The organism is Methanothrix sp. (assembly GCF_024518575.1).
In the GTDB taxonomy this organism is placed as follows: Archaea; Halobacteriota; Methanosarcinia; order Methanotrichales; family Methanotrichaceae; genus Methanothrix_B.
On sequence record NZ_JANIHG010000007.1, the window covers coordinates 1 to 56,712 of the forward strand.

General features: G+C 55.3%; 58 protein-coding genes and 1 tRNA gene (1 of these 59 only partly in view). 23 read left to right on the forward strand and 36 right to left on the reverse strand.

Going from position 1 to position 56,712, the window contains the following annotated elements; genetic code table 11:
• Positions 1–126 precede the first annotated feature (126 nt).
• From NQU42_RS02695 to NQU42_RS02705, 3 genes are read right to left on the reverse strand one after another with little or no spacing between them, the layout of a single operon-like run.
• Positions 127–2,097 carry a DUF460 domain-containing protein gene (locus NQU42_RS02695; RefSeq protein ID WP_296608835.1) on the reverse strand — a complete coding sequence of 657 codons (1,971 nt, stop codon included), beginning with the start codon at positions 2,095–2,097 and terminating at the stop codon, positions 127–129.
• Positions 2,084–2,950, reverse strand: coding sequence for an RIO1 family regulatory kinase/ATPase (locus NQU42_RS02700; RefSeq protein ID WP_296608836.1), 867 nt, complete (start codon positions 2,948–2,950; stop codon positions 2,084–2,086). Before NQU42_RS02700 ends, NQU42_RS02695 begins: the two co-directional genes overlap by 14 nt.
• 23 nt (positions 2,951–2,973) lie before the next feature.
• Positions 2,974–4,182 carry an isocitrate/isopropylmalate family dehydrogenase gene (locus tag NQU42_RS02705; protein WP_296608838.1) on the reverse strand — a complete coding sequence of 403 codons (1,209 nt, stop codon included), beginning with the start codon at positions 4,180–4,182 and terminating at the stop codon, positions 2,974–2,976.
• 211 nt (positions 4,183–4,393) lie between these two features.
• Between NQU42_RS02705 and NQU42_RS02710 the strand changes: the two genes are divergently transcribed.
• From NQU42_RS02710 to NQU42_RS02725, 4 genes are read left to right on the forward strand one after another with little or no spacing between them, the layout of a single operon-like run.
• Complete coding sequence (locus tag NQU42_RS02710; RefSeq protein ID WP_366070062.1) at positions 4,394–5,125, forward strand: DUF166 domain-containing protein; 732 nt, start codon at positions 4,394–4,396, stop codon at positions 5,123–5,125.
• Positions 5,103–5,942 (forward strand): fumarate hydratase, encoded by an 840-nt coding sequence (locus NQU42_RS02715; protein ID WP_366070050.1) that lies wholly within the window; start codon positions 5,103–5,105, stop codon positions 5,940–5,942. The genes NQU42_RS02710 and NQU42_RS02715 overlap by 23 nt, the downstream gene beginning before the upstream one ends.
• Complete coding sequence (locus NQU42_RS02720) at positions 5,927–6,457, forward strand: fumarate hydratase C-terminal domain-containing protein (protein ID WP_296608842.1); 531 nt, start codon at positions 5,927–5,929, stop codon at positions 6,455–6,457. The genes NQU42_RS02715 and NQU42_RS02720 overlap by 16 nt, the downstream gene beginning before the upstream one ends.
• A gap of 11 nt (positions 6,458–6,468) precedes the next feature.
• Positions 6,469–7,086 (forward strand): DUF434 domain-containing protein, encoded by a 618-nt coding sequence (locus NQU42_RS02725; RefSeq protein ID WP_296608844.1) that lies wholly within the window; start codon positions 6,469–6,471, stop codon positions 7,084–7,086.
• Positions 7,087–7,634: 548 nt separating this feature from the next.
• Here the strand turns inward: NQU42_RS02725 and NQU42_RS02730 are convergent.
• The 4 genes from NQU42_RS02730 to NQU42_RS02745 all read right to left on the reverse strand — a co-directional run bounded on the left by NQU42_RS02730 (position 7,635) and on the right by NQU42_RS02745 (position 11,256).
• Positions 7,635–9,710 carry an acetate--CoA ligase family protein gene (locus NQU42_RS02730; protein WP_296608845.1) on the reverse strand — a complete coding sequence of 692 codons (2,076 nt, stop codon included), beginning with the start codon at positions 9,708–9,710 and terminating at the stop codon, positions 7,635–7,637.
• A gap of 331 nt (positions 9,711–10,041) precedes the next feature.
• Entirely contained in the window at positions 10,042–10,191 is a 150-nt protein-coding gene (locus NQU42_RS02735; protein WP_175265719.1) for a hypothetical protein, read from the reverse strand.
• A gap of 78 nt (positions 10,192–10,269) precedes the next feature.
• Entirely contained in the window at positions 10,270–10,452 is a 183-nt protein-coding gene (locus NQU42_RS02740; protein ID WP_296608849.1) for a hypothetical protein, read from the reverse strand.
• A 372-nt stretch (positions 10,453–10,824) separates the two neighbouring features.
• Positions 10,825–11,256, reverse strand: a complete 432-nt coding sequence (locus tag NQU42_RS02745) for a DUF134 domain-containing protein (protein ID WP_296608851.1) — start codon at positions 11,254–11,256, stop codon at positions 10,825–10,827.
• A gap of 184 nt (positions 11,257–11,440) precedes the next feature.
• Here NQU42_RS02745 and NQU42_RS02750 point away from each other — a divergent pair, with 184 nt between their 5' ends.
• The gene (locus tag NQU42_RS02750) at positions 11,441–12,274 is read left to right on the forward strand and encodes an Mrp/NBP35 family ATP-binding protein (protein WP_296608853.1); all 834 of its coding nucleotides are present in this window, start codon (positions 11,441–11,443) and stop codon (positions 12,272–12,274) included.
• Positions 12,275–12,276: 2 nt separating this feature from the next.
• Here NQU42_RS02750 and NQU42_RS02755 read toward each other — a convergent pair whose 3' ends face one another.
• The 3 genes from NQU42_RS02755 to NQU42_RS02765 form a co-directional block, all read right to left on the reverse strand.
• Complete coding sequence (locus NQU42_RS02755) at positions 12,277–13,569, reverse strand: methyl-coenzyme M reductase glutamine C-methyltransferase (RefSeq protein WP_296608854.1); 1,293 nt, start codon at positions 13,567–13,569, stop codon at positions 12,277–12,279.
• Positions 13,570–13,733: 164 nt separating this feature from the next.
• On the reverse strand, positions 13,734–14,093 hold the full coding sequence (locus NQU42_RS02760; RefSeq protein WP_296608856.1) for a NifB/NifX family molybdenum-iron cluster-binding protein: 360 nt from the start codon (positions 14,091–14,093) through the stop codon (positions 13,734–13,736).
• A 4-nt stretch (positions 14,094–14,097) separates the two neighbouring features.
• A complete protein-coding gene (locus tag NQU42_RS02765; RefSeq protein ID WP_296608858.1) occupies positions 14,098–14,502 on the reverse strand; it encodes a NifB/NifX family molybdenum-iron cluster-binding protein in 405 nt (134 codons plus the stop codon).
• 127 nt (positions 14,503–14,629) lie between these two features.
• Between NQU42_RS02765 and NQU42_RS02770 the strand changes: the two genes are divergently transcribed.
• Together NQU42_RS02770 and NQU42_RS02775 are read left to right on the forward strand one after the other, a co-directional pair.
• Entirely contained in the window at positions 14,630–15,484 is an 855-nt protein-coding gene (locus NQU42_RS02770) for an MBL fold metallo-hydrolase (protein WP_296608859.1), read from the forward strand.
• Positions 15,481–16,431: a radical SAM protein gene (locus NQU42_RS02775; protein WP_296608860.1), complete on the forward strand. Its 951-nt coding sequence runs from the start codon at positions 15,481–15,483 to the stop codon at positions 16,429–16,431. Before NQU42_RS02770 ends, NQU42_RS02775 begins: the two co-directional genes overlap by 4 nt.
• Here the strand turns inward: NQU42_RS02775 and NQU42_RS02780 are convergent.
• The 11 genes from NQU42_RS02780 to NQU42_RS02830 form a co-directional block, all read right to left on the reverse strand.
• Positions 16,400–16,990, reverse strand: coding sequence for a hypothetical protein (locus NQU42_RS02780; protein ID WP_296608861.1), 591 nt, complete (start codon positions 16,988–16,990; stop codon positions 16,400–16,402). The genes NQU42_RS02775 and NQU42_RS02780 overlap by 32 nt on opposite strands.
• A gap of 75 nt (positions 16,991–17,065) precedes the next feature.
• Positions 17,066–17,920 (reverse strand): ATP-binding protein, encoded by an 855-nt coding sequence (locus tag NQU42_RS02785; RefSeq protein ID WP_296608862.1) that lies wholly within the window; start codon positions 17,918–17,920, stop codon positions 17,066–17,068.
• Positions 17,917–18,750, reverse strand: a complete 834-nt coding sequence (locus NQU42_RS02790) for an ATP-binding protein (protein ID WP_296608864.1) — start codon at positions 18,748–18,750, stop codon at positions 17,917–17,919. The genes NQU42_RS02785 and NQU42_RS02790 overlap by 4 nt, the downstream gene beginning before the upstream one ends.
• A gap of 71 nt (positions 18,751–18,821) precedes the next feature.
• Positions 18,822–19,073: a DUF5320 domain-containing protein gene (locus tag NQU42_RS02795; RefSeq protein WP_296608866.1), complete on the reverse strand. Its 252-nt coding sequence runs from the start codon at positions 19,071–19,073 to the stop codon at positions 18,822–18,824.
• A gap of 133 nt (positions 19,074–19,206) precedes the next feature.
• Positions 19,207–20,457 carry a cation diffusion facilitator family transporter gene (locus tag NQU42_RS02800; protein WP_296608868.1) on the reverse strand — a complete coding sequence of 417 codons (1,251 nt, stop codon included), beginning with the start codon at positions 20,455–20,457 and terminating at the stop codon, positions 19,207–19,209.
• Positions 20,458–20,467: 10 nt separating this feature from the next.
• The gene (gene zupT / locus NQU42_RS02805) at positions 20,468–21,226 is read right to left on the reverse strand and encodes a zinc transporter ZupT (RefSeq protein ID WP_296608870.1); all 759 of its coding nucleotides are present in this window, start codon (positions 21,224–21,226) and stop codon (positions 20,468–20,470) included.
• 50 nt (positions 21,227–21,276) lie between these two features.
• Positions 21,277–22,956 (reverse strand): coenzyme-B sulfoethylthiotransferase subunit alpha, encoded by a 1,680-nt coding sequence (mcrA, locus tag NQU42_RS02810; protein WP_296608871.1) that lies wholly within the window; start codon positions 22,954–22,956, stop codon positions 21,277–21,279.
• 13 nt (positions 22,957–22,969) lie between these two features.
• Positions 22,970–23,737: a coenzyme-B sulfoethylthiotransferase subunit gamma gene (mcrG, locus tag NQU42_RS02815; RefSeq protein WP_296608873.1), complete on the reverse strand. Its 768-nt coding sequence runs from the start codon at positions 23,735–23,737 to the stop codon at positions 22,970–22,972.
• 2 nt (positions 23,738–23,739) lie between these two features.
• Positions 23,740–24,210: a methyl-coenzyme M reductase operon protein D gene (mcrD, locus tag NQU42_RS02820; protein WP_296608874.1), complete on the reverse strand. Its 471-nt coding sequence runs from the start codon at positions 24,208–24,210 to the stop codon at positions 23,740–23,742.
• A gap of 56 nt (positions 24,211–24,266) precedes the next feature.
• Positions 24,267–25,571, reverse strand: coding sequence for a coenzyme-B sulfoethylthiotransferase subunit beta (gene mcrB / locus NQU42_RS02825; protein ID WP_296608875.1), 1,305 nt, complete (start codon positions 25,569–25,571; stop codon positions 24,267–24,269).
• Between the two features lie 662 nt (positions 25,572–26,233).
• The gene (locus tag NQU42_RS02830; RefSeq protein ID WP_296608877.1) at positions 26,234–27,325 is read right to left on the reverse strand and encodes a radical SAM protein; all 1,092 of its coding nucleotides are present in this window, start codon (positions 27,323–27,325) and stop codon (positions 26,234–26,236) included.
• 262 nt (positions 27,326–27,587) lie between these two features.
• Here NQU42_RS02830 and NQU42_RS02835 point away from each other — a divergent pair, with 262 nt between their 5' ends.
• The 4 genes from NQU42_RS02835 (at position 27,588) to NQU42_RS02850 (ending at position 29,785) form a co-directional block, all read left to right on the forward strand.
• Positions 27,588–28,340 (forward strand): peptidylprolyl isomerase, encoded by a 753-nt coding sequence (locus NQU42_RS02835; RefSeq protein WP_296608878.1) that lies wholly within the window; start codon positions 27,588–27,590, stop codon positions 28,338–28,340.
• Positions 28,341–28,366: 26 nt separating this feature from the next.
• Positions 28,367–29,347, forward strand: coding sequence for a TIGR00269 family protein (locus NQU42_RS02840; RefSeq protein WP_296608880.1), 981 nt, complete (start codon positions 28,367–28,369; stop codon positions 29,345–29,347).
• Positions 29,316–29,389 (forward strand) — tRNA-Thr (locus tag NQU42_RS02845). Before NQU42_RS02840 ends, NQU42_RS02845 begins: the two co-directional genes overlap by 32 nt.
• An 18-nt stretch (positions 29,390–29,407) precedes the next feature.
• Entirely contained in the window at positions 29,408–29,785 is a 378-nt protein-coding gene (locus NQU42_RS02850; protein ID WP_296608881.1) for a hypothetical protein, read from the forward strand.
• 69 nt (positions 29,786–29,854) lie between these two features.
• Here NQU42_RS02850 and NQU42_RS02855 read toward each other — a convergent pair whose 3' ends face one another.
• A complete protein-coding gene (locus NQU42_RS02855) occupies positions 29,855–31,183 on the reverse strand; it encodes an MgtC/SapB family protein (protein ID WP_296608883.1) in 1,329 nt (442 codons plus the stop codon).
• A 90-nt stretch (positions 31,184–31,273) separates the two neighbouring features.
• On the opposite strand from NQU42_RS02855, the gene NQU42_RS02860 reads away from it, so the two are divergent.
• Entirely contained in the window at positions 31,274–31,933 is a 660-nt protein-coding gene (locus tag NQU42_RS02860; RefSeq protein WP_296608884.1) for a histidinol phosphate phosphatase domain-containing protein, read from the forward strand.
• A 12-nt stretch (positions 31,934–31,945) separates the two neighbouring features.
• On the opposite strand, the gene NQU42_RS02865 is transcribed toward NQU42_RS02860, so the two are convergent.
• Positions 31,946–32,524, reverse strand: a complete 579-nt coding sequence (locus tag NQU42_RS02865) for a HEAT repeat domain-containing protein (RefSeq protein ID WP_296608885.1) — start codon at positions 32,522–32,524, stop codon at positions 31,946–31,948.
• A 143-nt stretch (positions 32,525–32,667) separates the two neighbouring features.
• On the opposite strand from NQU42_RS02865, the gene NQU42_RS02870 reads away from it, so the two are divergent.
• Positions 32,668–33,126: a lamin tail domain-containing protein gene (locus NQU42_RS02870; RefSeq protein ID WP_296608887.1), complete on the forward strand. Its 459-nt coding sequence runs from the start codon at positions 32,668–32,670 to the stop codon at positions 33,124–33,126.
• Positions 33,127–33,220: 94 nt separating this feature from the next.
• On the opposite strand, the gene NQU42_RS02875 is transcribed toward NQU42_RS02870, so the two are convergent.
• From NQU42_RS02875 to NQU42_RS02885, 3 genes are all read right to left on the reverse strand, one after another.
• The gene (locus NQU42_RS02875) at positions 33,221–34,048 is read right to left on the reverse strand and encodes a F420-dependent methylenetetrahydromethanopterin dehydrogenase (RefSeq protein ID WP_296608888.1); all 828 of its coding nucleotides are present in this window, start codon (positions 34,046–34,048) and stop codon (positions 33,221–33,223) included.
• A gap of 156 nt (positions 34,049–34,204) precedes the next feature.
• Positions 34,205–34,774, reverse strand: coding sequence for a class IV adenylate cyclase (gene cyaB / locus NQU42_RS02880; protein WP_296608890.1), 570 nt, complete (start codon positions 34,772–34,774; stop codon positions 34,205–34,207).
• Complete coding sequence (locus NQU42_RS02885; protein ID WP_366070064.1) at positions 34,771–37,344, reverse strand: valine--tRNA ligase; 2,574 nt, start codon at positions 37,342–37,344, stop codon at positions 34,771–34,773. Before NQU42_RS02885 ends, cyaB begins: the two co-directional genes overlap by 4 nt.
• Positions 37,345–37,425: 81 nt before the next feature.
• On the opposite strand from NQU42_RS02885, the gene NQU42_RS02890 reads away from it, so the two are divergent.
• Positions 37,426–37,914 carry a DUF367 family protein gene (locus NQU42_RS02890; RefSeq protein WP_366070065.1) on the forward strand — a complete coding sequence of 163 codons (489 nt, stop codon included), beginning with the start codon at positions 37,426–37,428 and terminating at the stop codon, positions 37,912–37,914.
• Between the two features lie 361 nt (positions 37,915–38,275).
• Here the strand turns inward: NQU42_RS02890 and hsp20 are convergent, their stop codons facing one another.
• Complete coding sequence (gene hsp20, locus NQU42_RS02895) at positions 38,276–38,863, reverse strand: archaeal heat shock protein Hsp20 (RefSeq protein ID WP_296608943.1); 588 nt, start codon at positions 38,861–38,863, stop codon at positions 38,276–38,278.
• A gap of 356 nt (positions 38,864–39,219) precedes the next feature.
• On the opposite strand from hsp20, the gene NQU42_RS02900 reads away from it, so the two are divergent.
• The gene (locus NQU42_RS02900) at positions 39,220–39,549 is read left to right on the forward strand and encodes a hypothetical protein (protein ID WP_296608896.1); all 330 of its coding nucleotides are present in this window, start codon (positions 39,220–39,222) and stop codon (positions 39,547–39,549) included.
• Positions 39,550–39,674: 125 nt separating this feature from the next.
• On the opposite strand, the gene gatD is transcribed toward NQU42_RS02900, so the two are convergent.
• Together gatD and hisA are read right to left on the reverse strand one after the other, a co-directional pair.
• On the reverse strand, positions 39,675–40,907 hold the full coding sequence (gene gatD, locus NQU42_RS02905) for a Glu-tRNA(Gln) amidotransferase subunit GatD (RefSeq protein ID WP_296608899.1): 1,233 nt from the start codon (positions 40,905–40,907) through the stop codon (positions 39,675–39,677).
• Positions 40,908–40,916: 9 nt separating this feature from the next.
• Complete coding sequence (gene hisA / locus NQU42_RS02910; RefSeq protein WP_296608900.1) at positions 40,917–41,645, reverse strand: 1-(5-phosphoribosyl)-5-[(5-phosphoribosylamino)methylideneamino]imidazole-4-carboxamide isomerase; 729 nt, start codon at positions 41,643–41,645, stop codon at positions 40,917–40,919.
• Between the two features lie 288 nt (positions 41,646–41,933).
• On the opposite strand from hisA, the gene NQU42_RS02915 reads away from it, so the two are divergent.
• From NQU42_RS02915 to NQU42_RS02930, 4 genes are all read left to right on the forward strand, one after another.
• Positions 41,934–43,190, forward strand: a complete 1,257-nt coding sequence (locus NQU42_RS02915) for an adenosylhomocysteinase (protein WP_296608902.1) — start codon at positions 41,934–41,936, stop codon at positions 43,188–43,190.
• 2 nt (positions 43,191–43,192) lie between these two features.
• A complete protein-coding gene (locus NQU42_RS02920; protein WP_296608904.1) occupies positions 43,193–44,278 on the forward strand; it encodes a phosphotransferase in 1,086 nt (361 codons plus the stop codon).
• Positions 44,279–45,289, forward strand: coding sequence for a THUMP domain-containing protein (locus tag NQU42_RS02925; RefSeq protein WP_296608905.1), 1,011 nt, complete (start codon positions 44,279–44,281; stop codon positions 45,287–45,289).
• A 63-nt stretch (positions 45,290–45,352) separates the two neighbouring features.
• Positions 45,353–46,162, forward strand: a complete 810-nt coding sequence (locus tag NQU42_RS02930; RefSeq protein ID WP_296608907.1) for a winged helix-turn-helix domain-containing protein — start codon at positions 45,353–45,355, stop codon at positions 46,160–46,162.
• Positions 46,163–46,337: 175 nt separating this feature from the next.
• On the opposite strand, the gene NQU42_RS02935 is transcribed toward NQU42_RS02930, so the two are convergent.
• The 6 genes from NQU42_RS02935 to NQU42_RS02960 all read right to left on the reverse strand — a co-directional run bounded on the left by NQU42_RS02935 (position 46,338) and on the right by NQU42_RS02960 (position 53,130).
• Complete coding sequence (locus tag NQU42_RS02935) at positions 46,338–47,198, reverse strand: coiled-coil protein (protein ID WP_348531146.1); 861 nt, start codon at positions 47,196–47,198, stop codon at positions 46,338–46,340.
• Positions 47,199–47,680: 482 nt separating this feature from the next.
• Positions 47,681–48,163, reverse strand: a complete 483-nt coding sequence (locus tag NQU42_RS02940; protein WP_296608910.1) for a hypothetical protein — start codon at positions 48,161–48,163, stop codon at positions 47,681–47,683.
• A complete protein-coding gene (purQ, locus tag NQU42_RS02945; protein WP_296608911.1) occupies positions 48,160–48,948 on the reverse strand; it encodes a phosphoribosylformylglycinamidine synthase I in 789 nt (262 codons plus the stop codon). The genes NQU42_RS02940 and purQ overlap by 4 nt, the downstream gene beginning before the upstream one ends.
• A complete protein-coding gene (gene purL / locus NQU42_RS02950; RefSeq protein ID WP_296608913.1) occupies positions 48,945–51,251 on the reverse strand; it encodes a phosphoribosylformylglycinamidine synthase subunit PurL in 2,307 nt (768 codons plus the stop codon). Before purL ends, purQ begins: the two co-directional genes overlap by 4 nt.
• Positions 51,252–51,638: 387 nt before the next feature.
• The gene (locus NQU42_RS02955; RefSeq protein WP_296608915.1) at positions 51,639–52,052 is read right to left on the reverse strand and encodes a hypothetical protein; all 414 of its coding nucleotides are present in this window, start codon (positions 52,050–52,052) and stop codon (positions 51,639–51,641) included.
• 88 nt (positions 52,053–52,140) lie between these two features.
• Positions 52,141–53,130: a glycerophosphodiester phosphodiesterase family protein gene (locus NQU42_RS02960; protein WP_296608916.1), complete on the reverse strand. Its 990-nt coding sequence runs from the start codon at positions 53,128–53,130 to the stop codon at positions 52,141–52,143.
• A 157-nt stretch (positions 53,131–53,287) separates the two neighbouring features.
• Here NQU42_RS02960 and pscS point away from each other — a divergent pair, with 157 nt between their 5' ends.
• On the forward strand, positions 53,288–54,454 hold the full coding sequence (gene pscS / locus NQU42_RS02965) for an O-phospho-L-seryl-tRNA:Cys-tRNA synthase (RefSeq protein ID WP_296608918.1): 1,167 nt from the start codon (positions 53,288–53,290) through the stop codon (positions 54,452–54,454).
• 11 nt (positions 54,455–54,465) lie between these two features.
• Here the strand turns inward: pscS and NQU42_RS02970 are convergent, their stop codons facing one another.
• Positions 54,466–54,732, reverse strand: coding sequence for a hypothetical protein (locus NQU42_RS02970; protein WP_296608920.1), 267 nt, complete (start codon positions 54,730–54,732; stop codon positions 54,466–54,468).
• 127 nt (positions 54,733–54,859) lie between these two features.
• Here NQU42_RS02970 and cfbA point away from each other — a divergent pair, with 127 nt between their 5' ends.
• The 3 genes in view from cfbA to cfbD are tightly spaced (at most 5 nt apart) and all read left to right on the forward strand, a layout consistent with a single transcriptional unit that may run on beyond the window.
• The gene (gene cfbA, locus NQU42_RS02975) at positions 54,860–55,249 is read left to right on the forward strand and encodes a sirohydrochlorin nickelochelatase (RefSeq protein WP_296608922.1); all 390 of its coding nucleotides are present in this window, start codon (positions 54,860–54,862) and stop codon (positions 55,247–55,249) included.
• Between the two features lie 5 nt (positions 55,250–55,254).
• The gene (cfbE, locus tag NQU42_RS02980; RefSeq protein WP_296608923.1) at positions 55,255–56,463 is read left to right on the forward strand and encodes a coenzyme F430 synthase; all 1,209 of its coding nucleotides are present in this window, start codon (positions 55,255–55,257) and stop codon (positions 56,461–56,463) included.
• A 5-nt stretch (positions 56,464–56,468) separates the two neighbouring features.
• A protein-coding gene (gene cfbD / locus NQU42_RS02985; RefSeq protein WP_296608924.1) for a Ni-sirohydrochlorin a,c-diamide reductive cyclase catalytic subunit crosses the window boundary here: on the forward strand, positions 56,469–56,712 show its 5' end (the start). The gene runs 866 nt beyond the window's last position; only the first 244 of its 1,110 coding nucleotides appear in the window; the start codon lies at positions 56,469–56,471; its stop codon lies off the right edge, out of view.

Below are 56,712 nucleotides of genomic sequence, written 5' to 3' on the forward strand. Positions count from 1 at the left end.
GGGGTTCATTAAAAGGAGCAGAGCTAGGACCACAGCAAGAAAGCCGGATTTGAGGGTGCTAGAGTTTTGCATATCTTTATCACCTTTTTAAGAATATCAATTACATTCTCATTGGTATAAACATTCTCAGGTGCTTTTTGATCTCCGCTTGGCCTCGAGCCTCTCCTCCCTGAGCCTCTCAGCCCTGTACTCCTCGATGATGTTTCTGAGCCGCTCAGCCCTCTTCTCCGCCTCGTATGCCTTTCTCTGCTCATCCCATCTCTCCTTCGCGGCTTTCAGCATCTCAGGATCAACGAATGATATCCCGTCTATCGTCTTTATTGAGAGATCATCTGCGCTGAGCACGGGAACGGATTTCTCCATGAAGTACTCCCTCATCCTCTGAGGCATCTCCTTCATGACGATAACAGCCTCCACTTCAAGATCCGCGATCATATCAGCCGTGTTCGGGCCACCTCCCGACGGATCCTGGAGCAGGATGAGATCCCCCTTGCCTATGGACCACCTGCTCCTCGCAGAGATGATGGCCTCCTTTGAGAAGACGGGAACTGGCTTCAGCTTTCTGTATCCTGCCATCTCCTCTATCCGCTCCGCCTTCCTGATCCTCTGCGCCTCTGCCCTGTACCTCCGGAGGCGTTTTCTCTCTGCCCTCAGCAGGTTTCTGAGCCTATCGATCTCTTTATCTCTTATCCGGATCTCGTGGTCGCGCTTCATCTCCCTGTATGTTCTGTCCTCGAGCTTCTCCAGCTGTCTCTTCAGCTCTGAGATCTCTTTGTCCTTAGAGGATATCTCAGCCCTCAGATCCTCCACATACTCCCTGAGGTTCCTGACCTGCTCTGTCAGAAGCCTCAGCTCCTCAGGCCTGGGCTGCGGGATCTGCGGAGGCGATTCAGGTGACTGCGCAGCCTCCTCCTCACTCTCCAGAAGCTCAGCCATCGCCTTCTCGATGGAGTAACCCCTCACCACAAGAGCCTTCACCTCGTCCGGGTTCACATCCCTCGAGATCTTCTTCTCCACCTGGCTGAACTTGTTTCTGTACTTTTTGAATGCGCTCATAGCAGCCGCAAGCGCGTCCCTCTCGTGATCGTTCCTGTAGTTGAACGGCCTGGCGAGCAGGATCTTGTCCTCGGCTGCCAGATCCTCGCCGGGGGAGAAAAGAACCGCATTGAACGCCCGCTTGATCTTCTCCACAGCCCCCGGTGCCGGCGAGACGTCCGTGGCTACTATCAGGGGTCTGCCGCGCGCTGCTATCCACTCGATGACATCCGAGGACGACATGGTTCTGGCTGAGACCATATCGACGAGCTCTCCCTTGAGATTGAGAGCAGCGAGCCCTGTTGTGGTCCCGGGATCTATTCCAACGATGATGTAGTCCCTGCGCTGATGGAGGGGCACGAACTGCAAATGCTGTCGCGGGATCGGCGAGACTCTTATCTGGACATCTCCCCTCGAGCTGGAATGCACCGGCACCCTCTCCCTGGGCGCCTCGACCACGAACTCGCATCTGATATAACCTCCAAGACCCTCCACAGCCTTCATTGTGAACTCGAGCCCGCTCTCTTTCAGATCGTGCTCGATCTCTCTGGAGAGGAGCTTCACGTTTCCGTGTATCTTCCTGGAGTACCTGTTCTGGCTCCATCCACCCCTTCCGGGAGAGCGCCTCCGGCTCACCTTTATCCAGGTCCTGTCCTCGAAGACGGAGACCGCGCAACCGATGCCCTTCGCGGCAAGGCGCGCACATGCCTCAGCCTCATGCATCGGATTCAGCCTGTCAAAGACGATTCCGTGCCACCTCGCAACCTTGACAAGCGGCTCTGGATGATCCCCGCCGGTCACCTGGACGATCCTGGTGCCTGGCGGAAAAAGCCTCATGAGGAGTGTGAGCTCGTTCCTGTCCGCAGCGAGCTCATAGATGTTATCGACAGCTATGATATCCGGCTTCTTCTCTCTTATAATCCGGATGAGCTTCTGCCTGCTGACCATCTCATAGCAGTAGGTGCTATCGCCATCTATCACGAAAAGCGCGTAGCTCGGCTGGCTCCTGCCCCTGGGGGAGCCGCTGGCGATATCCACACCGAATATCCTACTCTCCATCATCAACCTTTATCGTTCGGAGAATCTCTCCTGGATTCAGATCTATCTTATATCTGCGCTTGAAGTATTTCAGTATGTTGGAGACATCCCTCTCGAGAAGCTCTTCTGCGTTCTCGTGATCCCTCCCGACTGCCTGTGGCCAGTCGATTATTGTTATGTCATCCCCCACAATGACGTTGTACTCGCTCAGGTCTGCGTGTATCACTCCGAGCCTGTACGCCTTCTTTATCTCCGCCAGGATCCTGTTGAGGTAGAATGCAGGATCATCAAGATCCGTCTTTGTGAGAAGCACCCCCGGGACCCTCTCCATAACAACGGCATGCCTGCTTCTGGCAACAGGCTTCGGGACAGCCACATAGGGATAGAGCCTCTCCATCACCTCAAACTCAGTTCTGGCCGCGAGGCCCGCAGCATAGATCCATGGGACCTTCGGCCTGTCCCTGAGATACTCCCTGACCCTTCTCACCCTGGAGAAGCTGGTCCTCCCCTCCCTGTGGAACTTTATAACCAGCGGAATATCATTCAAGGCCTCATAGACGACAGACTCCTTGCCAACGCCCAGCCTGTCGCCAAGCGATGCCACGAAGCCTCTCCTGACGAGATCGTGAAGGGCGAGAAGATCGTATGCTGCAAACTCGATCTGGTACCCCTCGTATGGCACCTTCGTGTAGGAGACGAGCTTTCTGCCTGAAAGCAGCCTGAGATAGTACTCAGCCTTCGAGGCCGGTATGCCGGAGATGGCCGAGATCTCCTCGAGGGGCACCCACTCCCTCCGGCGCATTCCGGCCTCGATGGCTTTCAGTATGCACAAATCCTCAGATCTGAGGCTTAGAAACCGCTCTGCCAGCTGTATCACGCTGATAATCTCATTCTCTCAGGCTAAATCCCTTTGCCTGTGTATGAGAGCCATCTGCTCTCAAGATCATCTGAGCTCATCGTCTCTATCACATAGTCCGCGAACTCCCTGCCCGTGGCACCGCCAGGCCTGCCGGTCATGACCAGTCTCCTCTCGAACTGTCCGCATATGTCAAGAGCCATCTCCAGTCTCCTCGCCTTGTCAACCATCCCGACATGACGGAGCATCATCGTCGAGGCGCGCATGATGCTCGATGGGTCCGCGTACTGCGCCCTCCCTTCCTGGACCATCCTCGGTGCTGAGCCGTGTATCGCCTCGAACATCGCATACCTCTTGCCAATGTTCGCGCTTCCCGCCGTCCCCACCCCTCCCTGGAACTCCGCAGCCTCGTCTGTGAGTATGTCTCCGTAGAGGTTCGGGAGGACTATCACCCTAAAGTCCCGTCTCCTCTTCGTATCCACGAGCTTCGCCGCCATTATGTCGACGAACCAGTCGTCAAAAGTTATCTCAGGGTACTCTTTAGCGATGGACCTTGCGATCTCGAGGAACTTCCCGTCCGTTGTTTTCACTACATTTGCCTTTGTCACCACAGATACTCTGTTGATATTGTTCCTCCTGGCATAATCGAAGGCAAGCCGAATTATCCGCTCCGAGCCCTGCGTGGTTACGACCTTGAAATCGACCGCGAGATCGTCGGTGACGTTGAGACCCTTGCTTCCTAGAACGTACTCGCCCTCCGTGTTCTCCCTGAAGAAGACCCAGTCTATGCCCTCGGATGGTATTGAGACAGGCCTCACGTTTGCGAAGAGATCCAGCTCGCGGCGCATCGCCACGTTTGCGCTCTCCAGGTTTGGCCATGGATCCCCCTTCTTCGGCGTTGTGAGCGGCCCCTTCAGTATCACATGGCACTTCTTCAGGGCCTCAAGGGCATCATCAGGGAGAGCCTTCATAGCCCTTGCCCGCTCCTCTATGCTGAGCCCCTCGATCTTCCGGAGCTCAACATCCCCGCGCTCTATCTCATCCCTCAGAAGGCTCTGGAGAACCCTTATGGCCTCGCCTGTTATGTAAGGCCCTATTCCATCGCCATTGACGTATCCTATGATCAGGGGCTTCAGATTGCTGTAGTCTATCCAGCCGCCCGCCGCCTTCATCTGCTCCACCCTTGCAAGCTGCTCCTCCAGAAGCCTGCCGAAATGCTCCTTCGCCCTCTCTATAGCCTCTTTCTGGTTCATGTCAAAACAATGTTATGCGATATCTGATCAAGCTTTTCATCGCCAACATATGGCCGTTCCACCGGGTCATTCACGATACACTGAGGGCGGGAAAGGTAGCGGATACCCACGAATTCGTTCGTGGGAGGAGCATATCCCAATAAGACTCATATTTCGTGGCGGGTAGTTGACGCCCAGAAGATCTCTTATAACCGGTGATGAATCTCAGTTCATGCGTGTTGGAGTGATCACCAGAGGGAAGTACGGAGAGCGGCTCATAGATACGATAATGAAGCACACCGACTTCGATGTGGTGCAGGCAGCCGTGCCGGAGCTGCTCCCCGGATTCATCGAGGACCCGGATGAGTTTCTCAGGAGCATAGGCCTGAATGAGGATGTCTTCAGCGCGGATCTGATTGTCATGTACACACTGCATCCGGATCTCACGCCTGCGATAGCGAGGATGGCCGGGGAGCGCGGGGTTAAGGCGCTTCTGATACCTGGCGGCATCGGAAGGGCTGGATCGATAGAGGAGCTGCGCAGCATCTCGGAGAGGTACAACATCTACATAGAGGTGGATGAGATCTGCTGCACCCTCGAGAAGGTAGGGGTGGATGCTGTCGACGAGTTCGCAGAGCGTCTGGGGAGACCGGAGCTGAGGGTCGAGCTGAACAGCGGCAGGATCAGCAGAGTCGATGTGGTCAGAGGATCGCCATGCGGCAGCACATGGCATGTCGCACGTGAGCTCGTCGGAAAGAGCGTCGCTGAGGCGCCATCTCTCGCAGGCCTGGCATGCCAGCAGTACCCCTGCAGGGCTGTGCGCGGCACACCCGGTGGCATTCACACATCAGGAGATCTCCACAAGAGCGCTATGGAGCGCGCTCTGGGCCTGCGATCAGAGCTAACTCTTCCGAGACAGTCAAGGCCGATCAGGATAAGGGGTGGCGTTGTTGAGGCGTCCTGACGTCGTGGAGGCGACTGAAGCGGTCTTACGCAGAGCACAGACCTCGCTGCCAGGCTGGGTCGTTCGCTCAATAGAGAGCGCTCTTCGAAGGGAGAGGAGCGAGATAGCTAGGTACCATCTGGAGGCGATACTGGATAACATAAGAATCGCTGAAGCTGATGCGCGCCCGATATGCCAGGACACGGGCCTTCCTGTGTTTCATGTGGAGATCGGGGATAGATGCCACATCGACTTTGATCTTTGGGAGGCGATCGCTGAGGGGGTGAGGATGGCGACGGCAAAGGGCATGCTCAGACCGAATGTGGTGGATCCGCTTAACAGGTCGAATACAGGAGATAACACAGGCCCCGGCATGCCCTGCCTCATTGTGGATGGAGTCGCGGGAGATGCGCTCAGGATAACAGCATTTCCGAAGGGGGCTGGCTCTGAGAACATGAGCTTTTTGGGAATGCTCAATCCAGCGGATGATCCGTTAGATTACATCCTGGAGAACCTCGCGGAGCGTGTATCTAACGCCTGCCCGCCGGTTTTCGTCGGTGTGGGGATCGGCGGGACCTTCGACCAGGCGGCATCTCTCGCGAAGCGCGCGGTCATGGGCATTCCTGGGGATAGCGAGGAGGAGCTGTTGCTTCTCAAGAGGATCAACGATCTCGGGATAGGCCCAATGGGGCTCGGCGGGGACACCACAGCACTTGGCGTGAAAATAGAGAGGGCGTTCTGCCATACAGCATCACTGCCTGTGGCCGTCAACCTCCAGTGCTGGGCGAACAGAAGGGCGACTGTAATAGTGACGGAGGATGGATGGAGCATAGAGTGAGAGCTCCCCTCTCTGAGGGGGACGTCTACAGACTCTCTGCCGGCGACGTCGTCTGGCTGAGCGGCGTTATCTACACTGCGAGAGATAAGGCCCACCAGAGGCTCAGCGAGGTGAGCTTCGATCTGAGGGGCGGGGTGATATACCACTGCGGACCGCTCATAAGAGACACGACTGTTGTATCCGCAGGCCCGACGAGCAGCGTGCGGCTCGCGCGATACCTTCCGCATGTTCTTGATCTCGGGGTGAGGTGCATCATAGGAAAGGGAGGGATGCCAGGAGCTGCTGAGCTGATTAGAGGGAGGGCTGTCTACCTCGCCTACCCGGGTGGATGCGGGGCTGCTGCCGCGAGATCCCTTAGAGTGCGTGGCGTCTCTCTCCCTGAGCTTGGAATGGCAGAGGCTGTCTGGGAGCTCGAGGCGCTGAATCTAGGCCCCATGGTCGTGGCGATAGACTCTCACGGAAGGGATCTGTACAGAGAGGTGAGAGAATCAGCAAAGAGGCACCTGAAACTCTGAGAGCAGCTGCGGTGGATCTGAGGTACCTCCTTAACAGAGGCTACCCAACAGGCCCTGCTGTGAGGTTCGTGGCAGATCACTACCGCATAGATAGGGATTACAGAAACATCCTCTCGAGGGCTGTGCTCTCAGAGGATGTTGCAGGCTCGAGGAGGCGCAAGGCGATCTGCCTCGAGGATCTCAGGGGAAGGGTGCTGCATATCGATGGATACAATGTGCTGATCACTGTGGAGAGCATAATCTCCGGAGAGGATATCTTCCTCTGCGACGACGGCTTCCTCAGAGACATGCGCTGCCTCTTCAGGAAATACCGGAGATCCGAGGCCACGGATGAAGCCATCCAACTTATGATAGATACGATATCGAGAGCCATGCCGTCTGAAATACTTCTGCTCCTGGACAAGCAGATAAGCAGGTCCGGCGAGCTCGCCTCTGATATAGGAGAGGCGTTCTCAGCCGCGGGGATCTCCGGCACCGCAAGAACTGCAAGAGACGTGGACAGGGCTCTGAAGAATTCGTCTGCGGTTGTGGCAACAAGCGATGGCATAATCATAGATCACATCTCCAGCGCGCTGGACATCCCTGCACTTATAGCAAAAAGAATGATGGTTGAGCCGATCCGGATATGATAGCTTCAGCATCGCACTGCTGTGTTGGATAAGTCCTAAAATTGCAACCTGATGGCCATTAGGGGTAAAGATGGAAATTAGCCAAGAATCGATGCTTAGAGATGGAATTCTGAGAAAATTATCCAACACAGTGCTGTGTTGAATAATTAAGAGCTCTAAGGTCGAAAGCTATTGATTTTTACTAGGAGTGCAATCCGTATGAATCCAGCCTCTGCTATCGGATTCTCAAACATTATTCAACACGTATCTGTGAACCAGCATGCCGAGACCTATGATCGCGCCTCCGCTATCGGATTCTCAAACATTATTCAACACAGCGCATCGCACAACTGAATTTGTATTCCGGTTTGCATCGATCTGCTCTCAAGGGTCCCTCTCTGGCCACTGGCTCCCGTTGGATGGCACTGCTGGAGCTGAGAAGCTGAAGACTAGAACGAAATAACTCATGATTCCTGCCAGGCTGAATGCCCTCCTCGGTTCCTCCGGACTGAAGGCCGGACCTCAGCTGCCACTATAACATTATAGGATACACACAGCCGCCGCCAATCTCATCTGTGCTCTTTCCTGTACATCCACATAGCTCCAAGGACCTCCGCAGCCTGCTCGGGTGTGGAGTAAACCGGTATTCCAGAACGCTCCATTTTTATCACGTCGTCGATCACGAACTCCTTGGATGCGACGACCGCAAGTATGGGCCTCCCCTTGAAGTCGATGGACCTGATCGTATCGATATACGCTCCAAGCATCTCTGTCTGTATGACCACTATGAAGCTGCCAACGTCCTCGCTCTTTACGGCGATCTCTATGGTCCTCCTGACCTGATCAGGTGTCTGGTCGAATGTGAAGTCAACCGGGTTCATGCCAGACACATATTTAGGCAGCACACTGCGGAGCTCGTCCTTGAGTGCGGCGGAGAGCTCGGCGAGGCGCATGCCGTTCATGCTTATGGAATCTGCAGCCGCAACGCCCAGTGAGCCGGCGTATGATATAACAAACACTCCGTCGTTCAGCGGCAGGGGCTGCTTCGAGAAGGCCCTCGCGAGCGCGAACATGTGATCATTGTCTTTGGCCCTTATGAGCCCGGCCTGTCTGAAGATCGCGCTGTAGATCTGGTCATTTCCCGCAAGTGATGCGGTGTGCGAGGAGACCGCCTTCTTTCCAGCCTCGGTCCTGCCGGTCTTCAGGACCACGACAGGCTTCCGTCTCGAGACATCCCTGGCGACGTCTACGAACCGCCTTCCTCCCTTGACGTCCTCCAGGTACATGCAGACCACATCTATGTTCTCGTCCATCCCGATGGCCTCGAGCATGTCTGTCTCGTTGAGATCCAGCTTGTTCCCGATAGTCGCAATGATCCCGAAGTCAAGCACCTTCCTCAGACCCCAAAGATACCCGGCTGCATAAACTCCAGCCTGCGCTATGAGACCCACATTCCCCCGGTTGAGCTCGTCTACGACCCCTATTGATTCGACCACTCCGCAGTTCGTGTTTATGATTCCGGAGCAGTTAGGCCCCAGCAGCCTGCATCCATGCCTCCTCACTATGGACAGGAGCTCTCTCTCTATCTTCTTCCCCTCATCGCCGAGCTCTGCGAACCCAGCTGACTCTACAACGATATACCTCACGCCCACAGCACAGCAGTCCTGCACGACATGTGGTGTCATGCTGGCGGGCACAAGCACTATCGCGACATCCACGGGCTCCGGCACGTCCTTTATGCTCGGATATGCCCTCACGCCCTGGACCTCTGAGGCATTCGGATTGACTGGATAGAGCCTGCCCGCATAGCCATGGGTGAGAAGGTTGTAAAACACGTTCCATCCCAGCTTCCCCTTCGTGTTTGATGCCCCGATCACAGCTATGCTCTGCGGGTAGAAGAGGCCCCTCAGGTAATCAGCGCTCCGAGAACGCGTCATATCAGAAGCTGATGCGAGAGATGAGCTATCGAGTATGATCCTGGCATCTGCTATCGTGTAGCCCCTGGGATAGACGAAGACCGGGTTGAGGTCCATCTCATTTATGATCGGATGCTCCTGGACAAGATCTGATACCCTGAGGAGCATGCGCTTGATGGCATCGATATCCCCGGAGATGCCGCGGTATCCTCTGAGCAGCGGGTAGCCCTTTATCTCCCGGATCATCGACTCGGCATCCTCCTCAGAGATGGGTATGGATCTGAAGCTCACATCCCTGAGTATCTCCACGAAGATGCCGCCGAGCCCGAACATGATGACAGGCCCGAATGTTGGATCTCTTGTGACTCCGACAATGATCTCTATACCCGGGCTGGCCATCCTCTGGACCGATACGCCTATCATGCCCCTCTCCCGGAATGCCTCACGTATCTCATCGTATGCCGATCTCACAGCATCAGCGTCCTGGAGATTCAGCCTGACTCCGCCAGCATCTGATTTGTGTATCACATCTTTGGAGAGCACCTTGAGCACAACAGGATAGCCGAGCTGGTTCGCGAATCTCACAGCCTCATCGGCACTGGATGCGAGGTGTGCGCCGGTCGTCTCCAGCCCCGCGTCCATGAGAATGCGCTTGCTCTCGTGCTCCATCAGATACGTTCTTCCCTCCCCAAGCGCCTGTGCAGCTATTTCCTCGAAGTTGCCGGTCATGTAAGCACCCCTTGTTTCTTAGCGGATGGCCACGCCCTGGTGGTATTGAATATGTGTTAACCATCTGGCGAACATCTTTCAGGAAGATATACATTTTGTGTCAAGATGTGACAGACTGTGCAAAAGGTCAGCGCTCTCGCCCAGCTGGTAACTTGGAGGCCATGCAGGCTGCTGGAAGCACCCACCCACCAGAGCGCATAGCCAGACAAATGTATCTTTGGGCAAGTTATCATAAAGAGCGATGATATAGGCTTTGCATGCAGCTCTCGATGATGCGTGCCTCCGGGGATCCAGTTATCGATGGCTTTCCGCGTTTTGATCTGAGACTTCATCAATCCACATGCGTTATGCAGGTCCAGTGATAGTAGCCGAACATCGGCGTGCCTGTGACCTCGTCGAACTCATCGAGCTCGCAGCCGCATATCTGGCATCTCTCCCCTTCGGGGACCTCAATCTCGGCGTCGTTCCAGATCACTATCACAGCCAGAATATTGATCTGTGAGGTTAAATTGTTTGCTCCCGGCCTAGCTCAAGCCGCTGTGGTGAGACAGAATTCTCCTCAGATAAACGCCATGCATGTAGTCTCAGATGTGTTGGTGAGTATGTCGGCGAGGCCAGGTCTCTCTTTGTTGGGCATGAGCGTGTATGTCGCATTGCCTGTAACCACGACCACATACCCATCCGCGGGGGTCGCATCGAATCCGTGTGTGACAAGCAGAAATGCAAGGTCGAGGGATGTCATGAGGGGATCATCATATGAGCTCAGCAATTCCATCAACCCAGAGTCCATGCAAACCGCTGGTGTCAGCAAAACCAGCATAGCACAAAATACACCCATATGTCCATACATCTGTCTCACCAATAGACCTATTCGACTGGAAATATTTAAGGAGCACAGAACATGAAATCAGTACCTCAGGACAATACCAATTTTACGTAACATACATTAGATGGTGTACTCGCATCGTTGAAATCAAAAGCATGTGTGCCCTGAGTCATGAGGAATTATGCCATTGGATGGCGATTCCTGGAAGACTATTCGATGAATCGGGCCCACGCCCAGAAGCCCGAATATCCGGCTTGGAACCTGATGCTTAGGAAACGGTCATATCTCCTAAGACTTTTCCTCTTCCTTCCTCTCCGCAACTCTTTTGCTGAGCAGCTCGAGCCGTCTCTTCAGAAGTTCAAGCTCGCGCTCCACAAGCTCAAGGTCGTCTTTTTGAGGAAGCTTCTCCTCTTCGCCGCTGGCGCCTCTCAGGATATAGCTTCCGCCCTCAATCCTTATGCCCATTCCATATACCAGGGCTGCGGCCACCTTTCTTCTCGCTCTCACGAGATCGTTCCAAAACGCCTTTCTGGAGATGCCCATGTAAAGGGCAGCCTCCTCCTGCTCGAGGTCCAGTAAATCCACAAGACGGATTGCCTCAAGCTCCTCAAGCGTTATGACAACAGCTGCTCCCTCCCCACTCTCTGGAAGAAAGCATCTCACCTCAGGTATCTCCGAGATCCAGCGCTTACCTCGCCGTCGACCACGGCAGCGACACATGATTTTGTGTTGGAGGAGAATCTATTTAAGCTTATCAGAACCGGCATGGGACCTGTCCGAATGAGACGAGGGCTATCTTAATCAAAGTCTCCAGAACCTGTCTTCTTAATGCTCTTGCAACACCCCTCCCGTTCAGGCGAAGTTAATAAGTATATAATCGCATAAGCGAAGATGAGGTGCCGGAATGGAGAACGAAAAAGATCCAGACAGGAAGAGGGACAGCCCTGCATCTGGAGAGAAAGAGGACGATCGGCTGAAGAAGATCAGACACAAGATCGTCATTGGAAGTGGGAAGGGCGGCGTTGGAAAAAGTACTGTCACTGCCAACATGGCGATATCCTTCAAGCGGAGAGGGTACAGTGTTGGAATACTGGATGCGGACATAACAGGGCCGGACATACCAAAGCTTCTCGGAATCGAGGAGAAAAGGCTGACTGCATCCGATGAGGGAATCGAGCCAGCGGATTCCATGGGGATAAAGGTCGTATCGATGGCCCTCCTGCTGGAGAGCCGTGACTCTGCTGTTGTATGGAGAGGGCCGATGAAGATGGCCGCGCTGAAGCAGTTCGTTTTCGATGTCAACTGGGGCGAGCTGGACTTCCTGCTGGTGGATCTTCCCCCAGGGACAAGCGATGAGCCGATCTCTGTCGTCCAGCTGCTGAGCGGGATGGACGGAGCAATTGTTGTCACCACTCCACAGGATGTGGCACTTCTGGACTCCAGGAAGGCGGTCAATATGTTTCTCATGATGGGAGTGCGCGTCCTCGGGATCATAGAGAACATGAGCGGATTCAGGTGTCCAAACTGTGGCACCGTGGTAAACATCTTCAGCAGGGGAGGTGGCGAGAGGGCTGCCAGGGAGCTCGGCGTTGATTTTCTGGGATCCCTGCCGCTTGATCCCAGGATCGTCAGCGTGAGCGATATGGGGAAGTCGTTCATCGAGAATGGCGATATTGGAGAGGCCTTTGAGAAGATAGTCGACAGGTTGCTCGAGAAGCTCTCTGAGAAAAAGGTGTAAGCTCACACAAACTCGCTGTATTTATTCAGGAGACCGTAAACCTTCCTGATATCCTCTCCCTGTGATCTGGCCTCGTTGAGGTACGTGCTGTAAAGTGCTTCTGATATCGCTCTGGGTACCGGCTTGCAGCTCTCCCCGTGAAGCATCATCTCGAAGCATCTGGCCTCTGCCTCAGATATTTTCAGCGCGCGGAATGCGCCCGAATGCTCGCAGAAGAGCGGGTTATCCTCTGAAGGTGTATCTAGCGCAACCCTGGCGAGAGGGGTTCCGGGTATAGGCTCTGCTATGCTCACAAACACATCGTCGAGCATCGCCTCCTCCATGAAATCAAGCGTCTGCTCGAAGTCCTCCCGCGACTCGCCGGGGTAGCCTACGATAAAGCTCCCACCGACCTTGACGCCATGGCTCCTGGCGAGTTCAACAGCTCTCATGTTATCTCTCACTGTTACTCCCTTTCTCATCAGCTTCAGCATTCGATCGCTTCCGGACTCAAAACCGAAGAAGAGCCATCCTATTGTGCACTCCCTGATCGCCTCCAGGATCTCATCGTCCACAAGATCCACCCGCATGTCAGGCACAGATAGGTTTCTCTTTCCAAGAATCACAGAGAGCTCTCGAAGCATGCTGATGAACGCATCCTTATTGAGACTGTTCCTGTAGCCAAAGAGGGATGCTGTGCCGCCGCTCACCGCGACCCGCTTTACACCCATACGCTTGAGCTCTCTCACCTCAGCGACTATGTTCTCCAGCGACCTGGATCTTATGTTGCGTCCGAAGAACCTGGGCACCTGGCAGAATGTGCATCCTCCAAGACAGCCTCTGTGTGTCTCAATGTACACATTAGCGCCACGGACGCTCTGCGCCGGAAGGTCTGAAGGAAATAATGGCATCGCGTGGTCGATGACATCAACCCCAGAAGGTTCTGATCTGATGATCTTTCCGTCTTTTCTGTAAGCAACGCCCGGGATCCCCTCCGGCCCATTTTCCACTAGCATGGCGATTATGCTCTCGCCTTCGCCCATTGCCACCGCATCCACATCCAGCTCGCCAAGAACCATCTCAGGGCATATCCCGACAGGACCGCCACAGTAGACCGGTGATTCTGCTTTAGAGACGAACTCTCTTATTGATGGATCCAGAAGCTGCAGGGTGGAGAAGAGGCTGAGTATTATCACATCGCCATCACGGCGCAGATCTTTTGAGATATCAACGGAGTGCCCTCTGTCCCTGAGTATGCCTCCAAGAACCATCGAGCCGTATGTGTAAACCCCTGGAGAGATGATCTGGATCTTCATTGCTCATATCGAGGGCAGGCTCATTTAAAACCCTTTGGACCTCCCCCGATGCGCCCGATTGATACGATGAACCTGTCTCAAAAGGACCTAGGAAGAAGATATGCATCAGCGATTACTGATGCAGTTTTGATATACTGCAGCAGAGACCCGCATGCTCTCCAATCCTAATGCCTGTGCTCTCTGCACGCGTTATCCATGCTGGCCTCAGTTAGAAATCCATTCATCCAGTCATCGATGGCATCTCTGACAGTCCCTGTCGCGCCGACGAATACCCGGATGCCAAGCTGCTGGAACGCAGAGATCGCCTTCGGCCCCAGGCCGCCGGCGATAACGACCTGAACACACTTTCCGCGAAGCGCATCGACAGGGAGACCGTTTCCTCCCATGTGTGAGCTGTTGTTGGCAACTACCTCGATCTCGCCGCTCTCCGTGTCCACAATGGTGAATGTTGGAGAGCGACCGAAGTGCTGGGATATATACTCATTCAGTCCGGCTGTGCCCATTGAAGGAACGCATATCCTCACTCCATCACCACCGTTTTCCCCTTCCTCCACCCATACCGCGACCGCGCCCCATGCCACCCTGTGGAGGTACTGATGGGGCAGATAGCTTCACAAGCTCACCTCTGCGAAAACGCTCGATCGCATCTCTGACAGTGCCACCCTGAGACTGATAGATCTCGATGCCTGCAGAAGATAAAACCTGGAGCGCGTTAGGCCCGACATTTCCTGTGACAAGGGCGCTCACGCCAAGCTGGCTCACCATTTGAGCCGCCTGTATCCCCGTACCGCCTGCAGCTCCTGCTGCGGTGTTCTGCACCGAGCTATCGGCCATGGAATCGAGATCGACGACCACAAAGAACGGGCAGCGCCCAAACCTCGGATCCAGCGGCGCATCAAGCCCCGCTCCCCCGGCAGTGACACATATCTTCATGTTGGGTACTTATGAGATCTTTTACTTAAAGATTTCGCATCAGAATTAAATATAACAATCACAAAACGCACCACGAAGGACATCTCAGGTATGCATGGTGTCGCCTCGATTCGCCGGAGATATATGTATGATCGAGAGATTGAAGCTAACGATATTGGTCGAGAACACGGCATCCCCTCATGATTCAAGGCTGTGCGCTCAGCACGGGCTCTCCATCTTTATGGAGATGTGCCTGGACTCTGAGAGCATGTGCGTTCTCATGGATACAGGCGCGTCATCAGATGTGATTCTCAACAACATGGATCTGCTTAACATCGATCCAGAGGATATCGACCTGATCTTTCTCAGCCACGGGCATTACGACCACACCGGCGGCCTGATGGGCCTGCTTAAGCGGATGAGCCGTAGGGTACCCGTCCTGGCCCATCCCGGTATCTTTGCTCCAAAGCTCAGATCGAGACCCTTCCTGAAGAGCATAGGCCCGCCGTTCTCCAGACGCGATGCTGAGGATGCTGGGGCTGTGATGCTGCTATCAAGAAACCCTGTGTCATTGGCTCCAGGGATCACGACGAGCGGAGAGGTTGAGAGGAGAACATCATTTGAGAGGGTCGAGGGCTTCTGGACCATTGTGGATGGAATATACCAGGAGGACAGGATTGAGGACGATCAGGCCATAATAGTGAGCATCAAGGACCGCGGCCTGGTCGTGATATCAGGCTGCGCGCACTCCGGCATAATAAACATCGTCGATCAGGCGAAGAGGCTGACAGGTTCAGATTCGATATACGCGGTGATCGGAGGGTTCCACCTCATGGGCTCTGAGGACGAGCGGATCCGCAGGACCGCAGGGGCTCTGCTCGATCTGGATCCTGAGATCGTCTGTCCGGGCCACTGCACGGGCGCACGTGCGGTCTCGCAGCTACAGGAGGTCCTGGGGGATCGATGCCAGCCGCTCTTCACGGGCGAGGTCATCGAGCTATGATCGCATTCGGGCCGGTACCATCGAGAAGGCTCGGCATGAGCCTCGGGGTCAACAACATCCCACCTAAGATATGCACATACTCCTGCATATACTGCCAGCTGGGACGCACGCTCAAGACGAGCGTCAAACGGCGTGGCTTCTATCCGCCGGATCGGATTCTGGATGAAGTCAAGAGGAAGGTATCAGAAGCTGGAGTGAAGATAGACTACATCACATTTGTCCCTGATGGTGAGCCGACACTGGATGTGAATATAGGCGAAGAGATCGATCTTCTAAGGGCTCTTGGATTCAGGATAGCAGTCCTATCCAACGCATCGCTCCTCTGGGATCCTGATGTGAGAGAGGATCTCATGAACGCGGATCTGGTTTCGGTCAAGATCGATACAACGGATGAAGGCATATGGAAGAGGATCAACAGACCGCATCAATCGCTGAAGCTGGCACAGTTACTGGAGGGTGTACGCGATTTCGCAGCGGGTTACAGTGGTGATCTGATAACAGAGAGCATGCTGATCAGGGATCTGAACGATGATGATGGGTCCCTAAGAGGCATCGCAGAGTTCCTCTCGGAGGTTGATCCTGAAAAGGCATACATATCTGCGCCGATAAGACCGCCCGCAGAGAGCTGGGCGCTTCCTCCCGCCGAGGAGAGGCTCAATGCAGCGTATCAGATCATGAGCGAGATTCTGGATCGCGTCGAGCTTCTTGTGAGCCACGAGGAGGGGGCGTTTGTCTCAGCCGGAGATGTCAGGAGCGACATTCTCAGCATAACCGCTGTCCATCCGATGAGAGAGATGGCTCTGAGGTCCATTCTCGATCGAAGGGGCGAGGACTGGACGCTTGTCGAGAGACTTCTGGAATGCGGAGATCTGATGGAGACGCTCTACAGCGGGGAGCGGTTTTACATTCGAAGGCTCAAATCCCCTGAGCGTCTGCCGTCGCAGTAGACCTCTCCATTCTCGCCTGGCCTGACCACATCATTCCCTGCGGGCTGAATGCGTAGTAACTGCCCGTGATGATATCCCTTCTGATGGTCAGCATGCACCTGTAAAGCATGAGATCCTCTGTCAGAAGATCAAGATACACAACGCTCCCGACCACCTGACCGGTTGCATATGTGCTGCGAGACGCCGGAACCAGTATCCCACGGCCGAATATGGCATCTCTGTTATGGAACAGCGTGAGCTCTGCAGTATAGCCCTCTGATAGACTGATACGCCACTGGCCATCCATTCTCAGCGTTTGAACGCCTGGAACATATCCGCGGGTGTAACCCCATCTCTGAAGGGTCTCCAGATACTCCCACGTGCGCTCGATGTCAGGCGTGCGCATCAGCACATCGATTCCGAGAGGATCCGGCTGGAGCTCCTCAAGAGTTGAGGTGCCATTGCCTAAGCTACTTGTTCTCCTGAGATCAATCGCATCCGACTGGGAATGAGCAATCACTGTTATGCATAGAACTGCAATTCCCCATGCCAGGAGTATCTTCGCATACATATCACTCACGATTAAACGTTACTGCCATGTCCGGATAAAAACTCAGCTTTCATATGATGCATATACAATGTCTAGATGATGCTCTCATAGAGATGTCACCAGACGGCTCCATATCTGTTTTATCGAGCAGGCTGCAGGAGTGCTCAGCTCCACCACAGGCACGCTCCGGACCATTGCATCGATCACGTTTGTGTCAAATGGTATCCGGCCGATCATCTCGACCCCGCGTCCATTGCATGCAAGCTCGATATTTTCTGATGTCTCCTCATTGATGTCATATTTGTTTATGCACACCATCGCGCGGATCCTGAAATGCTCCGCAACATCAAGTATTCTGTCGAGATCGTGTACCCCTGAGACCGTGGGCTCCGTGACTATCAGTGCCAGATCAGCCCCTGACAGAGAGGCTATTACAGGGCAGCCTGTTCCGGGCGACCCGTCTATGAGCACCATATCCATCTTCAGAGATTCAGCCAGACTCCGGGCCATCTCTCTGACCATCGTCACAAGCTTTCCAGATGCCTCTTCTCCTGGAAATAGATCCGCGTGGACGAGCGGGCCGTATCTCGTATCCGAGATGTACGCATGGCCTGAGAGGTGCTCGACCATCTTCACAGCATCCGAGACGCATACGAGCATGCACACGCCGCAGCCCTCACATGCAGAAGGATCAACCTCAAAGTTCTTTATGGCGTCAAATCGGCAGTGTTCGACGCATGCGCCGCATTCTGTACACCTCTCCTTATCTATAGAGGCCTTTCTGATCCCGAAGAAATCGCGCCGCTCTCTCACAACAGGATTCAGGATTATGTGGAGGTCGGGCGCATCCACATCACAGTCTGCGATCACCGCCCTTCCAGATGCGCACGCTGCAAAGGATGCAACTATGGAGGTCTTGCCTGTGCCGCCCTTCCCACTGATGACGACTATCTGCTTCAACCCGACATCCCCCTTATCCTTTCAGCAAGGTTCACGAATCGCTCCTTCCAGCCGCGCATCCTCTCCACAAAGATCACGCCGCGGGAGTACAGCTCTGCTATCTCCCTGCTCATCGGTATCTCCATCAGGACAGGCACATCCCGTTTCTCCAGGTAGCTGTAGATCTCGCGATCGCCAATGCCGCTTTTATTGATCAGAACTCCCCGCGGAATGGACATTCTCTCGAGCATTTTCAGCGCGAGAGCAAGATCAGGAAGACCAAACGGCGTCGGCTCAGCCACCAGGAGACAGAAGTCAGTATCACGCACGGATTCCACCGCGGAGCACGATACGCCAGGTGGGCAGTCCACTATGACGGTATCTCCCTTAGCATGCCTCTTGACGTCCCTGATCAGTGGCGTTGAACGGGCCTCTCCGATCTCCAGCTCTCCCCACACAAGCTCATGATCTCCTGATCTAGCTCTTGATATCCAGCCTACCCTGCGAGGCACCTCAGAGATGGCCTTCTCGGGGCAGGCTATGAGACACCCCCCACATCCATGGCAGAGCTCAGGAAAGACCACAACTCTGCTGGGGATAACTGCGAGCGCGTTAAATGCGCAGACATCAGAGCACCTGCCGCAGTGCACGCACAGCTCCTCATCGATCTGAGGTACTGTTACAGAGCACTCTCTCCGATCGAGAAGCCTCATCTCAGGGAAGAAGAGGAACGCATTCGGCTCCTCGACATCACAATCCAGAAGTTGGGAATTTTCCACGGACACTGTAAGGCTGGTGGCCACAAGCGTCTTTCCGGTCCCGCCCTTCCCGCTGGCAACTGATACGATCAATCACAGCTCTCCTGACAAAACGCTGACATTAAAAGACACAACAAACAGAGCACAGATTAAAAACGCTGCGGTCATCTGTTTGACCGCAGCCTATCCAACCTCTCCTTGACCGCCTTGAGCTCCTCTTCCAGATCCGCAGCTATATCCTCCAGGTAGCGAGCCTCCTCATCAGGCGTCGGCTCCCGAAAGGGATACCACGGGTAACCGGCTCTTCCAAAGCTCCTCCAGAGCCAACTGCCTCGACACCAGGGGTTCCAGAAGCCCGGTGCTCTGTAACCTCTTCCAGGCAGCCACCACGGTCCTGTGCAATCTCCCCAGGGCATATCATCTCACCTCCATACAGTTATTACTTCCTTATGAGAATAAGTACTTAAATATTTCGCATGAGCCGCGACACTACGGCTCTGGAGGGTGCGAGCCATTCGGAAGCCGGCCTTTTAAACAAGAATTGCTGGATCATGCCAGCTGCTGGCCTCGGAGAAGATCATCGATCAGCTCCTTCAGGAAGGATCTCTGGATCTGGAGGGTCTCAACCCCAGCCTCAGAAAATGCGTAACCAGGACCTTTGCCCTTCAGACTCTCCCTCGTCAGCACCATGTCAGGCTTGTGTTTGAGAAGGAGCTCTGCGACCTTTATGCCCTTTCCCTTCTCCATCCCAAGATAGGGGTTCGCGATGATCTCCTGTCTTATCACCTTTTTTTCCACGGTATCGATATCCACAATGGCGAAATAGGGCGACTCTCCGAAGTGCACCCCCACCTCTCCAGCTGGATCTGCAAGAGGAATCGCATACCGCATGACGCTCCTCGCCATGGGCTCATAGTGGATTATGATGCGATCCACCGCGGGCACCTCCCTCCTGATGCTCTCTTCGATGCGGGTTGCTGAAGCATGTGCCCTCTGCAGATCTTTCAATCTAAAAACCACGCTCGCCTCCACGAAGAGGTAACGCCCTGAGTTCCTTGCGACCACCTCCTTTACAGAGACCACCTCTGGAAACCCCTCGATTATCGAACGTATCCTCTCCAGTGTCCCCCGATCGACAGAGGCATCGAGCAGGACACGCATGCCGCTTTCCAGGATATCCCAGCCAGCCCTTACGACGAAGAGAGCAATCACCACAGCAGCGGCTCTGTCCAGCTGAACTCCTGCCATCTGCCCCAGAAACGCTATGAAGACAATTGATGATGTGAGGACGTCCGCCTGGTGCTGGGCGCCGTCTGCAATCATGCTTGGAGAGCCGAACCTCTTTCCTATCTGTATCTGGTACCGCCCGAAGATGAACGGGATTGGAACAAGGGACAGCACTGCCAGCAGCTGCCACCCGCTGTATGCGAGGAAGATCTGCCCACCCCTTAAAGCAGCCATGACGATCTCGTAAGCGCTCAGGAAGAGCAGAATCGATATTGCAACAGAGACCACGTTCTCAACCTTGTAGAGACCGTACGGAAAGCTCTTGCTCTTTCTGGTGGAGATCAGCAGTCCGACAATCAGCGCAAGAGATGCGAGGACGTCAACCATGGAATGGATGGCATCTGCACGAAGCGAGAGGCTGCCCGAGAGCTCTGAGAGCACGAGCTTCGCGCCAACAAGGAATATGTTCAGAAGCAGAGAGTAGATGGCAGTCCTCTGCACAGGATCGTCAGGCATCCTCACTCCGGTCATTCTCTCATCATATCCTGTATTCCCACCGCTATATATCTTCACACAAAACCTCTTAAGGGATCTCCATCAGTACAAGGCTGATCATCATAACAGCGAATCCCGCGATGATCCCGAGGTTTGTAAGATGCTCGCTGCCGTATCTGTTTGCTATCGGGATCAGCTCGTCGATGCAGATGAAGACCATGATCCCGGATACAAGGGCGATAGCTGCTGAGAGGATCCACTGGTTCAGAAAAGGATAGAGAAGCAGAAGAGACAGAATGGCACCCAGCGGCTCGGTCATTCCGGCTGCAAAGGAGATCATGCAGGATCTTCTCCTGTCATTCGTGGCACAGTAGAACGGCACACTGCAGGCGATCCCCTCTGGGATGTTGTGAATTGCGATCGCCAGCGCGATGGGTAACCCCAGACGGAGGTCTGAGAGGGATACAAGAGCCACAACCATGCCCTCAGGAAGGTTGTGAATGGCTATTCCTATGGCAGACATTATGCTGCTCCTGTACAGCGCTCTGGAGTGGGCATCTGTCTGCCCGTTGATGTGGATGTGGGGCACCGTATGATCGAGGATGTACATCAGGATAACACCTGAGATGAAGAATATGTTGGAGTATGCCAGGCCGATGGTTTGCCTGGAGACGCAGAAGAGGTCCACGAACGCCACGTAGATCATGACCCCGGATGCGAAACCAAGGCTCAGAGAGAGATAGCGCATGCTGGGTCTCGGCACAATGTACGCGATCAGACTGCCTATGCCGGTAGCGCCGCCCGCAAGCAGTGTGAGAAGAAGCGCTGCGAGAAGATCTCCTGACACTCAGAAGGTTCTGAGATGCGGTGAATAAAAAAGTTTTGTAGGCCGAGGGCCTACACAGCTGGCATGACCAGTGATCTCTCGCCGGCAGCGCGGAACTCTCGTGCACCGCCCTTGCCGAAGCAGAGCCTGATATCGGTCCAGTCGAAGACCAGCGCCGGGTTGGCGAACGTGACCTTGATCAGCGGGTTGCATGCGAAGGCGTCTCCGCGGCCAGCGTGAGCGGCGCTTGAGATGCCTGCATACTCGCCCTGGTGGCCGACGTTCATCGCGTAGTTCGGATAGTTGGCGCCCCTCAGCTCGAGCGGGTTGCCCTCGTCCGACTGGTACGAGAAGACGTTGGTCGGGCCGCACTGATCCTGCAGGTCGTAGCCGAAGAACCCGAGCCTGCCATGGGACTCTTTATGCAACAGCTGCGAGAGGTACCAGCCTGCAAGGCCTGCCTGGCTGTTGCCCGTCGCTATGGCGCAGGTGATTCCCGAAGCGGCTGCTGTGACTCCTGCCCTCTGGGATCCACCGAAGTGATCCTCAAGCAGGGTCGGGAACGACTCGTACTGCTCAAGCGCGTAGAGCGTGACCTCTGTGGCCAGATCCTTGACGACCTCCAGGTTGGCAGGCGCCTTGGCGAAGCCGCCGTACTTATCTACGGCATAGTCGACGCCATAGTAGGAGAAGTCGTCCAGGACATCGTTGGTGTACGCTGCTGTGGCGTACTGTGTGAATCCGACGCCTCCGGACATGTAGCTGCCCAGCCAGATCTGATCGTAGAGCATGGTGCCTGCAGCGACCACGTTCAGCGAGACCTGTGTCGGATCCCAGGGCTTGACCCTTGAGGTCTGGACCATGTCAGCCAGGAAGCCGAAGCTCAGGCCGCCCGGGTTGTTGGGACCGCGAGCGCGGCGTGCGGGCAGCATGTCGGACATCTGGAGAACAGCGGCGTGCTTCGCTGCATACGCCAGGTCAGCGACAGCAGCCTCACCGGCGCACATGTTGTACGCATCGATGAACGTCATCGAGAGCTGCATCGCGCTCCACCTTGAGGTCGTTCCGCCATCGCAGCTCCTTACCACGATCGTGGGGATGTGGATTGCCTGCCAGGTGGTCTTGCCGATGGCTGCCTTGAGCTGCTCCGCCTGGTCTGTCGGGAAGAGCTTGTTGATATCTATGAGGTACTGTGGATCGATCTCATCCGCGAGGTCATCGTCTCCGGTGAAGACCCTGACGTTGCAGTCCTCTACCAGCCCTGGATGCGTCTCGACCATGTGCTCCTGGACCACGGCTGCGCCTGGCATCGCGTGGTTGAGGATCTCGAGGTAGTTGTTGATCGTCTCGGGTGTGACCTCCTTGCCCAGGCGCTTCTCGAGCACCTCATGAGCCATATCGAGGCCCACGACGACGGTCCTGCGTATATCATCCCACATCTGCTGCATCGCAGGGTTGTTGACGAAGTGCAGGTCGTCGCCCTCAACTATGTACTCAGTGTTGGACAGCTTGTAGGGGACCAGCTGCCTCTGGCCCAGCGGAATTCCGCCGCAGTGCACATACGGGTTGTAGAACGATATGCCGCGCTTCCCCTCCAGCTTCTTAGCATACTCCATGAACTCTCTCTTACGAGCGCTCTGCTCGGGACCGAGCCTCTTGTACTCGGTCTTCTGGCTCGAGAGATCGAAGTCCTTTCCGAACTTCTTTGTCAGAGCCCTAACGAATAGCTTCTTGGTATGAAGTTTTGCCATTTATCTCGCCTCCTCACTCCGGCCTGAAGCCCCACTTTGTCCTGAGCTCCCACATGTGATGCAGAGCCTCCAGCGCCTCATCGAACTTTCGAGCGCCCACCTTGCCGCCGAATGATATATTGTCATACCTGAAGATCGTGGTCCGCTTCTTGAGCTCATCCTCGCTCATCGGCTTGCCGACATTGATCTTCTTGTCCAGCGGTATGCCTACCTGGTCCTTTACGTAATAGACGTTGCCATCAGCGCCCATCTCGGTCCTGGCCAGCATGTCGAACATCATGCCGTTCTCCTCAAGCCTCAGGGAGTGGCCGTGGACCGTGCAGCCCCTCATGGAGCATCTTGCGACATCTGTCATCTCAGAGTCCATGAGCTTCTTTGTGTATGCCTCGATATCCCTCTCGCGGGCCTCTATGATCTGCCTGCCTGAGAGGGTGCCTGGATCCGCGCCTCTGCAGTTTATCGCTGCCCAGTAGGACCTCCAGTACGGGATCGACGGGGCGAAGTACATCGAGTCAGCGAACTGGGAGTACCTGACACGGTCTCCTGCGGCAGCGCCTGGTGTGGGCTCGACGAGCTGCCTTATCGGGCAGTCAGGCTCACCCATCTCCTTCAGCGGTGGATGGGTGCTCGGGTAGTCGGCACCGGGGGCCCTGTGGCCCATGATAGCAACTACATCTGCCTCGGGAATATCTCTGAGCTTCTCGAGGTTTCCGGACATGTGCTTCCTTCTGTTGGCTCCAACAGAGGTGTTGCCGGGATAGTATTGGGGTGTGTATGCCATATTTATCTCTCCTCCTTCTCGTCACTATCTTTTTCAGACAGAATGGCCAGAGCTGATTCCTTCTTGGCTCGCGGATCGACCAGTCCCAGGATGCGCTTATCAGCATCCTTTCCGTACTTGGCGTAGTCGGAGATCGTGGAGATCTCGCGGAAGAACTTCCCCCTCTTTATCTGGAAGCCGAAGGGCAGCGCTCGCTCACACGCTGCCTGGATCCCAGGAAGGAACTCCTCACCCTCGAGCTCCACTCTGATCCTGCCGACCTTGACCCTGAGCTCGAGGATCTCACCACCAACCTCCACGAGGAGGTTGCGATGCTCCTCTATGGGCAGGCCCTTTCCAGGGCCGTATGTCACCGTCCGTGGAAGGTTCGGGCCCTGGATCATCATCCGGACAATGCCGCCGCTCTTGTAGAGCTCGTTCAGGAGCTTCTGAGTGGTCTCCGGAGACAGAAACCTGCTGGGGAAGATCTCCACCTGGACTGGCTCCGATTCCGTGTCTGATTTAATAGTGACCATGTGTTTCGCCTATCTTAGATTGCCTCCGCCACCGATACAATCGGCTCACGGAACTCCTTTATCTCTCCATAGATGGCCCCGACAAGGCCGGATGTCATCTCGGGTGTGAACATCTGTGTGCCGGCATCAAGAGCCACAGCAGCCGCGACGCAGGGTATGGCCATGCCTCTGGAGTGCCTGGTCACGACGTGGTTGCCGTTGAAGACGCCAGGTCCACCGCCGCCGTAGATCGAGTGGCTGAAGAACGAGAAGCCGACTGCAGTACCCATCACCCTGCCGAAGTCGCATCCAGGCAGAGCTGTCTCCTTCTCGACGAGATCGTTGTAGTACAGCAGCGTCGAGGATACAGCCTGGGCGCCCCTCAGAGCACCGCAGTTGACCATCGTGGCAGCCAGAACGCCAGCTGCGTTGTATGCGTTCCACTTGGATACATCGGTGGCCTCATACATCACATAGCCGGAGGGGAACTTCTTGCCGGGCTTTATGATCTTGTCCTCAAGCGCCCTCTCGACGACGCTGTGGACGACTGTGCCTATTGTGCCCGTCTTGCCGTTCTTCTTGACCAGATCATAGACCATGTTATCCGCGTTCAGGCCCTGGTACGCAAGAGCAAGGAGCTGATGCCTCTCGAAGATGCCGATCGCATTGCCCATCTCGAACTCGCCCATCTGCTCAAGTATTGCGGCGAGGGATGCGGCATTCATCGCGTTCCTCTTTGTGATCGCAGCGATGTGGTTGGCCATGACGTTCCTGTATGCGAAGCCAAGACCCTCATCGTTCTGGGGGATGTTGAGAACAGATGCGATGTTTCCGCCGTTCATGCCGACTGTCTGCGGGTACTCGCCCCAGACTGCAGCATGGACCATCGGGGCATCGAAGAGCCCTGCCTTGAAGTGCTGGATGATGGCCTCCACAGTGGCAGCTGCGGCAGCTGTCATTCCAACCACGAACTCAGAGGCGATCTCCGCCCTGGCCGATGGGATCTGGACGAGGAGCTGCTTGCCTCCGCCGAGGACCTGCACATTTGTATCGTCGCCGGGTGTTACCTGGAGAAGCGCCTTTATCTTCTCAGCGAGTGGCTTTGCATTTGCGACTATGTCGTAGTTCAGCTCGCGGCCCTTGATCTGCCTTCTGCCGCCAGCGACGCGTCCTGTCTTAAGAGCATTCTCAATTCCTGCCAGGTTTACTGCGACAGTTCGCCTTGTCAGTTTCGCAAGCTTTTGGATAGCTGCGTTTCTGAGTGGGCTTATGGCGCTGAGGTCAACGTCACTCTTTAAAAGAACCCCACGGTCACTATATATGTCTATCTTGTCAGACACGTTCCTTATCCTCCTTTACATTTTAGCAGAAAGGCGCAATGGAAACCGTACCCTGGAGCGATGATACGACATCAAGCCGTATCCAGGTCCGGCCATATCATTACAACCTCCCGCCGCTAATACAGTCGATGCATATCTACTTAAATGTTTTGATCGAGATTCAAAATAAATCATAAATTATTTTAATAAGATTCCCGAGAGAATTTATAAATAACAAAATCTTTTAAAAAACACCATATATTTTAATAACTGATAATGCCAAAAATCATACCACCTGGCAGATCCGCATCGCTGATCGCAGGAGCAAATCCGCACGGTCTTGTTTGAGGCATATTTCTGCGCGACGCCTCAAAGGATGGTTTATTCTTAATTATATTATATAATTAATACTCGATGTGGTCTGCTGACGAGTGCAGAACTTACTTACAAAGTTACATGATATGATATTTTGCTACATTTATACAGTCATATGGCATAAAATAATGGCGCGTTTTTCTGCCTATAAATTCAAAACATAAAAAGTATATTAACTGAAAGTTTAACAATTGAAAAGAGGATGCAAGCCATTCTGCCTCAGCTCCAGATATCACCGTGATCAGATGTTAATAAATGGTAGAATTGAACTTGATAACACAGTCTGGAAACAGGACCGTGAGCGCTATTCATACGATCTCCTGAGCCGGACATTCGGAGTTGAAGCCGCTGAAATCACCGGAACGTCTCATCGCCCTCCATATCTCAGATAGGGGTGCATCCAGAACGTTCCCGTAGACCGTGCGGAGGTAAGGACATCCCCTGACTCCCCCATCCACACCCACATGCAGCCAGCGTCTGCCTGCCATGCATCCCAGCATCTCGCCCTCGAAGTACGTGCTTGCGAAGACCCTCGGCCCGTCCTGGGATGCGTTGATCTTTCTGTAGAATCGTATGATCTTCTCCCTGTCGATACGGGTCAATCGCTCCTCCTCACTCTTTGGCATCGCCTCCCACACAGATAGCTCATGTACTCCCAGCTCTCTGGCAAGCTCGTAGAGCTCCGGAAGCGTATTGACCCTCTCGGAGTTAACATGAGTTGACATCGTAACCATCAGCCCTGCCTTCAGCCCCATCCTGATGGCGTCCAGAGCCCTCTCGTGAGCCCCGACGACGCCGCGGATCCCATCATGGGTTCCGGGGTCGGCGCTGTAAACCCCTATGATCAGGTTGTAAAGGCCCGCCTCCCTCAATGCATCAGCGATCTCAGGGGTCATCTCAAGCCCCGGGGTGAAGAGATTGACGACAGCCCTCTCTTTATCCACATACCTGACAAGATCGATGATGTCGGGCCTGAGGAGAGGATCGCCCTCTGTGAACGTGATTATGCACGCACCGAGATCGAGAGCCTGATCTATGACGCTCCTGATCGCCTCCGAGGAGAGCTCGCCCTCTCCCTCCTGTATAGTGCAGTGCTCACACCTGCACCCGCACCTGCGTGTCACCTCTATGCTTACCGTCTGGGGGACCTCGCGGCCTATCGCTATCCTTGCCTCATTTGTGATGAGCCGCCTGAAGGGCCCGCTCGGTATCGGCGGCAGCCAGGTTGATGGTATTATCGCATCGCTCCTGACAAGCGCGGGCTTCTCCTCCGCCAGCCTCTCGTTTATCTTCTTCAGTACCGGCTGGACCATAAGCGAGAGGGCCCCGTGTGCCTCGATCCTCCGAGCCTCATCGATGAACTCGACCGTAAGGGCTGCGGTCTTTAGTAGCTGAGTCATTGATGCGTAATAGCCCACGTCAGTTATAGCTTTATCGCTCTCCTAACAGAGTTCCCGGCAACTTTCCCAGAAGCCAATCTATATTTAGAGAGGTGAAGCTGCAGCTTCTCCAGTGCGTGCAGCCCTGCACGCTCATCCTCGACCTCGGCCCATCGAACCATGATCTATCCTGCCTGGCCGCAGTGCCACACCAGATAGATATAAGTAAAAGTACCCATGGTTCTTGTGCGTTATCTGTCTCGATCATCAGGATGGTTATGAGATGAGTCTGAATAAAGGAGATATTATAAAGCTGGAATATACAGGGATCGTGGACGGCAGGGTCTTCACATCCACAAGCGCAGATGTCGCGAGAGAGAACGGGATATACGACGAGAATGTGGCCTACGGCCCCAGGATCGTGATACTGGGAGCGGGCCAGATAGTTCCCGGGCTCGAGGAGGAGCTCATTGGAAAGGAGCCTGGGCATTCAGGATCTGTCGAGCTGCCGCCTGAGAAGGCATACGGCGTTCGCGATCCGAAGAAGATTGAAAGTGTGATGCTCAACAGGTTCAAGGAGGAGAAGCCATATCCGGGGATGCGCGTCTCCGTCGATGGCAAAATAGGGACAGTTACAAGGATCGTCGGGAGAAAGGCGACGATCGACTTCAACCATCCCTTCGCCGATAAGAGCGTGAGGTTCGATTACAAGATACTGGAGCGCATAGAGGACAGAGAGGAGAAGCTCAGAGCGATGATCAAGATCTTCAGCGATATCGAGCTCGAATCCAGGATCACAGACGACGTGGCTGAGATAATCGTCCCGTGGGAGATCTCCTACTTCAAGGACTGGCTCATGATAAGGCGCTGGCTCGCAGATATGGCCCTCAGGACCCTGGGGCTGAAGGAGGTCAGGTTCGTCGAGAGGCATACCCCAGAGGACAGGCTCCGTGCTGAGCTGATATCGCCTCCTGAGAAGCAGACGGAGGAGAGCGAAGGGTCAGGAGAGGGCGGCGAGACCCAGCCAGGAGCATAGAAGTTGCTCCGGCCCGAATACAAACTATGATCCCGTGCAGCAGGTGCAGCAGGCCCTCGGTGATACACCAGCGCTACTCAGGCCTCAATCTCTGCGCTGAGCACTTCGAAGAGGACATAGAGAGAAAGATCCGTGAGACGCTCAGAGCCTACCGCATATTCTCCAGAGGAGGCAGGGTGGCCGTCGCCCTCAGCGGAGGGAAGGACAGCTCTGTGCTGCTCTACACGCTGAAGAGGATATTCTCTCACCGCAAAGATATCGAGCTCGTCGCACTGATGGTAGATGAGGGCATAAGCGGCTACAGGGAGGGGACTCTCCAAACTGCCTCTGCGCTCGCGGATCGCCTCGAGGTGCCCCACATCACCCTCAGCTTCAGAGAGGAGTTCGGCATAACCACTGATGAGATCGCAAGAGAGGATCTCAGCCAGGCTCCATGCACATACTGCGGCGTCATGAGAAAGCACCTGCTGAACAAAACTGCCAGGGAGCTCAACGCTGTCGCGCTTGCCACAGGACACAACCTCGATGACGAAGCCCAGACTATCCTTCTGAACTACCTGAGGGGCGATGTCGAGAGGCTCTTCAGGCTTGTGCCGAAGAGCCCCAGGGAGGGGATGGTCTACAGGATAAAGCCCCTCAGGAGGATTCCGGAGCGGGAGGTCGCGACCTACGCGATGCTTCACGGTATATTCCCCCGCGCTCACAAATCCTGCCCGAACGTCCCCAGAGCGATGCGTCTTGAGGTCAAGAACATGTTGAACGAGTTTGAGGCGGGACATCCTGGCACGAAGTACTCGGTCCTGAGGGGATTCGACAGGATCCGCGAGCTTGCGCCCGATGCTCATGTTGAGCTCCAGCGGTGCAAGAGGTGCGGCGAGCCTGCTGGGAGCAGTATGTGCAAGACATGCCAGCTGCTCGAGGGATTCAGAGCAAAGCCTTTAAGTCATAAAAGCAAGAACTCATGCCCCGATATTCGCCTCGGTAGCTCAGCTGGTCAGAGCGAGTGACTTGTAATCACTAGGCCGCGTGTTCGAATCACGCCCGGGGCTTCTCCTGTGGGGGTTATAATGCAGAGATTGATGGCGCTGGTGCTTGTGGCCTCACTTATGCTCTCACCTGCCCTCTCAATACCTAAGGTTGTTGAGAAGGATATATCGAAGAGCGAACTCGAGGAGCTCGAGGAGCTCTTCTCCGGCAGGAAGGTAAATCAGACCACATCACAGGCCCCGCCCGCCGGAGAGACATCAGAGTATTCAGGCTACGTCTCGACAGACCGCACATCAATCAACATGATCTACAGCCCACCTTACATCGGCGATCTTGTTAACAACACGCTGTTCTCGGAGCTATCAATGCTCATGAACTTGAGCATCTCGCCTCCCTATATCTCGCTCAACCTGACAGCGCCCAGGACAGTTTACAAAATACGCCACGTGATAAGCTGAGCCGCTGTTGGCCAATTGTCGGACTGCGAAATACTGGCCTCAACCATTGCGATACTGACGGCGGATGTCTCAAGCTTGTATGACATACCAGAAAAGCATCAGGATCCCGGATGCCATCATCGGGACGAAGACCTTTGCCATCTCCATCCCAAACTCCCGGCTGCCCATGACGAACGCAATCGATAGCTTGAGCGCTGTGTTCGTTATCACTGCGAGCATTATGGCGATGACCGCGGTCTTGCTGCTGATGCTCCCTGCTGCAAGCGTCGCCATTGCAAGTACAACAGCGTCGACATCTGCCAGCCCGGAGATCACGCCTGCTGCGTAGCTTCCGGTCTCCCCCAGGGAGATGGATGCGAGCTTTGTGACAAACAGTATAAAGGCGAACAGCGCGCCGAACTTCAGCGCGGGAATCAATCTGAACGGGTCCTTGTGCGCCACAGCGCTCTCGAGCGGTGCAGCATTCTTTCTGAGAACATATGCCAGAACCACGCCGACTCCCGCCATTGCTGCGAGCTGGATCGATAGAGGCACGAGCAGCTCCATGTTGACAAGCAACACTATCAGAAATACTCGCGGATACATCGTGCAGGCTGCCAGGGTTGTGGCGAAGACAGCAGATGCCAGCGACTGGCTTCTCTCCCTCACCTCAGATGCCATGCTCATCGTGACCGCGGTGCTGGAGACTATACCCCCAAGGATTCCTGTGAGCGTGATCCCCCGATCATCTCCAAGCACTCTTATCAGAATGTAGCCCACATAGCTTATCAGACTCACAAGAACTACCATCATCCATATCCTTCTCGGATTCAGGACCTCGAGGGGATCCAGCGCCCGGTCTGGAAGGAGTGGCAGTATCACCAGCGCCACAAGCCCCATCTTGAGCGTGTCGAGCAGCTCTGTATCGCTGATCGCCTCGACGTATCTGTGGGCTGTCTTCCTGGTGGCCAGCGTCCAGGTGACGAGAACCGAGAGGGCGACCGCCAGAAGCATGCTCTCCTCGAAGCAGCAGAGCGCTCCAAGGAGAAATGTGATCGCAGCAGCGATAGCGGAGGTGAAATCGAGCCATCCTACGATCCTGGAAGCTGTGGCATACCCTATCCCCACAAGTATGAGAAAGCCGGCATATGCAGCCACGATAAACAGATCGCCGAAGATCTCTGAGAGACGGGCGGCAAGAGCGCCCAGAAGCGCTATGAGCACGAAAGTGCGGAGGCCGGCAACACCCCTGGTTTTGTCCTCTATGATTCTCCTCTGGCGCTCGATTCCTATCAGCGCTCCGATGATCATGGCCATTACGAAGGGGTAGAGGTCTGCGAACTCCATCGGATTCCAGGCCACGACTTGAGGCGTTATACAATTTCCGGTCTGATCCGCGATCACTGCATGAAGAAGCATGTGCTTCCTGCATCCCTGTGCTGCTTATGTCGAATGATCCCGGCGGATCCTCTCGCAACCATTATTACCCCATGTGTCAGAACGCACAGCATGATAGACCTCCATACGCACACGGTTTTCAGCGATGGTGAGCTCATTCCAGCCGAGCTTCTGAGACGCGCCGAGGCGATCGGGTACAAGGCCATAGCGATAACCGATCACGTCGACTTCACGAACGTTGAGCATATCGTCGGAAGCATGCTTAAAGTAAAGGAGATGGAGGATGCTTACTCTCTGAAGGTGATTACCGGGGTCGAGATAACCCACGTCCCGCCGGGAAAGATAGAGCGGCTTGTGCTCCTCTCGAGAGCCCTGGGCGCGGAGATCGTGGTGGTACATGGCGAAACCCCGGTCGAGCCGGTTGCGCCGGGAACCAACAGAGCTGCTATAGAGGCTTGCGTCGATCTGCTCGCGCACCCCGGTTTCCTCACCCTGGAAGATGCCGAGCTTGCCCGGGAGAACGATGTTGTGCTGGAGATAACATCGAGGCTGGGGCACAACATCACAAACGGACATGTTGTTCGCGTTGCAAAGAAAGCAGGCGCAAAGATGGCTGTGAACACTGACACACATGCTCCCGAAGACCTGATCACATCAAAAAGAGCGGTGGAGATAGCGATCGGCGCCGGGCTGACACCTGAGGAGGCTGTGAAACTACTGAGAGATCATCCGCTGGCCTCACAGCTGGGCCTCGAGCGCTCCGGCATCTGATGTGTTCCATGCTCAGCGCTGCCTCAGCCTCTCTATCGTCTCCTTAACAGCCTTCTGGACTATCGGGCTCTCATCGCTGATGCCTTCCAGCTGGTTGATCACCTTCGGGTCGCCTATCAGCCCCAGGGCTCTTGTCACATGATACCTGACCTTCCAGCTCGTATCGTTCAGCAGGGGAAGCAGCGGCTCGACTGCCCTCGGATCGCCGATGCTGCCGAGAGCGCACGCTGCGTTGAGCCTCACGTCCTGGCTCCTGTCATTGAGCACGCCTATGAGCGCCTCCACAGCCCCCGGATCTCCTATGTTCCCGAGGGCCCAGGCCGCGTTCCATCTCACAAGAGCGTTTGAGTCGGTCAGGGCCCTGCTCAGCGGTTCCACCGCCCTGGCGTCTTTGATCTTCCCCAGCGCCTCCGCGGCCTCTGACCTCACGCTCGCATCCACATCGAGAAGCGCATCTATCAGGGGACCAACTGCTTTCGGGTCGCCGATCTTACCGAGCGCCTCTGCTGCCCGCGCCCGGACCGTCGAGCTGTCGTCCTCGAGATCTTTTATGAACTTCTCGACCTTCTCAGCATCAGCTCTCAGCGGCATGATGACACCAGAGATCAGGATTCAGTCGATGTATTTAAGAGAAACTCTGGAGGTCGGGCCTCTCAGATGCTCATCTCGAGCCGGATGGTGCCACTCCTGTCCTGGGGCATACTTTTAAAAGCCACGGCTGGTTACCTGCAACCATGAGAGCTGTTATTATCATGATTGCACTTCTCTCGTGCTGCAGCGCAGCTGATGTGCTTCTGAATGAGGTGGAGCTCGGTCCGCCTGCGGGATCGAGCGATTGGGTTGAACTCTACAACTCCGGGAATGAGAGCGTCGTGATCGGCGGATGGTGTGTGAGGATACTGGATGGGAGCTGGATCGGCGAGATCTGTCTTCCGGATAACGCGCTGATCGAGCCGCACGGATTCTACGTCGCCCTGGGCAGGAAGGAGTGGATGCACAACAACAGCGGCGTGGTTCAGCTCATCGACGACGCCGGGAATATCGTGGATGAATCTCCTTTCCGGACGGACGCGCTCGCGAACGATATGACATGGGGTAGGTACCCGGACGGGCACGACAGAGATACAGCAGGCGACTGGGGATACATGATGGGCACGATGGGCTCTCCGAATATGATATCAGGCAAAGCATAGCCCCCACCTACCGGCCACCCAAACTGGATAGCCATCGCCGCCGAGGTGAATCCTCTTTTTAATTATGCTTTAAAAATGATGGGCGAGGGTCGCATCAGACCTTCGCCGGCTTCTCCAGAAGCCTTCTCTTCACCAGCAGATCGCCCGAACGCGCATGCGGCTTTCTCGATACAGTGTCCCCGGACTTCTCCAGCTCTCTCGCCTCGTCCGCGAGCCTGGCAGCTGCGCGTATGACCTCATGCCCTGCGGCTGCCGCAAGGGCGATGGCCTCGAGCTCCTTGAGCCTGAAGCATGCCTGCGCGTCTATCGATGCTGCTGTCTGGGCCATGTAGAGCGCGGCAATCGCCTTCGCCCTCGCATATGGGTTTGCGAAATCCATGCGCTCGGCGCAGAGCTCAGGCGTGGCGAGTATGTGCGGGAGCTGTGGAGATCCAGCGGCAACAGATGCGATCGCCCTGTCGATCTCCTCCTGGACGAGCCTGACCGCCCCGCATATGCTGAGCACCTTGAGCGCATCTGCATTGAATATCGCCATCTCAGCAGGATCCAAAAACTCGCGCTTCGCTCCTATGAGCGGATCCATGGGGAGGATTATGTACCCGAAGCCCTCTGCCTCCATGGCATCCCTGGATTCCTTCTTCGTCGGGCCGTCGGATACTACGATAAGCGGGATCCCCTTCAGCATGTTTCTTGCAGCAGTAGGCCCGGGCGTCGCAGCGTTCGGGCTGACGACAACGATAATCTGTGGGCCCCAGGCTCGCATATCCTCGGCCAGCCGCTCGCCCTCGCTCTTGGACATCTTAGGCCCATGAGAGACAACCTTGGTCTCGATCTCCGTCCTCTCCGCGATCTCATCCAGCGCAAGATCGACAACAAGAGAAGACGCGATATTTCCGAGCTTGATAAAACCGATCTTGAACATGCTGATCTGGAAGGTAAGAGGTGGAGTATTAAATTTGCGATCGATCGGAAAAGGATCGGTGGGCCAGTGGATGAGCTGTCAGGAATCAGTATTCACTGACTGATGACATCCACAGAATCGCATGCATCTGAACTCCATGGTTAGATGCCCACAGGCTCATGGTTCCGGCTTTGCAGGAGCACTTTTCCATCCAGCAGAAGCTGCAGCGCTCGAACGAGCTATCTCAAGAAGCTCCAGGTATGAGAGTCTGATCGGCCTGCCAACTCCAACGCTGGAGATTATCTCGAGGACTCGCGCTTTATCGGCCGGGCTCTCTTGATCTGCAGATATCTCCGCCTCCACAAATCTTCCAAGCCCATCGACATCGTCCAGCGCCACGATCGCATCGCCAAGCCTGTACTTGGATCTCCGCTTTCTGACGACAGCGAATCTGGAGAAACCGAGTGATTCGAGCAGCCTCTCAGAAGCCGTTGCATCATCAACCCTTACGGTAAGCTCCAGCCTCGTCTTCGTTGCAGGATCAAGCTTAGGCCCCTTGTACGTGAGGTAGACGCCATCATCTTTAATCCGCAGGCGCAGCGCCTCATCGGTGGATGCGAAATCGCGAACAGGGGAGCGGAAATAGATGTCCTCATGATTCTCCACCCCAATCAGAATCCCGCCCATCCGCAGGATCCTATCCTCCGCATCCTCCGGCGCCCTGGCCTTGGCCTCAACCTCTATCAAGAGCTCCTCCTTATAACAACCGTCGCTCTATCGAGCCTGAGAACATCGACTGCCTCTCCCCTGGAGAGAGTCTCCCTCACGATCTCGATCATATCTGGCGTGATCTCTGCTCCGCATATATCGATCTGCCCAGATGCAAGCCCCTTCTCCACCTCCGCCGGGTCCATCGAGGAGAGCTTCCGGATGATCTCGCCGGCCTGCCCCTTGTACCTCGGGCCTATCAGACGCATCACAGGCTTCACAGCGACCGCCCTGCTCTCGATCTCAGGCTGCCCTTTCCTGAGCTGTACCGGAGCGTTCGCCACCCCTCTCAGATCAAACGTCTCAAGATCCATATCAGTGTAGATCTCTATGCCCGGCAGCGGCGCGTTCAGCGCCATTCCCCTCTCTGCCTTGTAGCGCCGTATAGCCGCTGCTATCTCTCTTATCATAGCGCCCTCTGGAGATGCGTACCCCTCGAGCGACGGCCAGCTCTGGGTGTGGACGCTCTTTCCTGTGAGAGAGCTGTAGATCTCCTCGGTGATGAACGGTATGAACGGGGCCATGAGCCTGCAGAGAACATCAAGCACCCTGTAGAGCGTCGCCTGTGCAGCCCTCCTCTCCAGAGAGTCAGGACCGTACAGCCTGGACTTCACGATCTCTATGTAATCGTCGGCCAGGACCTCCCACGTGAAGGCGCGTATGGCTCTGAACGCCTCGTCGAACTGGAATGCCTCCATCGAGCCTGTCACCTTTGAGACTAGCGCGCCGAGCTCGCCGAGCAGCCAGCGATCGATCTGCGTAAGGGGTGCGTCTGTGTCGGAAGCGAACGGAGCCGCAAACCTGTAGATCGACCAGAGCTTCTGCTGGAACCTGCTCGCTGCCACTATCTCCTTCCACTGGAACATCACATCAGAGCCAGGAGAGCCGCCGAGGGCAGCCCACTGCCTGAGAGCATCGGCTCCGTTCCTCTCGAATACCTCTTCTGGTATGACGAAGTTGTTCAGCGACTTCGACATCTTCCTGCCGTCCTCGCCGAGAACCATCCCGTTGATCAGTATCGTATCCCATGGCTTCACGCCGACGAGCGCCATGGAGCGGAGTATAGTGTAGAATGCCCATGTCCTGATTATATCATGGCCCTGCGGCCTTAGCTGCGCCGGGTATCGCGGATCCTGGCGGCTGAGCCAGCCTGTGACGTGCAGCGCGGATATAGAGCTGTCCATCCATGTGTCAAGAACGTCCTCCTCTGGCTCGAACTCTTTCGACCCGCATCTGCAGCTCACCGGAGGCTGTGTCTTTGTGGGATCCAGGGGAAGCCACTCCTCCCTCGCGACCATGACCTCCCCGCACCTCTTGCAGTACCACGCAGGTATCGGCGTTGCGAAAACCCTCTGCCTTGAGATGCACCAGTCCCACTCCATGGTTCCTGTCCAGTTCTTGAGCCTGAGCTTCATGTGCTCCGGAACCCACTCGATCTCATCCGCGGTTTTGATGATCACATCTGGATATATGCGCACGAACCACTGCCTCTCAGATAGAATCTCTATCGGGGTCTTGCACCTCCAGCAGAGCCCGACGTTCTGCTCGAGAGGCTCCTGTCTGTAGATTATACCCCTTGAGATCATCTCATCCACTATCGCATTCTTCGCCTCGCTGATGCCCAATCCCTTGAACTTACCGGCGATCTCTGTCAGCTTGCCCTCTCTGTCTATCGCCTGCCTGAGCGGGAGGTTGTGCTCGACCCACCAGCGAACATCCTGCTTGTCGCCGAAGGTGCAGATCATGACCACGCCTGTGCCGAATGAGGGATCCACAGCAGGATCTGAAAGGACAGGAACATCGTAATCGAAGAGCGGAACCCTCACACTCTTTCCAACGAATCTGATATGACGATCGTCGTTAGGATTGACAGCGACCGCGACGCATGCCGGCAGAAGCTCGGGTCTGGTTGTCGCGATCTCGAGTGCGCCATCATCTGATTCGAAGCGCATGTAGTTCAGCGTGGTCGTTCTGGCCTCGTACTCGACCTCTGCAAATGCTATGGCTGTGGCGCACCTCGGGCACCAGTTCACTGGATGGTCCTCTCTGTATATCATCCCCTTGTTGTACATCTGCACAAAAGATCGCTGAGTCTTCACATAGTACTCAGGCTTCATCGTGATGTACTCGTTGGACCAGTCTGTGGATATCCCGAGACGCGTGATCGTGCGGCGCATCCTCTCTATCGCCTGAGCGGTCATCTCCTCGCAGAGCCTGCGGAACTCCTCCCTTGGAACCTGGTTCTTTGTTATGTGGTACGTCTCCTCTACCTTGACCTCTGTCGGGAGACCATGACAGTCCCATCCCTGGGGAAACATGACGTTGTAGCCTCGCATCCGCTTGTACCTGGCCACGAAGTCGATGTAGCACCAGTTGAGGGCGTTCCCAATATGGAAGTTCCCGGTGGGATATGGTGGGGGCGTATCGATTATGTACTGCGGCTTCTCCGATCCCCAGTCGAAGTAATAGACGGATGGATCCCACCTCTCAATCCACTTCTCCTCTACCTCTTTGAAGTTGTACTCCTTGGAGATCTCGCTCATCGGGATAGCTCCTGATACTTCTCCCCTTACAGGGATGTACGGAGGGATGAACACAACGTTAATAGGATTATCGGTATACTTCATATGATGCACCTCCTGATATACCACGCAAACCAGTGCGATCCGAAGAAATGCACGGGAAGAAAGCTGGCGCGGTTCGGAATTGCAAGACTCACCCACAGGATCAGCGATCTCAGAGGCTACCTGGTTCTCAGCCCGTTTTCCGAGCGGGCTTTATCTCCCGCAGATAGGACTCTCGTAAGAGGGCTTGCAGCGCTTGATTGCAGCTGGGCGGAGGCCGAGAGGGTCTTCGAGAGGATACATGCAAACACAAGAGCCCTGCCGTTTCTCCTTGCCGCCAACCCTGTGAACTTTGGCAAGCCATTCAAGCTGTCAACCGCGGAGGCGCTCGCTGCTGCTCTCTTCATTCTGGGCGAGAGGGAGCAGGCAGAGCTTGTGCTCTCGAAGTTCTCCTGGGGGCACACATTCCTCGAGCTCAACAGAGAGCCTCTCGAGGAGTACGCAGCCGCAGAGGACAGCGCTGAGATCGTGAGGATACAGAGCGAGTACATCTGAATGTAGGAACCAGCGCGCTGGAGTTCTGCGAAGCAAAGCACAAAACAGATCCGCTCTCAGCAACCTGATGGCCGGCTCCAGGAGCATTGGTTTCTCCCTCTGATCAGGCGATGAATGAGATCAACAGCGATGGCACAACGTGCCAACCATATAAGAGATCCTGTAATAAGAGATCGTGTAATCGCGCCTTCAGTATCAAGTAATTGATACCTTTTAGGGCTTCAGTCTCAATTGGATCAACCAAAATTCAAGCGCAAGAACAGCTGTGACCAGGATCGCGAGCTCGACAAAAACCAACTTGCATCGACGTCCTAAGGGCGCTCGAGAGTATTAAGATAGTATAAAAAAATAGTTTTGCTGTTTACTCTATCTTGACCTCCTTGCCCTTCCGCTTCTCCTTCTTCTCGAGCGTCAGGGTGAGCACGCCGTTGTTGTAGGTGGCCTTCGCGCTGTCCGGATCAACAGGGCGCTCCAGCTGGATCATCTTGTAGAACCTCTTCTCGTCATCCGTCCTGATCTCGACGCTGTCCTCGGCGACATCAAGCTTGACATTGGACTTGTCCACGCCCGGCAGCTCCACGAAGATCTTGTAGCTGTCCTTCTCCTCCATTATATCGACAAGAGGCTCGCGTCCTATGCTGGCCTCGATGCCGCGATAAGATGGCCTGATGTTGCCGAACTCCCTGAAGATCGGCTCCTTCCCTGGCTCGACCACGTAGCTGAAGCCGTACACAAACGGCCCGTACCTTCTGACCTTGCCCTCAGGAGTCTCCTCCTCCCGGACGAGCTCCCTGAACTCCTTCGGCATCTCGGTCTCAAACCTCTTTACCATCTCCTCGAAGGGGGACAGGAACCAGTCCTCCTCAAAGCGCTCCTTTCGCTCGAACGGGAATCCTCTCATGAAGCTCTCGAATATATCAAAGATCGATGGATACCTTCTCCTCCACATTCTTTTCACCTCAGTATGTTATAGTTTTGAGGTACTATAAATATTTTTCTGTAAAACAGGCACACGCTGATTCATGTCAAATAATTTTGCTTTGTTTCATGTGTGCAGCATGCATGTTCACAGAGTAAATTCGCGAAGATGCCTGCTTGGTCATGGTCCTGGTTCGCAGAGCAATCCAGCGAAAACAGATGACCGATTACCACAGACACACTGAGTTGTCTGCGAGGAATCAACTGCATAAAACCTCACAAACCATTCGATGTCACATGCTTGATCCCAAATGCTATTCACGACCCCATCGCAGATCCTGACTGCGAGGGTACGCGAGTATATACCGGACGCAGGAAACAGCACATATGATGACAGAAGATGCAAAGAGCTCCAGGCTGAACAATCCCGATGTCTCCTACGTCGAAGCTAGATGGTGGGAGTCCGCTGAGGATCACAAATTTGCGCTGGAGGTTTTGCAGTTACCGCTCAGGCGGAATATACTGAGGTTCATGGGTCTGATTGCCAGGAGCAGAGAGGAGATCGAAAAAGAATTTGGATTAAACGCAGATCAGGCCACGTACCATCTCGCGATGCTTGAAAAAGCTCTGGTTGTTGAGCAAGTTGGGAACGGCTACAGGCCCACGGCTACCGGCAAACTCTACCTGGAAAAGGTGGATGCCCGATTGAGACAATAAATCTAAAGAAAGGCCAGCCTCAACCGAGAACGTGACATCCCTGAAGGGGGTATCCTGCCCTTGTGACATCCTCCCTTCCTCTGAAGTGGGTCTTCTGCCTGATTTCCTATAATCACGAGCTGAGGTCACACGTCCATCGGCGTGGACCCTGAAATCTCCCCTGCCAGGGATCTTGACATCATCTCCCTGGCCTCATCAAGGCTCGATGTGTTCGCTAGGACCCACATGAGCTTGACCAGGGCCACCTCAGGGAGCATGTCCTCCGCCTCAATTGCGCCTGCAGCCAGCATATCCCTCCCCGTGTCGTAGACCCTGTCGCATATCCTCCCCCTGAGGCACTGGGACGCCACAACCACGGGTATGCCATTTTCTGTGGCTTTTTTGATTGATGGGATCCAGTCCGATGCGACATGTCCCAGACCTGTACCCTCGATGACTATCCCCCTGTAGCCTGATTCTATGAGGTGATCGAATATCTCTGGATCCGCGCCCGGGAAGTACTTTATCAGGGCGCACCTCGGCTCGAGATTGTCGAACATCTGGAGCTCACACTCACCACGCTTTCTGTAATCAGAGAACGTCTCTATCCTTCGTGTGGAGTAATCGACCCTGCCGATCGGGGGTTGGTTGACTGACTGGAACGCATCCCTTCTCGAAGTATGCATCTTGCGAACCCTGGTGCCCCTATGAATTAAACAGCAATCATCGCTGGTGCTTCCGTGCATGACAACGCAGACCTCTGCGATATCGCTCACCGCGACTGTTGAGGCGCAGATCGCGTTCATCGCCGCATCGCTGCTTGGCCTGTCCGAGCTCCTCTGCGAGCCGACGAGAACCACAGGCACCGGCGTTCTGAGCATGAATGAGAGGGCAGCTGCCGTGTACGTCATTGTGTCTGTGCCATGGGTTATCACAACTCCAGCCGCGCCATTTCTGATCTCCTCAGCGACAGCCCTTGCGAGCTCGATCCAGTACTCCGCGCGCATGTTCTCGCTGAGTATTGTGTAAAGAACTCTTGCGCGGTACCGTGCGATCTCCCCCAGCTCCGGTATCGCTGAGATTATCTCCTCAGCAGAGAACTGGCTTGTCACAGCCCCGGTCCTGTAATCGACCTTGCTGGCTATCGTGCCGCCCGTTGAAATAATCGAGACCAGAGGCAGGTCCTCGCGCATCCGTATCTGCTCAGGCGGCTTCTCCTTCTTTCGCGGCTTTTCGAGAACCTCTATCCTGTCAGCAATGAGCCCGATGTTGTAGCCGTTGCTGAGCTTTATAACGACATGATCGCTGCGCGAGGGCATCAGTATCCCCTCGTATCTCATGTCTCCCTTTATCACAGCCACCCTGTCTCCAAGCTCCATGGACGCACCTCAAAGCGTTTTTGCAAACTCCAGCGCCGCTCTCAGATCGAGCATGCCGGTGTATATTGCGGTGCCTATCACAGCGCCTGCCGCGCCTGCCCCGCTGAGAAGCCTCAGGTCCTGGAGGGAGCTGACACCCCCTGCTGCTATCACCGGTATGCTAACCGCCTCGACCAGCTCCCTGGTCGGTTCAGGATCGACACCGCGCTGCTGACCCTCTGTATCTATGTTCGTAAAAAGAATCGAGCCCGCACCGAAGCTCTCGAAGACTATGCCGAGCTCGATCGCATCGAACTCAAGCGTCCTCTGCCAGCCCTCCGATGTCACCCGCCCGTTCCTCACATCCAGGGCAACCATGATGCGATCCGGGCCGTACTCGTCTGAAAGACGCATAACGACTGGAGGATCTCTGAGAGCCATAGTGCCCAGTATGACTCGATCCACACCTGTATCCAGGATCTCTCCGACATCGGAGCGGCTCCGTATCCCACCACCGACCTGGACAAATACGTCGAGCTCCTCGACGATTCTTTTAAGTATCGGCGCGTTCAGCCTGACGCCCTCTATTGCGCCGTCTAGATCTATGATGTGCAGGTGGTCAGCGCCCATCTCCACCCATCTGAGCGCCTGACCCAGAGGATCGTCCAGCGAGACGACCTCGCTGCCAGGAACCCCCTGGACGAGCTGGACGCATCTCCCGCCGCGCAGGTCCACTGCAGGAAATACATCAAACGACATGATGGCACATGAGTAAAAGCTGCAGTGATATAACACTTGGCCTGAGGAAGCTGTGACACTGGCCGCTCCGAAAATGTACCGGCTCGTGCATTCATGTAACCAACCGCAGAGAGGGGGAGAAGTCATCATTTATGCAGCTGGACAGCCAGGTTCAAACCTGCGGTACGATTTCAAGCCGCATCTGACCTGGCTAAGTGAACGCTCCCCGCCCTGAAGGGGGGGCTTCCCGTGCGCCCCCCAGAAGATAAAGCATTTAGGCCAGATCACGTTCAGGGGATGGGTGATAGATTGGAGAATAGCATCGTGAAGGATATCAGGCTCGCGGAAGCGGGCGAGAGATGGATCGAGTGGGCAAGAAGGCGCATGCCTGTACTTCAGCTCATAAAGGAGGAGTTTGAGAGGGAGAGGCCACTTGGAGGCATAAGGATAGTTGCATGTCTGCATGTGACAGTAGAGACGGCCAACCTGATAGAGACGCTGCGCGCAGGGGGCGCCGAGATCGCTCTCACAGGATCGAACCCGCTGAGCACCCAGGATGATGTTGCAGCTGCTCTCGCTTCTCGGGGCATACACGTCTACGCATTTCGCGGCGAGAACGAGAGGGAGTACTACGAGTGCATAGAGCACGCCCTCGAGCTCCGCCCCAATGTGACGCTCGATGACGGCGCCGACACGATAGCGGTCGTGCACAAAAGCCACCGCGAGCTTCTGCCTGACATACTCGGAGGGTGCGAGGAGACCACGACAGGGGTCATGAGGCTCAGGGCGATGGCTGAAGATGGCGCTCTGGCTTACCCTGTGATAGCGGTGAACGACGCCGAGACGAAGATGATGTTCGACAACAGATACGGCACGGGGCAGTCGACAGTTCACGGGATAATGAACGCGACGAACTTTCTCTTCGCCGGAAAGACCGTGGTCGTCGCAGGCTACGGCTGGTGCGGCCGTGGGTTCGCGATGCGTGCTAGGGGCATGGGGGCGAACGTCATCGTTGTTGAGACCGAGCCGAGAAAGGCGCTCGAGGCTGCGATGGACGGCTACAGGGTCATGTCAATGCGATCGGCAGCGCCGCTGGGAGATCTCTTCGTGACGCTCACAGGAGACATAAATGTGATAAGAAGGGAGCACTTCGAGCTCATGAAGGATCAGGCGATACTGGCGAACAGCGGCCACTTCAATGTCGAGATCGACATACCCGGACTGGAGAGCATGGCTGTCTCCACTGACGAGATCCAGCCCAACGTTAAAGAGTACGTCATGCGCGATGGGCGCAGGATATACCTGCTCGCAGAGGGCAGGCTGATCAACCTGGCAGCTGCGTACGGCCATCCCCCGGAGGTCATGGACATGTCGTTCGCAAATCAGGCGCTTTCGGTGAGATACATCGTCGAGAACGGCAGGAGGCTTGAGAGGAAGGTCTATTCCGTCCCGGTCGAGATCGACAGGAGGGTGGCAGAGCTCAAGCTGAAGGCGATGGGGATAGAGATCGAGAGGCTGACTCCAGAGCAGGACAGGTACCTGCACAGCTGGCAGATGGGGACATGAGCATGGACATAACCAGAGACAGCATTGAGAGTTATCTCAAAAGCATATTCGGAGAGGGTGCCAGGCTCTCGTCCATACGAAAGCTGGGGGAGACAATCCCGACCACGGGGGATGTGAAGGGCTTCGGGTACGGCAGCCCGCTGCTGATCGAGTATCTGCTTGACGACAGGAAGGAGTACCTTGTGCTCTCGACCATGAGGGTTCAGCACGGCTTCGGGCACGATCATTTCTCGGACAGGGCACAGGTCATGCTCTGGCAGCACTCAGCATTCAACAAGCTTCCAAGGCATGTGAGATCGATAGATGTGGGGTATTTCACCACATCCGGGGAGATGAGATCCTGTGGCGATGCGCATGAGTTCTTTCTTGTGATGGAGAAAATCGAGGGGAAGGAGTACTTCTTCGATCTGGAGCGGGTCAAGGAGAGCGGGGCCACAGATCTCGACAGAGCGCGAGCTTCTGCGCTCGCGGATTATCTTGCTGATATACACAGCGTGAAGCACAGCTGCCCGCCGCTTTACAGGCGCAAGATCAGGGACACGATCGGCCACGGTGAGGGGATCATGGGCATTCTCGATGATTATCCGGACGCTCCCGAGTTCCTCGAGCGCGGCGAGCTCTGCGAGATCGAGAAGAGGTGTGTGGAGTGGCGCTGGAGGCTCAGATCAATGACCCACAGGCTCTGCCAGGTCCACGGCGATTTCCATCCGTGGAATGTGATGTTCAGGGAGTGCAGCGATTTCTCTGTGCTTGACAGGAGCAGGGGTGAGTGGGGCGAGGCAGCTGACGACCTGAGCGCGATGTCTATGAACTACATATTCTACTCAGTTCAGAAGGAGATGAGGCTTGCAGGAGGTCTCAGGGAGCTGTTCGAGATCTTCTTTGAGAGGTATTTGGAGAGGACCGGTGATGAGGAGGTTCTAGACGTGATAGCGCCGTTCTTCGCGTTCAGAGCTGTTGTTGTGGCCAGCCCAACCTGGTACCCCCTGCTCTCGTATGATGTCAGGAGGGTTCTCTTCAACTTCCTGGAGAACGTTCTGGACGATGATTCGTTCGATTACAGGAATGTGAACAAGTATCTGACGTAGATGGCAAAGCTCTACGCATTCGAGCTCTCCGGAGAGCATCCGACGGTGCCGAGGAGCGAGGCGCTTTCGCTCCTCAGAATTCATGCTGTGTCCTTCAGAGAGGTGGCCGGAACAGAGCGCTGTCTGCTTGTGGAAGCTGATGGTCTCGATCATAGAATCCTGGAGCGCAGGCTAGCGATGAGCCACAGGATCCTCGAGGTCCTCAAAGTATGTGATGCCTGCCCTGAAAGCATTGAGCAGGCGCTCCGCTCTCTTGATCTCCCAAGGCTGAGCTACAGAATCCGGGCCAGCCGTCTCGGAGAGGGGATCAAAAGCCACGATCTCGAGCGCATGGCTGGAAGGGTGCTCCACGCAATGGGCTACAAGGCAGATCTTGAGAATCCTGAGATGGATATCCGCGCGATCATATCCAGCAATAAAGTTGTATTCGGATACGAGATAGCAACGCCTGACAGGAGTGGATTTGAGAGGCGCAGACCGCATCTGAAGCCGTTCTTCTACCCGGGGGTTCTGATGCCGAGAATGGCGAGGGCTCTGGTCAATATCTCAATGGTAAGGCCTGGAGAGATGCTTCTCGATCCGTTCTCCGGAACGGCCGGAATTCTGGTTGAAGCATGTCTCATAGGTGTGAGAGGCATGGGCGTGGACGTGCAGGAGAAGCTGAACAGGGGCGCCAGGGCGAACCTGGAGGGCATGGAGGCAGATCTGATACTCGGGGATGCCATGTCTCTGCCATTAAAAAATTCTTCAGTTGACGCCGTTGTCACCGATACGCCCTATGGCAGATCCGCGGTGATAAAGGCGCGATCGAAGGACGAGATTCTGTCGAGGAGCTTCGAGGAGATTCACCGGGTTCTTAAAGCTGGAAGGCGTGCAGTGATCATCACAGACAGCCCCGCAGAGGAGCTGCTGAGCTCTAAGGGTTTCAGGATAGCCGAGCTGCACAGCGACAGGGTCCACAGGAGTCTGACCAGATACATTCACGTCTGTGAGAGACCTGTGGACTTTTGAAATACGGGCTACATATTAATACATGGATTCTAAATCACAACTCGGCATTTTAAGGGGTTCGGCATGACGGTATGCGACGACTTCGATCTTGCAGAGGATCTGCTCAAGGGCTTTACCAGATCTGCGATACGGACCAAGGTCCTTCTCTCGCTCAAGGATGGCGAGCTGACCGCAGCAGATCTTGAGAGATCGCTGGGAACCAGGGCATCGACAATACTGCATGCGGTCAAGGATATGATCGAGGGAGGTACGGTTGCCAGGACCTTCAGGGGATACAGGCTCACAAACCTGGGTCGCATTCAGGCATTGATGCTGAGCAGGCTTTTAAGCGCGATTGCCGTGCTGGAGAGCCACAAGGATTTCTGGATGAAACATGACATCAGCGCGATTCCCGATGATCTCCTTGTCGACATAGGCCTCCTCAGAGATGGCGAAATAGTCAGCGGAGATCCGGCCGCGATACTCAGGACGCAGCAGATATTCGTATCACAGCTCATCTCCTCTAGGAGCATATACGGCGTATCGCCCATCATAATCCCGGAGTATCCGAAAGCGATAGACACTGCTGTGAAGAACGGGGCGCACGTGGAGCTTGTTCTCACAGCTCCGATCGTGGAGATCGTCGTGAGAGATTACAGGGACATACTGGAGAATCTTCTCACAAAGGAGAACTTCGAGCTGTACAGGCTCGATGCTGATGTCAGAGCTGCGTTTACGGTCATCGACTCCTCGCTCTCTCTCGGCCTCTTCAGGCTCGATGGTGGATATGATATCGGCCAGGACCTGATATGCACGAGCCCTGGGGCCAGAGAATGGGGGATGAGGCTATTCGTGCACCACAAGAAAAGGGCGAAAAGAGTCACTTCTATATAAAGAGACATATGTGCTTCTATACCATCTGCTCTTATGGGCAACCTGGAGGATGTGCAAGTGTTATGGCCGCATAATCCAGCATAGCTGGGACGTTGTTTTTACAGAGAATCTATCAACAAGAGCGATCTCGTGCGCAATATTAACATGGAGGGGCGGGCAGATCCCGCCTCGCGGCTCATACCAGGCCAGCGCGCTGGAGCCTCAGCAGGGCTGTTGTGTCCAGCTTCTCTCCCTTCTTGAACTGATTCAGGATCTCCTCGGCCTCGCGCTTTGCAGCTTCCTTCGCGCGATCCTCTCTGGCGTCGCGGCTCTTCTTCTTGAGGCCCATAATGATCTTATCAAAATCGCGGATCTCCCTCTGAGTCCTTATGAACTCCCTGTGCTGCTCATCAGCCGCCTCCTGAGCCTTTATGAACTCGCGGTGCGCAGCATCCGCCTCAGCCCTCTTCTGATCCGCCTCTTTGAATGTGGCAATCATCTTGTCGTGATACTCCTGGGCCAGCTCAGCGTACCTGGTGACGTCCTCGTGATGCTTTGAGGCCTGCTCGCGCAGCGCCTGCGCCTCCTCAAGCAGCTTCTTAAGCTCCTCGTTCTTCTCGAGCTGCTCCTTCCGGAGCTTGAACTCGTTGTGGAGCATCGCGATCCTCTCGACGAGCTGCTTCTCCTTATCCGGGCTCAGCACCTCGGTCTGCTGCCTGAACTCCAGATGGTCTATCTCCCTGCGAAGCTCGCGGATCGATCTGTCCCCGGAGAGGTTGTACTTCTTCCGGATCTCGTCGATCTTCGCGTAGATCTGGTTCGTCTTCTCGTTCAGCTCATCGCGAAGCTTCTTCGACTCTGCGACCTTGGTGTTGTACTCGTCGCGAAGCTTCTTGAGCTCCTGTGCCTTCTCTATAAGCTCCTTCGTCTCCTTGTTCAGCTCGTTCCTTTTCGCAGCCCACCTGCTGGCCTCAGCATTCAGCTGGCTGCGCTTCTCCTTGAAGATAAGCGACTCCTGTTTGAGCTTGGCCTTCTTCTCTTCCAGTTCTGCAAGCATCCCCCTTTTTTCCTCCTTTTCCAGCACATGGCTGGGGTTCTGCCTGGGCTCGCTGCCCAGCACGCCCGTGGGCGTATCTCCTCCTCTGTACATTATGGGGTTCCCTCGACAGCAAATCAGCAGGGTCCTACACGTCAGATATCAACAAACAAGTGCGATCGCAAGTGCGATGGCGCCATTGTGCCGCATGCGTTCTCCACCAAAAGACATCCCTGTTGCGGACCATGCCGGTCGACTACTGTCCAAGCGTCAGATATCTTTAACGTATTAATCTTTTGGTAGCATCTTCGGGACCTGTCCGAATAAGATAAAAGCCAGAGCTGAGTATAGGGTTAATTCACTGAAAGAGAGTTTATGCCAGATAGACTACAACGCTTCCAGGAACACGCTCATCGCAGGGGCGGAACAGCCCGTAGCGCCCATAGATCTAAAACCTGTACATCATTGATGCAGTTTTGGCGATGAATTGGGAAGCGGCGCCCCTAAGGGCGCGGCAGTTCACTGATTTCATATCTGTCTTTGTTTGGGTTGACCAGGAGCTCCTCTGCGATCTTCCTGGCCACAGCCTCCGGATCATCTCCAGTTATGTAGAGCTTCCAGATATTGGCCCGCTGCACAGATCGTATCATCCTCAGACCCAATCGCTTCACCAGACGGTCTCTTATCGATATGGCCTCACCGTCCTCGATCCAGAGGCTCACCTTCACAGGAACATAGCCGTTGCTCAGCTCCAGCGAGTCCACTGAGACCGCGAAGTTCTCCTTGTTCTCATTTACCAGCTCTCTGGTGAGCTGTTTTATCAGAGAGTCGGTATCGCTCACGTCTTCAGCCTCTATGCTCAGGAGCCTTTCGCGCTTGACATCCCTGACGATTCCCTGGTAGCCCATGCGCCTCAGGAGCGTGTTCTTCACAGTGGCAGCCTCTGCATCTGGTATCTTGAGCCATACTCTCAGATTGATGATCATAATCGCCTCTCCTCTATGTATCTCCTCATCGATTCGAAGATGATCCTTCCAGGGCCATATCCCTGAACCCTGGGGTGCTTCCACGGGAGCTGCCATGCGAAGAATGCCCTCTCCGGATGCGGCATCATCCCCAGGACGTTGCCCTCTGGGTTGCATATGCCTGCGATGTTCTCCGTGGATCCGTTCACATTCACGGGAAACTCGTTGATGATCTCTCCTCGCTCGCTGCAGTACCTGAAAACGACCTGGCCATCATCGATGAGCCTTTCGATGACCCTTTTATCCGCGGAAACAAGGTTCCCCTCTGCATGTGCGATCGGTATGCTCAGGATCTCCCCTCTTCTCAGAATGTAAGAGCCACTGCATCTCTTCTCCTCAGCATCATGCCTGAGCATCGTCCAGGCGCAGTAGTAGCCACGACGCACGATCTCTCCCCCTCGGATCATGACGTTCTGCGCAAGCGCCAGCCTCACCCCATCCCCGAAGGGAAGTATTCCTGACTCCACAAGTATCTGGAAGCCGTTGCATATCCCTATGATCGGCTTTCCATTCGCAGCCTCCTCCCTCAGCGTGGCCATGACAGGCTCCTTGGATGCTATAACACCAGCGCGCACCCTGTCCTGGTATGAGAAGCCCCCTGGTATCACATACCCATCGAACTCGCAGAGCTCCTGCTCAGGCCGGTTCCATCTGAAGATCTCCCCCTCCATCCCGCACTCTTTTACAGCTACAAGCGTCTCATGCTCGCAGTTCGTGCCCGGGAACTGTATCACAGCGATCCTCATCTCATCGCCTCCCTCAGGCCAGAGCTCCAGGCATCTCTTGCATCCTCGGGATCGAGCCTCACAATCATCTTCCCCTTCCTCTCGATCTCGATGCCGCCGGTCGATACTCTGCCAAGTCTTACTGGATTGAGATTGTAGCTCCTGGCGATGCTTGCGAACTCCTGCTCCGCTCCATCCACAACCTCGACTATGAATCCTGAAGACTCCGAGAAGAGGAGCCTGTCAGGTCGCATATCGCCCAGATCTGATATGTCGATGGAGATTCCATGATCGGAGAGCATGCACATCTCAGCCGCTGTTATCGCCATCCCGCCGTTCGATATGTCGTGAGCCGCCCGCAGTATCTCACGATCAATGGCATCTATGACCATGTAGATCATGGATCTCTCCAGCGGGAATCTGACAACAGGCACGTTCGCCCCTGTGACGCCCCAGATGACCCTATAGTACTCGGAGCCTCCGAGCTCATCGAACCTGGGGCCGAGAAGGTACACCCCATCACCTGCATCCTTCAACGACATCGTGATGGCCTTGCTGATATCTTTCATTATCCCAACACATGCGATGACAGGAGACGGGTCCACAGCTCCCTCAGGGGACTCGTTGTAGAAGCTCACGTTCCCTGAGACTATGGGGACAGGCTGGTCTGGATAACCCTTGAGCCAGAGGTTCTTGGCAGCATCAGCGAGACCACGAACCGATTCCCTGAACTCCCAGAAGGCTTCGGGCTTCTCCGGGTTGCCGAAGTTCAGGCAGTCTGTGAGCGTCGATGGGGTCGCGCCTATGGCGGCGACGTTCCTCATAGCCTCAGCGACGGCCGTAGCCCCTCCCCAGTAAGGACTTATCCTTCCATAAAACGGATTTGAGTCAACAGAGAGCGCGATCCCGAAATCCTTCCCCCTGATCGGGGCAAGGAGGCCTGCATCAGCCTCACCAGGCCGAATCACGGTATTTCCCTGAACCTCTGTATCGTAATACCTGTAGATATGCTCCCTGGAGGCGATGTTGGGGGAAGAGAGCAGGTCAAGCATCACCTTGTTGAGATCCTCAGGCATTCTCACATCAGGCTCGAGGAGGTTTCTGATCCTGGGCCGCCACGCCCTCTCGTATCTTATCCCTCCGGTCAGATGCTTTATGGGGACGTTCACAACCTCCTCGCCCCTGTGGCGGACTATGTATCTGTCGTGAGTCGTCATCCTGCCTATCACGCTCGCCCTCGCGCCCTCGTAGACGTTCGGCAGGTCCCAGTCCTCGTTGTATATCCTGAGAATCCTCTCGCGGAGCTCGGCAGGAGCTATTATCAGAAACCTCTCCTGCGTCTCGGCTATGCACAGAACCTCGGGCGGAAACTCGCCAGCGACGTGGAGCATGTCGAGATCGATCTCCATGCCGTAGCCACCGGCTGCCCCCATCTCTGAGGATGCACAGGTGAGACCTCCGCCGCCCAGATCCTTGAAACCTATCTCGACGCCCTCCTCGCGCACGAGCCTGAAGAGATCCTCGTTGGCCTTGAAGAGAACGTTCTTCAGGAACGGATCCGGGATCTGGACCGCGCCGCGGTTCGCCTCCTCCTCTTCCTCCCTGAGCGTGTCGGATGCGAAGACGACGCCACCGAAACCTGAGGAGTCGGTTGGCTTTCCAACCAGGATGACATCGTAGTTCCTTTCGCCAGAACCTGGAGGCGCGCGCGACCTTATGATCTCATCCCTTCTCACCACACCGATCGCAACCACATTGACAAGACAGTTGTAGTCGAAGCACCTGCTGAAAACGACATCCCCAGCGATGACCGGCACACCCAGGGCATTCCCGTACTGCCAGATCCCATCAACCACGCCCTCTGCGACCCAACGCACCCTGCTTGCCTCCCGTCCATACGGATCCCCAAAGCGGAGTGGATCTGCAGTCGCGACAACCCTTGCCCCCATGCAGTTCACATCGCGCACGATTCCGCCAATGCCGGTCGCCGCCCCCTCATTAGGGAGTATCTGGCTCGGGTGGTTGTGGCTCTCGTGGGAAATCACCACACACCATTCATCGTCTATGCTCACGATCCCGGAGTCCTCGACAGGGCCGAGAACAACATTCGGGCCCTCTGTCGGCAGGAACTCTCTGAGCACAGCCCTGCTGCTCTTGTACGAGCAGTGCTCGGACCACATGGCATCGTAGCAGAAGAGCTCGGACAGCGTCGGATCCCTTCCCAGGATCGACGCTATGGACCGCGCCTCTGATACAGACATGCCGATTCCCGCTTTCCTCAAACTGGATTCAAGCTCGCCATCGGCAAGACCGATTACCTTCAATGGACCACACCTCGGATGTGAGCTCTCCGGTCAGGGCCGCTTATGAAGATATCGATGGACGTGCTGTGTTGAATAATGTTTGAGAATCCCATAGGCTCGATTCATACGAATTGCAATTCTAGTAAAAATCGATAGCTATCGACCTTAGAGCTCTTAATTATTCAACACAGCAGATGGACGAGAAATTTGTTTGTGGAAGAGATGCTCCAAGTCAAGGGATACGGTCTGTGCCCGAACTCCAGAGCTGATCAACACGATCCTGCGCTGTTCAAATCTTGGTCTGGCACACATGGAGGCTGTCGAAAACCAATCGAAATATGAAAGATGTCGGACCGCAGGCTACATGGGCCGCAGCCATTAAAATTATGCCGCATGTGAATGCGGCTTTCAGTTCATCTGATGAAGCTTGTAGAGCCCGGTCTGGACGATCGGGACGGGACTCTGCGGCGTCCAGTCCTCTCTCAGAAAGTCGTAGATGGCGTATCCAGAGGCCAGAAGCTGCTTGTCCTTGTTCTGCCAGACTGCATAGTCCACTGGAGGCTCGAACTTGCTCGGCGTCCAGTCGCCCTTCAGAACGCTGTAGATGTTGGCTGTGCTGTTTTCGAGCGTCTTGTTCTTATTTGGCCATACCGCTGTATCGTTTATGGGCATGAATGTGCTTGGGGTCCAGCTGTCGTTGAGAAACGCTGCCATAGACTCTGTGGTCACAAACTCTGACTCAGGGGATAGATAGCTCACATCAACCCCCATAACCGGGATCAGCATCAACAAAGCAACTGTGAGTGCTATGATCTCTCTCATGATTCCCGCGATACTACTGTAATGCGGATAAAGCTTTCTGTCGTCGAGCGACGAAGATGCACAGAACAACATCTCAGGGCGCAGAGGTTCATGCGTTCTGAGTGGCCTGTCTCCTCACCATGCGGAAGCACCCTCTTCCAGTGGTCCCGAGAAAGCTCTTCAGCTCATCGGCCCCAGCATCCGGTCTCTCCTCGAGATATCTGGCGACCTCTGGTATGTGGACAAGGACGCAGTCGATGCAAGACCAGAACCTCTTGCCTCTTTTTGTTCTCACAAACCTGCCGAGCTCCGGATCCTTGCAGGGGTAGAGTGGGCAGAAGCAGTGTGTGCAGTCCTGCCCCTCGAAGTGATGGCATGGGTAGTACTTGCAGTTCTCCCGGGTTGTGTTCACTGGAGCAGCTTTCAGCACATCCATTATCGCGCATGGGTCGTCGGTAACGAGACCATCCGCCCCGAGCCTGAGCAGCCACGCCGCCCTCTCAGGGTCGTTGACCGTCCATGGGTAAACCTTCAAACCCCTTTTGTGTGCGACCTTGAAGATGTTCGGGCTCACCCTCTTTGGGAATATCGCATCCGCATGCGCATCCAGAGCCAAATCCACGGGGTTCACCGGCAGTGATGATATTATGATGCCGGTTTTTATCCCCTCCGCGCCCTTCTTATCTCTGAGAAGCTCGCCAAGCTCGAGCACACTTCTGTGGTAAAAAGATGTCACTATGGCTTTATATCCAAGAAGCTCCTCGAGAATAAGCTCCTCCAAGCCCTCCTCCTTCATCTCAACCACCGGCTGGACGCCGAGAATTTCCGCGAGCCTCAGCGCCTCCCTCAGCGTCGGCACATGCTCCCCGCCAGCGTCCAGACCTCTGAGCTCCTGGATGCTCAGATCCTCAACCCTGCCGGAGCCGTTCGTTGTCCTATCAACAGTCTCATCGTGCATCAGAACCAGAACTCCGTCTGAGGACAGGCGCACATCCATCTCGACCATGTCGGCTCCGCATGAATGCGCCTTCCTTATTCCCTGCAGCGTGTTCTCAGGAGCCAGAGCGGCAGCACCACGATGTCCTATAAGCGCGGCCATCGATCGAGTATGGTTGAGCCATGTATATTCCATTTTTGGAGCTGAACACGCTCAGTACGCCCATACCATGGAGATACCATGGAGAAATGTCCCCAGCTGGATCGTCTCTGCTGAGGAGATGGAAAAAGTTATCACGAATGCAAATGAGCACATTCTGATGCCATCCAGTATCACATCAAAGCTAGATAAGTTCAGGTGCATGAAGAGGAGCATCTCGGAGATAAACCTCGACCCGCTCCAGAGGGGCGGGATCCTCACGCCGGAGGCGAGGGCTGCTCTCGTCGAGTGGGGCGATGGTTACTCTGTCTGCGACTTCTGCGAGGGGATGCTCGACAGGGTGAGAAATCCTCCTGTGGAGGAGTTCGTTCACGAGGTCCTACCCCAGTTTCTGGATGTGGATGATGTGCGTATAACTCACGGAGCCAGGGAGGGGATGTACGCTGCCATGCATTCTCTATGTGACGCGGGCGATTACATCGTTGCAGATGGGAATGCACACTACACAACCGTTCTCGCCGCAGAGCGTGCAGGCCTCGAGATATCATATGTTGAAAACAGCGGGGAGCCTGAGTACACCATAAACCCGGAGGGATACAGGGACGCGATAAGGGGTATTGCAGACCAGGGTTACAGGGTGAGCCTGGCAGTGCTCACATATCCCGATGGCAACTACGGGAATCTTGTTGATGCGAGAAGGGTTGCGGATATCTGCCACGAGGAGGGTGTGCCGCTCCTCCTCAACGGGGCGTACTCCATAGGAAGGATGCCTGTGTGCGCCCGCGAGCTCGACGCTGACATAGTTGTTGGAAGCGGCCACAAATCCATGGCATCATCAGGTCCAATAGGGGTCCTGGGCGCGAAGCAGGAGTATGCGGATATCATATTCAGGCGCTCGAAGAGCAAGAAGAACAAGGAGGTCGAGCTCCTGGGGTGCACTGTTCGCGGTGCAGGGCTTCTGACCATGATGGCGAGCTTCCCGCACGTCTTGGAGCGCGTCGGGAGATGGCAGGAGGAGGTCGACAAGGCGCGATGGTTCTCATCAGAGCTGGAGGCGCTTGGAATCGAGCAGCAGGGCGAGAAGCCTCACAACCACGACCTGATGTTCTTCAAGTCTGAGAAGCTCTACGAGATCTCGAAGAGCGCCAGGAAGGGCCGCTACTTCCTGTACCATGAGCTCAAGGATCGCGGGATTTGCGGGATCAAGCCAGGTCTCACAAGGCAGTTCAAGCTGAGCACATATCTTCTCCCCAGGGAGGACCTGGAGCGGGTGGTCTCAGCGTTTCAGGAGATCATCGAGGGGAGCTCCAAAGTGCAGGCTGAATAGAGCGAAGAGCATCATGCGCACCTCTCCCTGATCTCGGCGAGCTCGATGATCGGCTCAAGCACATCTCTCGGTATGAACATGCTCTCGCCGATTCTGTTCATGGCGACCCATGTGTTGAGCGATGTGCATATTATAAGAACAGATCTCTCATCAGCGACCCTACAGGATATCTCTGAAGCGATCTCGCTCTTGTTCGTGATCGTCAAACCATGAGCGCACTCGATCGCTTTCAGGTGCATCAGAGCCCTTTCAGCGACCCTCGACCTGGATTCCCCCATAACTCAGTCTCAATTAACGTCACAGGCCATAATTTTTCCGCTAGATTCTCATGGGTAGATTTATTACACATGAGATCGAGCTGCATTAACACTGAAATAGTTAAAAGTAGCAAATGGAGCTCTGAAGATGGAGGACATAGGACTTCTTGTGCTCGGGCATGGCAGCACGCTGCCTTACAACAAGGCTCTGGTGGAGGAGCTGGCAGGGATGATAAAAAGAAAGCATCCAGGGCCGGTCAGAACCGCTTATCTAAATGCAAATGATCCGAAGATACCAGAGGGTCTCATGAGCTTCGCCGGCACCAACGTGAGGAGGATTGTGGCCATCCCTCTCTTCCTCGCAGCCGGGGTACACACTCTGGAGGACATCCCCAGGGAGCTGGGGATCCCGAAGGGCAAGCGCGTTGGTGTTGTCAAAATAGATGGCAGGGATGTGGAGGTGACATGCGCCGAGCCGCTCGGCGTCGATGAATGCATTGCGGATCTCGCTTATCGGAGGGCCAGAGAGAGCTTATAGGGCCTGTGGCTGTCCTCGACTCGATACATGGCGCAGATATCATAGCATCAAGGCTCAGAGAGCTCGGCATCGATGCAGAGGCGCTCGAGGTCTACCACAACAGCCACAGCATGGAGGGATACTCTCTCGTTGTGGCTCCTGTCCACCTCTCCCCTCAGAACAGGTCATTGTCAGATGCCAGGCGGCTTGGAAAGAGGATCATCTCGCATCACAGAGCCGTGGGGTTGATCCTGGGAGAGAGGGAGTTCAGGGCATTTGAGATAACAGGGACCAGGGGGAAGACAACCACAGCCCTTTTGCTGGCGCTTATCCTCTCGCACGAGATGCGCGTCGTCTCGCACACCACCAGCGGCATCGAGCTCTGGAACCGCGGGAAGAGGTCGCTCATCAGATCCGGCCTGAGCATAACCCCTGGGAATCTCATAGCCGCTCATCAGATCGCATCAGAGGAGAGGGCTGATGCTCTTGTCTCAGAGGTCTCGCTCGGCGGCACTGGCGCGTTCGATGTCGGCGTTATAACAAGCCTCGCAGGAGATTACCTCATAGCAGGCAGTTCCATGTGGGCGAGCACTGCAAAGCTACAGATGCTCTCGCTCTCAGATCCGGCTGCGAGGATCGTGGCGAACACCGATACGAGGCTATCCGCGGACATCACATTCGGCGACGGCGGTGATGTGAGGTTCTGCGGGAGATCTGTCATGATCAGAGGGGAATCCTATCCACTCTCGCTGGGCGAAGCGCTGGATCTCCCTGCATATTCCGATGGGATCGCAGGTGCGCTGGCAGCAGCAATCTCGATTGGAGTGGATGTACAGAACGCGGCGGATGCTCTTGAGGGCTTCGAGGGCTTCAAGGGCCGGATGTCACGGTATCAGCTCGACGGTGTTAGCGTCATCGACAACTCGAACTCCGGGCTGAAGGTCTCCGGCATCGAGAGGGCGCTCGATCTCGCATCTGGTGGTCGTATATGTCTCGTCGCTGGAGAGGATGCGGAGAGCGTCTGCGAGGGGCTTGATATTGATGCTCTTGTGAGGATGATCGAGTCGAGAAGGGAGGAGATAGATGAGCTCGTGCTGGTTGGGATGAGGCTTGAGCCGCACGCCCCCCGGCTCAGGGGATACACAGCACGCAACTTCCAGGAAGGGCTCGAGGTCGCCCGCAGACACGCATCCTCGGGGGACCATCTGGTTTTATGTGTTAAATGCTTCAGGTGATATCGATGAGTACAGAAGTTCAGGTTATTCACCCCCGCCCCAGCTCGATAGTGGCGGCCCTTTACACTCTGCGGGATCTTGGAGTTGATGTGATCATACTCCACGGACCCAGCGGATGCTGCTTCAAGCACGCGAGGCTTTTAGAAGAAGATGGCGTCAGGGTCCTGACCACCGGCCTCGATGAGAGGGGTTTCGTCTTCGGAGGGCAGGAGCAGCTTGTGAGACTGCTGAGAAGAGCTGTGGAGCTGT

Bases quoted from the DNA above. Each gene is read 5' to 3' on its own strand.
- NQU42_RS02875 (WP_296608888.1), bottom strand. From the start codon at position 34,048: ATGTTCAAGATCGGTTTTATCAAGCTCGGAAATATCGCGTCTTCTCTT.
- NQU42_RS02900 (WP_296608896.1), top strand. From the start codon at position 39,220: ATGATGACAGAAGATGCAAAGAGCTCCAGGCTGAACAATCCCGATGTC.
- NQU42_RS02840 (WP_296608880.1), top strand. From the start codon at position 28,367: ATGATCCCGTGCAGCAGGTGCAGCAGGCCCTCGGTGATACACCAGCGC.
- NQU42_RS02935 (WP_348531146.1), bottom strand. From the start codon at position 47,198: ATGCTTGCAGAACTGGAAGAGAAGAAGGCCAAGCTCAAACAGGAGTCG.
- NQU42_RS02865 (WP_296608885.1), bottom strand. From the start codon at position 32,524: ATGCCGCTGAGAGCTGATGCTGAGAAGGTCGAGAAGTTCATAAAAGAT.
- NQU42_RS02750 (WP_296608853.1), top strand. From the start codon at position 11,441: ATGGAGAACGAAAAAGATCCAGACAGGAAGAGGGACAGCCCTGCATCT.
- NQU42_RS02765 (WP_296608858.1), bottom strand. From the start codon at position 14,502: ATGAAGATATGTGTCACTGCCGGGGGAGCGGGGCTTGATGCGCCGCTG.
- mcrG (WP_296608873.1), bottom strand. From the start codon at position 23,737: ATGGCATACACACCCCAATACTATCCCGGCAACACCTCTGTTGGAGCC.
- NQU42_RS02705 (WP_296608838.1), bottom strand. From the start codon at position 4,182: ATGAACCAGAAAGAGGCTATAGAGAGGGCGAAGGAGCATTTCGGCAGG.
- NQU42_RS02850 (WP_296608881.1), top strand. From the start codon at position 29,408: ATGCAGAGATTGATGGCGCTGGTGCTTGTGGCCTCACTTATGCTCTCA.
- NQU42_RS02755 (WP_296608854.1), bottom strand. From the start codon at position 13,569: ATGAAGATCCAGATCATCTCTCCAGGGGTTTACACATACGGCTCGATG.
- NQU42_RS02710 (WP_366070062.1), top strand. From the start codon at position 4,394: ATGCGTGTTGGAGTGATCACCAGAGGGAAGTACGGAGAGCGGCTCATA.
- hisA (WP_296608900.1), bottom strand. From the start codon at position 41,645: ATGTCGTTTGATGTATTTCCTGCAGTGGACCTGCGCGGCGGGAGATGC.
- NQU42_RS02740 (WP_296608849.1), bottom strand. From the start codon at position 10,452: ATGACATCCCTCGACCTTGCATTTCTGCTTGTCACACACGGATTCGAT.
- NQU42_RS02720 (WP_296608842.1), top strand. From the start codon at position 5,927: ATGGAGCATAGAGTGAGAGCTCCCCTCTCTGAGGGGGACGTCTACAGA.
- NQU42_RS02870 (WP_296608887.1), top strand. From the start codon at position 32,668: ATGAGAGCTGTTATTATCATGATTGCACTTCTCTCGTGCTGCAGCGCA.
- NQU42_RS02930 (WP_296608907.1), top strand. From the start codon at position 45,353: ATGACGGTATGCGACGACTTCGATCTTGCAGAGGATCTGCTCAAGGGC.
- mcrA (WP_296608871.1), bottom strand. From the start codon at position 22,956: ATGGCAAAACTTCATACCAAGAAGCTATTCGTTAGGGCTCTGACAAAG.
- NQU42_RS02920 (WP_296608904.1), top strand. From the start codon at position 43,193: ATGGACATAACCAGAGACAGCATTGAGAGTTATCTCAAAAGCATATTC.
- NQU42_RS02855 (WP_296608883.1), bottom strand. From the start codon at position 31,183: ATGCTTCTTCATGCAGTGATCGCGGATCAGACCGGAAATTGTATAACG.
- NQU42_RS02960 (WP_296608916.1), bottom strand. From the start codon at position 53,130: ATGGCCGCGCTTATAGGACATCGTGGTGCTGCCGCTCTGGCTCCTGAG.
- NQU42_RS02730 (WP_296608845.1), bottom strand. From the start codon at position 9,710: ATGACCGGCAACTTCGAGGAAATAGCTGCACAGGCGCTTGGGGAGGGA.
- NQU42_RS02775 (WP_296608860.1), top strand. From the start codon at position 15,481: ATGATCGCATTCGGGCCGGTACCATCGAGAAGGCTCGGCATGAGCCTC.
- NQU42_RS02940 (WP_296608910.1), bottom strand. From the start codon at position 48,163: ATGATCATCAATCTGAGAGTATGGCTCAAGATACCAGATGCAGAGGCT.
- hsp20 (WP_296608943.1), bottom strand. From the start codon at position 38,863: ATGTGGAGGAGAAGGTATCCATCGATCTTTGATATATTCGAGAGCTTC.
- pscS (WP_296608918.1), top strand. From the start codon at position 53,288: ATGCCATCCAGTATCACATCAAAGCTAGATAAGTTCAGGTGCATGAAG.
- NQU42_RS02970 (WP_296608920.1), bottom strand. From the start codon at position 54,732: ATGGGGGAATCCAGGTCGAGGGTCGCTGAAAGGGCTCTGATGCACCTG.
- cfbA (WP_296608922.1), top strand. From the start codon at position 54,860: ATGGAGGACATAGGACTTCTTGTGCTCGGGCATGGCAGCACGCTGCCT.
- NQU42_RS02925 (WP_296608905.1), top strand. From the start codon at position 44,279: ATGGCAAAGCTCTACGCATTCGAGCTCTCCGGAGAGCATCCGACGGTG.
- NQU42_RS02955 (WP_296608915.1), bottom strand. From the start codon at position 52,052: ATGAGAGAGATCATAGCACTCACAGTTGCTTTGTTGATGCTGATCCCG.
- NQU42_RS02890 (WP_366070065.1), top strand. From the start codon at position 37,426: ATGCACCTCCTGATATACCACGCAAACCAGTGCGATCCGAAGAAATGC.
- NQU42_RS02770 (WP_296608859.1), top strand. From the start codon at position 14,630: ATGATCGAGAGATTGAAGCTAACGATATTGGTCGAGAACACGGCATCC.
- purQ (WP_296608911.1), bottom strand. From the start codon at position 48,948: ATGAGGATCGCTGTGATACAGTTCCCGGGCACGAACTGCGAGCATGAG.
- NQU42_RS02745 (WP_296608851.1), bottom strand. From the start codon at position 11,256: ATGTGTCGCTGCCGTGGTCGACGGCGAGGTAAGCGCTGGATCTCGGAG.
- NQU42_RS02795 (WP_296608866.1), bottom strand. From the start codon at position 19,073: ATGCCCTGGGGAGATTGCACAGGACCGTGGTGGCTGCCTGGAAGAGGT.
- NQU42_RS02835 (WP_296608878.1), top strand. From the start codon at position 27,588: ATGAGTCTGAATAAAGGAGATATTATAAAGCTGGAATATACAGGGATC.
- NQU42_RS02695 (WP_296608835.1), bottom strand. From the start codon at position 2,097: ATGATGGAGAGTAGGATATTCGGTGTGGATATCGCCAGCGGCTCCCCC.
- gatD (WP_296608899.1), bottom strand. From the start codon at position 40,907: ATGGAGCTTGGAGACAGGGTGGCTGTGATAAAGGGAGACATGAGATAC.
- NQU42_RS02830 (WP_296608877.1), bottom strand. From the start codon at position 27,325: ATGACTCAGCTACTAAAGACCGCAGCCCTTACGGTCGAGTTCATCGAT.
- NQU42_RS02860 (WP_296608884.1), top strand. From the start codon at position 31,274: ATGATAGACCTCCATACGCACACGGTTTTCAGCGATGGTGAGCTCATT.